Origin of the sequence: Campylobacter sp. RM12647 (assembly GCF_020138135.1) — a bacterium.
Lineage (GTDB): Bacteria > Campylobacterota > Campylobacteria > Campylobacterales > Campylobacteraceae > Campylobacter_E.
Map to the genome: position 1 here is coordinate 57,672 of NZ_JACGAS010000004.1, position 57,671 is coordinate 115,342.

Here is a 57,671-nt window from a genome sequence, read left to right on the forward strand (position 1 = left end):
TGATTTTACAAAAGCTAATTTAGTATTTGGTTAATGTTTTTGTAAAAAATATGGAATATGATTTGCTTAATTTAAACATATTTAAAATAAGGAAAAATAATGAGATTTATGATATTTTTGATATTTATATTAAATTCCTTAATGGCTTCACAAATAAAAGATATAGCAAATATTGTTGGAGTTAGGGATAATGAGTTAATCGGATATGGTTTGGTTGTTGGTCTAAATGGTAGTGGAGATGGTTCTAGTAGCGAATTTACTATTCAATCAATTGCAAATATGCTAGGCTCTATGAATATCAAAATAAGCCCTGATGATATTAAAAGTAAAAATACCGCAGCAGTTATGATTAGTGCAAAATTACCTGCCTTTGCAAAAAGTGGGGATAAAATTGATGTAAATGTAGCTTCATTAGGCGATGCTAAAAGTTTAAAAGGTGGAACACTTTTATTAAGTGCTTTAAAAGGTGTTGATGGGAATATTTACGCATTAGCTCAAGGAGCGCTTAGTATAGATAGTAGTGGCAAAGGTGCTAGTATGACAAATGCAAAAATAACAAATGGAGCTAGTATAGAAAGAGAAGTTAATTTTGATTTTAACAATCAAGAAAGAATTACTCTAAGTCTAAAGCAAAATGATTTTGCACTAGCGAGTAAAATAAAAAACGCAATAAATAAAGCTTATGATTTAGATATAGCAAAAGCTACAGATGGTAAAACAATAATAATAGAAAGACCAGAAGAAGAAAGTGCAGTTGATTTTATAGCAAAAGTATTATCGCTAGATGCTGGAGAAATAAACGCAAATAGTAAAATCATAATAAATGAAAAAACAGGAACGATAATAAGTGGAATTGATGTAGAAGTTAGTCCTGTTTTAATATCTCATGGAAATATAACAATTAAAATTGAACCTAAAAGACCTTATGAACTAAAAGACAATGAAGTTGATTTAAAAGATGGTAGTGTAATTGATACTAGCTCAAATATTTTAAGAATTACTAACGATAAAATAACTTTAGCAAATATCACTAGAGCCTTAAATAAACTAGGTGCAAGCCCTGCTGATGTAATAACGATTATTAAAAATTTAAAACAAGCTGGGGCAATTAATGCTGAATTGGAGATTTTATAATGGATATATCAAAAATTTATGAAAATACATATAAAAATACTCTACCAAATACAAATACCTTAATAAAATTAAGCGAAGATAGTAAAAATAATTTTTCTAATTTATTAGAAAAAGAAATTAATAAAATAGAAAATAAAAAATCTCATGAAATTTTAAATTCTAATTTAATAAACCAGCCAAATACTGCAAAAGTAGATGAAAAATTGTTAAAAGAACAAACAGATGCTTTTGAAGCATTTATGATAAAAAGTGTCCTTGATATTAGTCTTAAATTAGAAAATCCACTATTTGGAAAAGACGCTGGAGATGATATTTATGGCTCAATGTATAATGATGCTATGAGTAAGGCTTTAAGTGGTGGGCTTGGATTTTCTGAAATGCTATTTAATTTTTTAAAAGAAAGGCTATAAAGTTTTTTAAACTAATTCCGATATAGTATGCAAATATTATAAAAAGGTTGAAAAATGTTAAACTCACTTAGTTCATCTATGGTATATTCAAGCCAAGATATTATGAAGCCAAAAGCTACAAAAAGTGAAAATGTTGATAAAACTGAAGTTAAAGAAACCAAAAGTTCTTTGAGCCCAAAAGCAGCTGCTATAGCTGAGCAAATTGCAAATGGAACTTATAAAATTGATTTAAAATCTACCGCAAATGCAATTGCAAATGAGTTATGCTAATGATAGAAAAAAGACTAGCTACTGCTAATAATCTTTTATTAAAAATTATTAGCATAACAGAACAAGGAATAAGTGATATTAAAGAAGCTAGAAAAGACAGACTTGATATTCAAAATAAGGAAAAAGTAGAAGCACTTAATGCTTTTTTAAAAGAAAAGCAAGCTTTAGATAATGCCTTACTTGAATTAGCTACTAAAAATAATGGTAATTTATCAGATTTATTAAGTGAAAAATCAAGCGATTTATTACAACAATTAAAATTTAATTTAAATTACTTATTAGCAAAAAACAAAGAATATGCAAAATATGTGCTAAGTGTTAAAGAATTTTATGATTCTTTACTTGAAGAAATGTTAAAAGATAGCATAGAAACTAACGGATACAAACAAGAATTTAAAAGCACAACAACACTAAATCATAAAATATAAATATCTTTTAAAAGATATTTATACAGCTGATTTGCTTTGCCATTTTTTACTTTTCCAACGATATGTATTAGCAAGTCCTCTTAAAAGTTCATCAACTACAAAAGCACCCCATATTCCAACCATGGCAAAATGTAAATGTATCCCTAACATATAAGCTAAAGGAACACTAACTCCCCACATAAAAACAATTCCAGCATAAAAAGGAAAGGCAGCATCCCCACTAGCCCTTAAAGAATTAACCATTACTATATTTAAAGCTCTTGAGCTTTCTAAGAAAAAACTTATTATAAAAAGCGGTTTTATAATATTTATTAATTCATTGCTTAAACTAAGTGCTTGAAATATATAATCTTGAATTAAAAAAACAAAACTAGCATATACTAAACTACAAATTATTGCAATTTTTAATACTTTAAAACTTTGTTTATACGCTTTTTCAAATTCTTTTGCACCAACTAGCCTACCGATGATTATCTCATTAGCCACACTTAATGCAGAGCTAGTAGTAAATATAAACATTGAAATTTGAAAAAATATACTTTGAATACTTAAAGCATCTTTTCCTAATAATCCAACAAAAGCGAAAATAACCATATATTGTGCTGACCATAGTAGATTTTCTCCTGCACTAAAGCCACCTATTGTCAAAATATTTTTTAATATTTTTTTATTAATTTTAAAAAATAGCTCAAAATAAATCTTAAGTTTTGCAATCTTAAAATATATATAAACTAACATTGCAAGGCTTACTATCCTAGAAATTACACTTGAAATTCCCACTCCAAATAAGCCTAAATCATATTTATACAAAAATATAGCATTAAAAACGATATTAACTGCATTCATAATAAGCGATACAATCATTAATTCCTTAGCCTTAGCATAAGTTCTAATTACAGATGATAAAGCTATATTTAAGCAATCTAACAATATTACATAAGCTATAGTTTGTAAATATATTAATGAATAATCAAATATATCATTAGGAACATTTAACAACTTAAGCATATTGCCATCAAAAAAATTAATTATAAAAAATATCAAAATACCTAAAACCATATTAAAAGATATACTAATATGAGCTGACCTTATTGCTAAGTTTTTGTTATTAGCACCTAAAGCTTGAGATATTAATACACTTGAACCAATTGAAAGGAATGAAAATATAGTTGTAGCTATTATAAAAATCTGATTTGCACTACTCATAGCTCCTATTAAAAACACATTGTATCTACTAATCATAATAGTATTTATGACAATAGAACTAAAACGAAGTAGCATTTCTAAATAAATATTTAAAGATAATTTATAAAAATTAATTTCTTTCATAGCATTACTTAGGACTAAATGAAATTCTTAAAGAATTTCATTTAGGAATTATTTTCTTGATAAATAGTTTGTATCAAATTTATTGTTTATAAAATCAGGATTTTCCATCATAGAAATATGAAAATCTTTTGTAGTTTTAATACCACTTACTATTAATTCTTGTAAAGCACATTTCATCTTATGAATTGCCATCTCTCTTGTAGGAGCCCAAACAACAAGCTTACCTATCATACTATCATAAAACGGAGGAACGCTGTATCCTTGATAAACATGGCTTTCCATTCTCACATTTGCACCTGCAGGAGCTGTATATCTACTAATTGTCCCAGGACAAGGTGTAAATGTTTTAGGGTCTTCTGCAGTAATTCTGCACTCAATTGAATGACCTTTAAAATTTATCTCTTCTTGTTTAGGTAGAGCTTTTCCTTCAGCTACATTTATCATATGACGAATAATGTCTTCTCCACTACACATTTCACTTACGCAATGCTCAACCTGTAATCTTGTATTCATTTCAATAAAATAAAAATTTTGATAATCATCTAATAAAAACTCAAATGTCCCTGCACCTTCATATCCAATAGCTTTAGCTGCTCTTATAGCAGTTTCTAATAATTTTTCTCTAGTAGCTGGCTCTAAAATTCTAGCTGGACTTTCTTCTATTAGCTTTTGATGTCTTCTTTGCATAGAACAATCACGCTCACCTATATGAATAACATTTCCAAAACTATCTCCTATGATTTGCACTTCAATATGGCGTGGATTTTTAATGTATTTTTCAATATACATTCTACCATCACCAAATGCACTTGTAGCTTCGCTTTCAGCAGACCAATATGCTTTTTCTAAATCAGTAGCCTTTTCAACCACACGCATACCACGACCACCACCACCTGCAGCAGCTTTTAAAATAACAGGATAGCCCATTTCTTCAGCTAATTCTTTTGCAACTTCTACTCCACTAATAGCCCCATCACTACCTGGGATTACTGGAACACCTGCTCTTTTCATAACTTGTTTAGCTTTACTTTTATCACTCATAGTATTCATAGCTTCTACACTAGGACCTATGAATTTAATATTATGACGCTCACAAATTTCTACGAAATTTTGATTTTCACTCAAAAACCCATATCCAGGAAAAATCGCATCAGCACCACATAATTCAGCAGCACTAATAATTGATGGGATATTTAAATAACTCTCGCTTGATTTTGGACCACCAACGCAAATACTAGCATCACAATATTTTAAATATAAAGCGTCTTTATCAGCACTAGAATATATACAAATAGCTTCTTTACCCATTTCTTTAATCGTTCTAATAGCTCTTAGAGCTATTTCTCCACGATTAGCAATTAAAATCTTTTTAATCTCTCTCATTGCAACCTACTTATAGTTTTTCAACTGCAAATAATTCTGTTCCATACTCCACAGGTTGTCCATCTTCTACTAAAGCGCTTACGATTTTGCAATCAAATTCAGCTTCAATTTCATTCATAATTTTCATAGCTTCAATAATGCAAATTGTATCGCCTTTTCTCACTGTTTGACCAACTTTTACGAAACTAGCTGCCCCTGGACTTGGTGCTTGATAAAATGTTCCTACCATTGGGCTTGTAATTGCTGGATGAGTGTTTTTAGCAGGTTGTGCTTCATTTACTACATTTACATTAATTGGTGCTGGAGCACTTTGTGGCATTACTGCAGGAATTGGTGCGCATTCAACAACCGTTCCTTGCTTTTCTAAGCTAATTTCAAAATCGCCTTCTTTGATTTTGATTTTGCCTATATTTGCTTGAGCAAACATATCTATTAATTCTTTTATTTCTTCTCTTTTCATTTTCTCTCCTGATATAAAATTCTGACAATTTTAATGTTATAAATATAACAAAAATAAAATTATAACTTATAATAGCATATACTTTTAATTTCGTGTTTCAAATTCTCACATTTTTTAAAACTCGTTAACAATATTTATTATGCTTTTAAATTCTTTTTCAATATTTTCACTAAAAGAAAAATTATGAATATAAATATGCAAATAATTATCTTTATAAAAAAGACTTATTTTGTGATTAATAAGTTTTGCATTATTACTAATAATATCTAATTTCTTAGGATTTAAGAATTTAAAAACTTCTAAATTATTATTAGAATACAATTTAAAATATTTATTAAAATCTACATTATCAAGTAAAATTAAAGGCTCTTTAACTCCTAAAATATCCTTAATATCGCTATTACTAACTATTATAAAATCTTTCATTTTTATATTTTTTTTACGAATATAAATTCCTTTAAAAATATCTTTTTCTCTTTTTTTATCTTTTTGTGTGTAATAAGTATTTTTAATATTAACCTTTAAAATATCTAAATCATCTTTATTATAAGCAAATTCTATATTTACACTTTCACTATTAATTATGCCTTTTTTAATATCGCTTATATTTGATATTTCATTAAAATTATTGCTAATAAAAAATGGTTTGATTATATTTTTATACTGAATATAGCTAATAAAAAATGATAAAATTATAATAAATACTATCAAAATAAACATTATATAAATATTTTGAAATTGCCTAGCAATACCCCAAATTAAATATATTGCCAAACACACAATACAAATTATTCTAAAAACTTTTAAAAACTCTATCATTTTGCCTCATTAAATTCTTTTATAATTCTTAAAACACTTTTAAATTCATTCTCAATATTAGAAGAAAATAAAAAATTATGAATATAAATTTCTAAATATTCATCACCATAAATCACACTAAATCTATGATTTATATATTTTGCAGCTGTTACGATATTTCTTAATTTTTTAGGATTTAAAAATTTAAAATCCTTAACCATATCACTAGGATATAAAATAAATTTTTTATTAAATTCTACATTATCACTCAAATAACTAATCTTTTGATTAAATAAAATTCCATTATTAAAATATAAAAATAACAATCTCCTATTAGCAAAAATACCAAAATTATTATGAATTTTTTTCTTAACCCTTATATAAGTTCCAAAAAAATCAATACTTAAATACTTAATCTTAACATCAAACATACCTATACTATCAACTTTTAAAAAAGAACAAAACAAAATATCTAAACCATTTTTTCTATAAGCATTAAAAATATAAGCCCTATCAGAAGCTATTAATGTATCTTTATATTTTTCCTTATCTTCAATCAAAACGAAATTATGTTTATAAAAAAACGGCAATACATATAAAAAAAGATTAAGAGTATAAATTAATAAAGCAAGTAATATTAAAGATACCGCTAAATATAAAAAATGACTAAAATGAATTAAATTCATATCCTTACTAATATAATAATCATCTATTGCTAAACATAATTTATAAAATGCAAAAACAACTAAAACTATAAAAATAAGTTTTAATGTTTTAATCATTTAAATAAATCTTTTACATTAGGATTGCTTTTAATTTCATCTTTTACTTCATAAAAATCAGCTTTTATAAAATTAAAAGCATTAGCTATTAAATTATTTGGAAAACTCTCGCAATAATTGTTATAACTTGTAACTGCCGAATTATAAGCTCTTCTAGCAGCACTAATTTGCTCTTCACAATCTTTTAAAGCATTTAAAAGATTATTAACACTTGAGTTTGCCTTTAAATCAGGGTAATTTTCAAGTTTTATATTTAAATTCCCTAAAGCTTTGCTTAGTTCGTTATTTAAAGCAAATTTTTCTTTAGTATTATTTGAATACATAGCATTTTCTCTAAGTTTTACAATATTTTCTAAAGTATCTTTTTCGTATTCAAAATAAGCTTTTATAGAAGCTATTAAATTAGGTATTAAATCATATCTTTGCTGAAGTTCAACATCAATACTTGAATAAGTATTTTTTACATCATTTCTTCTTGCTATTAAAGAATTATAAGTAAAAATAACCATAATAATTACTAAAAACAAAATAGCCAAAATCACATAAATTATTTCCAAAACTAACTCCTTAAATATTTTTCAATTTCATTTTTAAATTCTTGTATCTTTTCATCTATGTTAAACTCATCAAAATACTCTAAATGAGCTATATTTACGCCCGTATAATTATAAATAAACTCATCAAGTCTAGTATCAATCTCGCCAATCATCACAACACAAACAATATCAAAACCATTATCTTGCAATGCTTTTATACTTAAAATCGTATGATTTATCATACCCAAATAATTCCTAGCAGCTAAAATTACTTTACGCTTATGTTTTTTCATAAAATCAATCATAGTTAAATTATCATCAATAGGACAAAAAAGACCCCCAGCTAATTCAATAATCATTTTATCATCATCAGGCAAGATTAAATCATTTATAGAATATTCAATATTATCAACTTTTTTTGCTATGTGTGGTGATGCAGGAGTATTTAAAAATATCCCTTCTTTATGAACTTTTACATTCTTTACAAAACGCCTTAAAATATCGCTATCTTTATTACAACCTGCTTGAACTATTTTAAAATAAGAATAATTAAAAGCTTTACACAAAGCAACACATAAATGAGTTTTACCAGCGTCAGTATGAATGCCACATATATACATTTTTATCCTTTTTAGTTAGAATAAATTGTATTTTAACAAGTAAAGGATATAAAATGAAAGAAATATTTTTATGTTCAATTTGCAATGTAAAAAGTGGAAATTGTAGCGAAGATTGTGCGTATTGCACCCAAAGTAAGCATTATAATACAAATATTAATGTATATGATTATAAGGATATTAATACTATTTTAAACGAAGCAAAAATAGCTAGTGAAGCTGGTGCTTTAGGATTTTGCCTTGTTACTTCTGGTCGTGGAATTGACAGTAAAAAGCTAGATTTTATTGCAAGAGCAGCAAGTGCTATTAAAGAAAGTGGCTTACATTTACACCTAATTGGCTGCAATGGAAGAGCTAGTTATAAGGATTTAGTATTTTTAAAAGAGCATGGAATAGATAGTTATAATCACAACCTAGAGAGCGCCAAAAGCAATTTTAAAAATATCTGCACAACTCATACTTATGAAGAAAGATATGAAACTAATCAAAACGCTATAAATGCTGGGCTTGGCATTTGCTGTGGTGGGATTTTTGGCTTAGGCGAAAGCGATGAGCAAAGAGCTGAATTACTTGACGCTCTTGCGACTTTAAAGCCGCACACAAGTCCAATTAATTTTTATATAAAAAATGAAGCTTTAAAAATCAAGGCTAAAGAAATCACCAAAGAAGAAGCTATTAATATAATAAAACTTGCAAAAGAAAAACTACCAAATACAAGACTAATGGCTGCAGGTGGTAGAGAATTTGCATTTAAAGATGATTTTAAAGCTATGTTTGAAGCAGGGATAAACGCTATCGTGCTAGGAGATTATCTGACTACAAAAGGCGAAGAAAAACATAAAGATGTAGAACTCATCTTAAAAAGTGGCTATGAAGTAGCTAAGAGTTGTTAAAAATTTTATGGAATTTGAATTTTAAATCCAAATTCCATAAATAATTTATATAAAAATTTTTATATTTTTTTTAAAAAATTCAAAATACTATTAAATTAATATTTATTTTATTTGTTACAACTTAAGATACCCCCCCCCATTGACACATATTAAATCATTGCTATATAGATATTTAAAGGCTTAAGAATAAAAAGTAAATTTTATGCTAATATACGGAGCTTAATTTAGAAATTATTATCAATAGGAGAATGAGAATGAAAATATCTCAAAAATTAGCAATTATAATTGCTGTGTCTTTAGTGATTTTATGCTCTAGTATGATTTATTTATCAAATAGTGCGATGAAATCAATTAGCGATGATACTGATGTATCTATTGAAAAATTAGTCTTAGACGATGCTTTAAAAACTGCTCAAAGCGTTGTATATAGTGTAAATCATATGACAGACCAGTTATATTTAGATTTAAAAAGTAAAGGCATTAGTAAAGAAGTATCATACAATAACACCATAAAATACTTAAGCAATATGGATTTACATAATAAATTAGTGAATTTTTTCGCAATGGATGAAGATGGAACCTACCTAGTTCATTATGTTCAAGCAAGAATTGGTAAAAATCATATAAATGACAAAGATATTTATGGAAAATACTTTATTCAAGATTTAATCAAATCATCAGCAAACCCAGATGGTGGATATGTTAAAACTAAGTTTTTTGATTCTATGATTAACAAAGAAAGAAATGTATTAATATACGCTCAAAAAGATATAGGTATGGGAATTATCTATGCTTGCACCGTGGATTTAGATGAAGGAATGAAAGAAATACAAAAAATCAACGACGATATGAACTCTCACATAAATGAATTTGGAATCAAATTTATAACATACGCAGTGATTATTGGGATAATAATACTTGCTATATTAATTTTCTTTGTATTATTTCAAATCTCTAAACCACTTAATTATCTTACAAGTAGAGCTACTGAATTAAGTAGTGGAGATGGAGATTTAACTCAAAAATTACCTGTAAATGGTAAAGATGAAATAGCAGCAACAAGTAAAGCCATTAATGATTTTATAGAAAAAGTTAGATTATTAATCGTAGATGCTAAAAATATAAGTAGCGAAAATGCTAGTGTAGCAAATGAGCTTTCTCAAAGTTCTTTAAATACAGGTCAAAGTGTTGAGCAAAGCTCTGTGATAGTAAGAGATGTAGCTAATAAAGGAGATAGTGCAAACTCTACTCTAGCAATCGGAGTTAAAGCTGCAGAAGATGGCAAAAACCAATTAGTAAATGCTCTAAAATATATAAATGATGTAAATAAATCTATTTCAGAATTAAATACAAAAATTATGCAAAGTGCGAATTTAGAAGCTGAAGTATCAGATAAGATAGTAAGACTTAGTCAAGATGCTGATAATGTTAAATCTATTTTAGAAATGATAAATGATGTAGCAGACCAGACTAATCTACTTGCATTAAATGCTGCAATTGAAGCAGCAAGAGCAGGAGAGCATGGGCGTGGGTTTGCCGTAGTAGCTGATGAAGTAAGAAAATTAGCAGAAAGAACCCAGCATTCATTAGTAGAAATAAACGCAACAATAAGTGTTATAACACAAGGTATAGAAGATGCAAGTGGTCAAATGAGCCTAAATGCAAAAAGCATTGGAGAACTGACAAAATTAGCTGATAATACTCAAAAAACTATGAACGATATGAATGAAGCTATGAATAATGTAATAGGAATTTCAAATCAAACCGTAGATGATTATATAAACACTAGCAAGGTTATGGATGATATATTATCAGGAGTTAATAATATCAATAAAATAACTCACGAAAACGCAAGAAGCGTAGAAGAAATAGCAGGAGCAGCAAATCATCTTAGTAACATTACAGAAAAATTAAACTCAAAACTAAATGAATTTAGAACTTGAGTAAATCATTTGCTAGCACTAACGAAAATGGCGTGGTAGTTTAAGGTATTGTGATATTTATCATTAAAGATTTTTAAATCATTTTTACCTAAAAATACCCCGCTAAAGGCATTTACTCCACTAAGTTTTAAATGCCTAAAAAGCTCAACTTAAAATAAATATTTATATATTTTAAATAATACCATTATAATAAAATTAACAAAATATCTAAATCAAAGGTTAGTAAAGCTATATTTAAAATCGTGTTAGAAGATTATCTAACCACAAAAGGCGAAGAAAATATAAAGAATGTAGAACTAATCTTAAAAAGTGGCTATGAAGTAGCTAAGAGTTGTAAAAATACCCCATTAATGGGGTATTAAAGCCAAATACAATTTATTGTAAGAACACTAACTGGCATTCCTATAATTTGAACATCAAACTTTAAACTACTTTCAACCATAGTAGAAGCATTATGAATTCTAAATGAAAATTGCCACCCATTATTTAAATAAAGCTCTAGTGTGTTTTTACTATCTTTTTTGAAATCTAAATAAATGATTTGATTTGGCAAGCATACCAAAGGAACTTCAACTTGACTTTTCTTGCCTAAATCTCCGTGCATATTATAAGCTTGTATTTGAGTTGTTTGTTTCTTATCAATACTTATTAATTTATAAAAGTCAAATTCTCCTAATAAATATTCCACCATAGATTTTGCAACTTTTCCTTGATTTAAAGCATATTGTTGTAATATCTCGTTTCTAAAAGCATTTAATAATGAAATATATACATCATCTTTATTATGCAATTCGCTCCATTTTAAGCCTTTGCTATTATCTAAAAAATCAAAAATTGGTTTAATCTCATTCCAGTAATTATCAGAACATTTAAACCCGTACCATTTTTGACCAAAATCTAATTTTTTTGATAATCTTGAATGTTTTACAGCAAAATGATTATGCTTAATACTCAGTCCAATTTCCCAACTAATATCATTTCTTTTTATTAAAACATCTCTTACATCAGCATCCTTACCTTTATCATCTGATTGAATTGAAAGCTCCACCTCATCATTACTATTTTCTAAAATCAATGGTTCTAGTTCAAAAATTTTGCCTATTCCAGCTAAGGCGCTAGTTTTATACATATCTTTTTCAATATCATTTAAACTATCCCAAGCTTTTTTAGCTGCTTTGTAACTGCTATTTTCAATCACTTTTACTTTTCTATGTTTGCCTATTTCATACTCTAAATTAATTAAATAAGCAAATTCATAAGCTCTTCCTTGATTATTACTTTTATTACTCATTAAACTCCTTTTAGCAAATTATTGATAGCTTTTGCCATTTCATAAGCTAAATTAATCGGAACAGCATTACCTATCATTTTATAACCATCTTCAAGTTTATCGTAATAAAATTTAAAATTATCATCAAAACCTTGAACTCTAGCACACTCTCTAACACTAAGTCTTCTATATAAACTCTCAAAACCTTCTTTGAAGATATGTTTATTTTTATCCACTTTTGGCATTTTTGGAGCTTGTGGGTGTAATTGAGCTTGTCTTCCAGAAGCTTGAACGGTAAATGCTGGCTCGTTCCAAGTTCGAACCCTATTTCTACTCATAAAAATACTAGAATAAGAACCTATAAAATATTCATGATTCGGTATTTTACATTTATCACTATTCGATTTATTGTTATCTAAAGCAGGTATGGCACTATCTTTTAAATCATATATTACATCTTTAAAAGTTATTTTGTTTTTATATGGTAATGGTGTAATAAATCTTAAATTCAAATCTTTCCTAAAACCTACGTAAAAAACCCTTAACCTATCTTGAGCTACTCCATAATCACTTGCATTTACAACATTTACAAATACATCGTAACCAGCATTTTCAAACTCATAAATTATATTTTTCACAGCTTCACTATGTCTTTTTGACATCATACCTTTTACATTTTCAGCTAAAAAAAAATTAGGCTTTAAGGCTTTTAAAATTCTAATATATTCATAAAAAAGCTGTCCTCTAGGATCATCAATACCCTTCAATGTTCCTGCTTCACTCCAAGATTGGCACGGAGGTCCACCGATAATACCATCACATTTTGGAAGTTCATCAATTTTTACATCTTTAATATCCTTTTTTATAAGCTTTACTTTATGATTTTTTTCATAGGTTTCCCATATACTTTTATCATATTCATTAGCTACAAGTATCTCAAATCCAGCTTTTAAAAACCCCAAATCAAGACCACCGGCACCTGAAAATAAAGATATTATTTTTCTACTCATATTCTTCTTTCTTGATATTTTTATTTAATTCTACATTATTTTTTTAATTATTAGCACTAACGAAAATAGCGTGGTAGTTTAAGGTATTGTGATATTTATCATTAAAGATTTTTAAATCATTTTTACCTAAAAATACCCCGCTAAAGGCATTTACTCCACTAAGTTTTAAATGCCTAAAAAGCTCAATACTTGAGCTAAAATTTAGCTCATAATCTTTCTCAAAAATCTTTATATTTTTATAATGTGGCTTTAAAATCTGCTCTATTTCATCAATATTTAAATACTCAAGCCCCACACCAAAATGCTCATTAATTTGCCAAAGATTATTCACTCCAAAAGTGCTAAAAATTAGCTTAGAATTTGATTTAGGAATTTCATTTATTAATTTTGCTAAATCAAGCCACTGAAAACACGCATTTGAAATAACTAAATCAAAATCCATTTTAGCTAAAAATGAGTTTTCAAAATCTCTTAAATCGTGCTTTACGAAAATAAATTCCTTACCATAATCACAGCTAAAATCATTAATATCCACGCAATAAAACTCACTAAATTCTATCTTTTTAGCTACCATTTTGCTAAACTCGCCCCTATTTGAGCCAAGCTCAAGCACCCTATCAAAACGCCCATTTATTTCGCTAAGCAAAACTTCTCTCATATCATTTTGCACGATAGCATTTTTAAAATAAGTATCTTTTGCTCTTAAAAAACTTTTCATATTTCATCCCAGCTTAAAAACTCATCAAAGCAAAAATGAGAAGCATTGATTTTATTAATATTTTTAAAGCTTTTTAAAAGTGCATTTTGTGGGAAAATTTTATCATCATTTGATGAGTATGCCAAATCATAATCTTGCCAAATACAAGGCTTTTTAGAAATTTCTATAATACTTAAAAGCTCATCTTTAGGATTTTGATTAAATGCCTTATTTATCCCGCCACAATTATTTAAAAAGCTTTCTTTATCAAATCTTTTAGCCGTAATTTTAAAAAGCTTTTCGCTAATTCCCAACTCATCATCAATACCTTTTATAGTGCCATTTATCGCTATTTTTTGCACGATATTAAGCGAACTTAAATCACACTTACAAGATACCATAACACCCATTGAAAAAGCGATTAGTTTAATGTTTTTATAAGTTTTACAAATCTCTAAAAATCCTAAATCAAATTCCAAATAATCATAAACCATTAAAACATCATTTTTAGAAGCTAAATTATAAGCACTCGGTAAAAAGCCAAAACCACCAAAAAACAGCACCAAATCACTAGAATTATTTTTATGTAAAAACTCAAATTTCATAAAAAGCCTTAGCAAAATTATCTAAATCGCTAAAATCCATACTAGCATTTATTGATAGTCTTATTCCTGTATCTTTAATAGCTACGGTTGGAGTTTTTATACTTGGAGCAAAAAAGCCTTTTTGCATAAGTTTTGCCGAGTAAAAATTAGCTTTTTCATTATCTCCTAAAACTATCATTTTTATATAACTAACGCCCTTTATTTTATCTTTTAGCAATTCATTTAAATATGAGCTAAGATTTTGTAAATGCTCTCTTAATTTATCAAAATTAGCCAATTTTGAAAACACAAAATGCGAATAAGCTACATTAATAGGCGGTAAAGCGGTTGAATAAATTAGCCCCCTAGCCTTGTTTATAAAAAAATCTTTTGCTTCTTTTGAGCAAATCATCGCAGCACCCATACTAGCAATGCTTTTACCAAATGTAAGAACTAAAAAATCAATGTCTTTTAAGTATCCAAGTCCAAGCCCATTAATGCCAAGCGAGCCAACACTATGTGCTTCATCAACATAAAGCATAATGTTTTTATATTTTTTCTTAAGTTCTAAAAGCTTATCAAGTGGTGCAAAATCTGCGTCCATACTATATAAACTCTCGCAAATTATTATGATTTTTTCATAATTTAAATTCGTTTGCAATAATTTTTCTAAATCATTTATATCATTGTGTTTAAAGCGTTTAAAATTAGAATGCTTTATGCCATCAATAATACTTGCATGAACTTTTTTATCGGCTAAAAAAAGCGTATTTTTTAAAGTAGCTAAAGCACTTAAACAACTATAATTTAGCAAAAACCCACTGCTAAATAAAAGCGCTTCATTTTTATATAAAGACGATAAGTATTCTTCAAACAAAAAGTATTCATCTCCACCGCCACCAAGACTTCTACTAGCACTTGAGCTAAGTGCAAAATGATTTTTTAAAAACTCTCGTTCAAGCTCACCGCTACTTGCAATTCCTAAATAATCATTACTAGCAAAATTAAGCAGTCTTTTATCATTAAAAATCACAAATTTACCATCATTTTTAAATCTTTTTAGTTCTCTAAAATTATTTTCTTTTTTTAATTCATTTAATAAGTTTTGCATTTTTATCCTTTATAATAATTTTAATTAAAATTTATAAAGGAGTTATAAATGCAAGAAGAATTAGTAAAACTTGATTTAGCACATATTTGGCACCCTTGCACGCAAATGAAAGAGCACGAATTTGTGCCATTAATCCCTACAAAAAGGGCAAAAGGTGTGTATTTATATGATTTTAATGATAAATCATATATTGATTGCGTTAGCTCTTGGTGGGTAAATCTTTTCGGACATAGCAATGATTATATAAATAGCAAAATTTACGAGCAATTAAACACCCTAGAGCATATCATAATGGCTGGATTTTCTCACGAAAGCATTATAAGATTATCAAAAAGACTTACTGATTTACTACCAACTAAGCTTAATAAATGCTTTTATGCTGATAATGGCTCAAGTGCTGTTGAAGTAGCACTTAAGATGAGTTTTCATAAAAATCTTTTGCAAGGAAAATTAAAAAACAAATTTTTATCACTTAGTAATTCATATCACGGAGAAACGATAGCTGCACTAAGCGTAAGCGATGTTGAACTTTATAAAAAGACTTATAAACCACTTTTGCTTGAATGCTTAAACACTCCTGCACCAAGTGGACTAGATTATGAAAATGAATTAAAAGAGCTTGAAAAATTACTTGAAAAAGAGCATAAAAACATAAATGCCTTTATACTTGAGCCTTTAATTCAGTGTGCAGGTTCAATGAATATGTATTCAGCTAAGTTTATCAAAAAGGCTTGTTGGTTAGCAAAATCTTATGATATTGATATAATTTTTGATGAAATTGCCGTTGGATTTGGAAGAAGCGGGACTATGTTTGCTTTAGAGCAGTGTGAAATTGTGCCTGATTTTTTATGCCTTAGTAAAGGGCTTAGCGGTGGGTATTTGCCAATTAGCGTTGTTGTAACAAGCGATGAAATTTATAATGAATTTTATGCTCCATATAGCGAATACAAGGCGTTTTTGCATTCACATAGCTATACAGGAAATGCACTTGCTTGTGCTGCTGCGAATGCAACTTTGGATATATTTACTAAAGATAATGTTATAAATCAAAATAAAATCAAAAGCGAGTATATAAACTCACTTTGGCAAGGTTTTGCTGAGTTTAAGAGTGTGCGAAATGTTAGGCATCAAGGAATGGTGTTTGCATTTGATATAGAGCATTTTAATCCTAGATTTGGGCTTGAAGTATATCTAAAAGCACTTGAATATGGGTTACTTTTAAGACCACTTGGCAATACGATTTATTTTATGCCACCTTATGTAATTAATAATGATGAGATAAATTATGTAATAAATAGCATAAAAGAGATTTTGAGATTTAAGAATTTGAAATGAGAATTTCAAATTCTTAAAATTGTTTTAATGTTTTACTTTAGAGTTTCACTCCATTCTATTTCGGTTAATTTTTTAAGACTTTTTGCCATAAAACCACTATAAGTTTTACCTAAAATAACGCCTATTGCATAGTCTTTTCCAACCGAACAAATGCTACCTTTATCATTGTATTTAAAAGGTTCGTTAAACTCAATTCCTTCAAGCCTTGCATTTAGTCTTTTTGCTAGGTATTTTCCTTGCTTACAAGCAATTTGTGCAGTAGGTGCGAAATTTGAAACAATCGCTAAATCTCCTAAAACATAGCAATTATCAAAATTAGGTGCCATTAAATATTCATTTACTAAAACTCTATTATTTTTGTGATTAAAGCCACTATTTGCAATTACTTCGCTACCCTTAACGCCAGCTGTAAAAATTATAGTTTTTGCTTTTATATAATTATTTTCATCGTTTAAAAATAATTTATCATCAACTTTTTTGATTATTTTATGAGAGCTTAGAACTTTTACGCCTAGATTTTCTAAATAATTTCTAGCTTTTTTAGCTAAATCTTTAGTATAAACAGGCAAAATCTCATCCATTGCTTCAACCAAATATAAATTAATGCTAATTCCTAGATTTTTGCAAGTTGTAGCGATTGAGCCACAAAGCTCTACTCCGCTAAGCCCCGCACCACAAATAATTACATTTTTATTCTCATAAAGCTCAAGATTTTTATAAAGTGTTTCAGCAGTTTTTAAAGCGTTTTTATAATTTATAATATTTAAGCATTCATCAAGTCCATCAATGCCAAAGGTATTTACACTCGCACCAAGCCCAACATAAAGCTCATCATAATCATAATTTGCATTCTCGCAAATAACTTTGCCATTTTCAATACTTTTTACATTATCACAAATTAAAGTTATATCTTTAGGCAGTATGCTTTTTAGATTTATTACTATGTCTTTTTCGCTTTCTCTTGCTGCTATTTTGTGTAATTCTGTCGTTTTATAATGATAAGAATTATTGTTTATTAGTATAAATTCTGCTTTTCTTAGATTTTTCTTTTTAATCTTTTTAATTAGACTTAAATTTGCATACCCAGCACCTAAAAATACAATTTTTTTCATAAACTCTCCTTTAAAAATATTTAATAAATATTAAAATATTTTTACTTTAATTCATATTAAATATTAATAAAGTTTAAAATAAAATTTATATATTTTAAATTCAATCAAATAATTCAATTACAAAATTATCTAATTTCACTTGATTTGAATAATAAAAATACTTCGCTAAAACCAAAATACCAAGCAACTCTTCTATATTAGGATTTAAAAATTGTTGTATATATTCATTTTGATTTTTAATAATATTTTTTACTAATTTATCATTAGTTAAAGCATTATCCATTACATCTAAAATATCGCTAAAATCATCTTGAATTAATAAAAAATGCTCGTTAGGAATTAATTTTCCTTCCATAAACCAAGTTTCATATTTTAATCTTGGAGTAATTGCGATAGAATTTGAACTCATTATCCATTTAAGATTTGTAGCAACATCCCAACCCTCAAGAGAGATTATAAATTTATATTTAAGCTGCTCTTCCTTGCTTAAATAACCTAACCTATTTTTCTTATTTACATTACCTAGATTTAGTCTTTTACAATCTTTAAATTTATTAATAAAATCTATTCTATTTTGCTGAACACAAGCACCCCTAAAAACAGCCAAATCCACTTTATCTTTAAAATCATTTTTATCATTTAAAAAACAAAAATGTCTTCTGCTATCAAGCTTTAAAATCACATTTTTACTATCAATTGGTCTTGATTTTGTTATAGTATTTAAAAACTCGCTAGAACAATCATAAAAGAATTTATTTATCTTTAAATTTTTATGAAAATATTTGCTAACCTTGTAAAAATCAAAAGAATATGAAGTATTTTTTAATAAATTTTCGCCTAATTTAGAATGCTCTACATTTTCTATCTTTTTTAGCTCAAAAAAATCATTAATTTTATTGTAATAATTCAATCTATTTTTTATATGTAAAATCTCATCATTTTTTAACTTTTTTAAAGCATTTAATTTTGAAATTAATTGCATATTAAAAAACACTCTTGGAATACTTAAAGCACCAAGTCCTTTTAAATTCATAATTACTTTGCTAATAAATATTCCTTATTTTAAATTCTTATTTAGCTTTTCTATGCTTTTGCAAAGTGCGTTAATCAAATAATCAATATCGCTTAATTCATGAGTATAATGCAAACTTATTCTTAAAAATCCAGGCTTAGCATTGAAATTTTGATTATCCACATAATTTAATAAATCATGCGCATAAGGACCAGCACAAGCACACCCAGCACGAGTTTCTATCCCATAATCATCACTTAAAACCCTAGCTAAATCATAAGGGCTAACGCCTGTAGAATTTAGTGAAAATATAGGCAATCTATCCTTAATATTTGCAGCGTATAGTGTGATTTTGTATTTAAATTGCACTTTTTTAATAGCGTTTAAAAAATATTCTTTTAAAATATTTTCCTTTTCTTTAATCACTCCAAGCCCTATTTCATCTCTAAGTCTAAAAGCTAATTCACTTTTAATAACTTGTAAAATCGCAGGGGTTCCACCCTCTTCAAGGCTTTCAGCATCGTCTAAAAACTCATAATTGCTCCTACTAACATAGCCAACCGTCCCACCAGCTGCAAATGTAGGAATTTTGCCAATAAGCTCATTTTTAATAGCTAAAAATCCACTCGTGCCAACTCCGCCTAACATTTTATGTCCTGAAAAAAACAAAGCATCAAACGGAATTTCAATATTTTCATAAGGTATAGCCGAACTTGCATCAATTGCTAAAATCGCTTTATATTTTTTCGCAATTTCGCTGATTTTTGCAAGGTTTGCTCTAACTCCTGTGATATTGCTAACGGCATTAAAACTCATTATTATTTTTCTATTAGCGTTCTTTTTGCAAATTCTTTCAAGCTCGTATAAATCACTATTAAAATCCCTATGATTTAGCCTAATGCACTCGCATAAACCTTCTTTAAAACTAAGCTCATTTGAATGGTGTTCAATAGCACTAACAATTACTAAAGGCAAAGTATTTTTAGCAATATCATTAAAATAACGCTGTTTAATAAGCGGTGGAACATATATTCCTAATAATTCTTGAAATTTTTTAATAGCCGCAGTTGAGCCACTCCCACAAGCAATCAAGCTATAATTAGAATTTAATCCTAAGCTTTTTTTGATATAGCTTTTTGCGTCTTTATAGTATTTACTTGTTATTTTTGAATTTTTTGCACTATCTGAATGAGTGTTGGCGTATGTTTTTAAAATATTTTGCATTTTTAATTCAATTGATTTTAGTGCTAAAGCACTTGCTGTGTAATCAAAATATTTTGTATTTTCATCTAAAATTATGTCGCTTTTTAGCTCACTAATTTGCATTTTTGCCCTTTGTAAAAATAATTAAAGTAAAATTAGCACAAAAAAATTAAGGGGTAGTTATAGAATTTTTAGACTTTATTAAAAGATATCCGCATTTTTATTTAGACGAAGCGTTAGACTTTTATTCTGTGTTTGGAGATAAGAGTTTTAAACCTAGTTTAAATGATATTAATTATTATATACACGAGCTAGTAAATACATATAATCCTTACGAATTTGAAATAAATGAAAGCGAATGCAAGGCACTAATTCACTATGCTAGAAAATCTCGCTTGGAGTTTTCTATCAACAAATACGGCTCAAGATTTAAAGCTAGAAAGAGCTTTCACTCCTTGATTAATCGTGGTTTTTTAAGACTTGAATTAAATAATGATTTATTGAGTTTTAAGAGATTTTATCCACAAAATAAAGTTATTTTTAATTCTAATTACACTAGATTTTATTTTTATTTTTTAAAAGCAATGGAGAAAATAATTTTAAAAGATAAAGAATTAGCCTTAAGATTAATTAATGATAAATTTTATGAATATCAGTCGTTTATTTACGAGCAAATTGCTTGTGAGTGGTGCGAGAAGAAATTTAATATAAAAGGCATTAAGAGTATTTGGGGCAAAGATTATGAATGTGATATTTTTTATGATAATTACGAAATATCTTTATTAGGCGAAGTGAAATTTAATGGCAAAAAAATGTGTATTAGCTCGTATTCAAAACTCATTCAAAAGGCTAGATATTTGGGTTTTGAGCCTGATTATTTTATACTTTTTAGTAAAAACGGCTTTAGTAAAAAACTTCTAGCTTTAAATGATAAAAGACTAATATTAGCTAATCACGAAAATTTTAAAGAATTTATATAAATTATTTACTCAAATATTTTTTTATTTCTTCACTAATTGGGGATAGTTTGCCATCTTTTATATGAACTAATTTTATAAAAGCTTCAAAAATAGCTTTATCATCTTTATAAATTATTTGCTTTAATTCTAAACAATATTTATCAAATCCTACAAGAATATTTTTAACTTCTAAAATATCTCCTAATTTAGCAGGTGCTTTATAAATAGCCTTAATTTCTCTTAATGCAAAAGGATTTTCTTTTAATAAATCTTTTCCTTCATTAGCGAAAAACCATTCGCTCCTAGCTCTTTCACAATATTTTAAATAATTTGTATGATAGACAATCCCCATACAATCAGTATCTTCATAATAAACTCTAATTTGCATCCTAATCCTTAAAAGAGTATGGCTATAAGCCGGGTTTTGTCTTGGATAATCATTTATCTACTTACTATTTCACAATAGCACTCTAGCGAAGGGTTTAAAATATAAGATAAAAACCACCCCTTCTTGCTGCAGGTTGGGTTTATAAGCTGAATTGCTTTTACTCGCATAATCACTGGTGGGCTCTTACCCCGCCGTTTCACCTTTACCTAAAATTAGGAAGTTTATTTTCTGTTACACTTTCCCTTAGATTGCTCTAGCCATCTGTTAGATGGAACCTCATCTTATTGCAGCCCGGACTTTCCTCTTAATTAAAAGCGATTATCCACCATACTCTTACGCCATTTTAACTAAGCTTGTTTAAGATAAAGAAAATTAAAGGAGTAAAAAATGTATAAATATAATTTATATTATCCAGCGGGAAATACTACGGCTTTGGTTGTTGGAATTAATAACTTAGATTTTAAAAGTATAAATAATGAGATTTTAGCTAAGCATAAAGATGTTGAACAAGTTGGCTTTGTGCAAGATTATGAATTAAAAATGGCAGGTGGAGAGATTTGTTTTAATGCTTTAAGATGTGCGGGAAAGTATTTTTTAGATACTAATAATTTAAAAACTACAAAAATTAAACTAAATGATAAAGATTATTTATGCGGTATTAGTAGTAGTGATTTTATAAAAGATAATAATATTAAAAAACTATATAAAGATGATAATTTTTATTATTTAAGATTTAAAAATGAATATAAATTAAACAAGCTTGATGATGATATATATTATGTAGATTTAGGAGATATTTTTCATATTATTTATACGAAAAAATTAGATTTATCTAAAATTAATTTAAAAGAATTTGCATATTCATATTTAAAAGATAATGATTTTTTAGACAAAAAAGCAAGTGGTTTTATGTATTTACAAGGTGATTGTCTTGAGCCTATTGTCTGGGTAAGAGATATTAAGACTTTATTTTATGAGAGCGCTTGTGGGAGTGGGAGTTTTGCTAGTTATTTATATTGCAATGAAATTTTAGGTAAAAATTATTTAGCACTAAAACAACCTTCAAATGAGTATTTGTTTTTAAGAGAAGTTGATGGCTTTATAGAAATTAGCTCAATTATTAAAGATATTTTGTAAATTAATATCATATTAACATATATTTTATATATCAATTTAATAACAAATATCAAATCTAAAGGATAAAAATGTTTAAAAATATATTTTTAAAAACTCTTTTAAATATATTTTTATTAAATTATAAGGCAAGTTTAAGCACAGCAGATTTTTTTAAATTTTGGGGCATTTTACTTTTAATTTTAAGCTCTTATATATTTTTTGGTTTTTTAATGTTTAAAATGGGAGTAATTAAAAGTATTTTTACTTTTCAAGCATATTTTATAGACATATTGATACTACCATTTTTTAGCATATTATTTTTAAGTCTTATTTATAAGGCAAATTCTTGTAAATCTTGGTTATTTTGTGCTGGTTTATTTTTGATACCTTTATTTGTTTTACTTGTATTTTTTGGGGTATTTTATATAATATTAATATTTATTTTATATGTTATTATTATGATTTTTAATACAAATTCTACAAATCTTAATATACAATTACATAAAAAATCTTTAATTTTTAGGCTTATAACTATTTGTTTTTTAATTTTTATAGCATTTATATTCCCGCCTAATATAAAATTTATAAAATATGAATACGGAATTGATTATATTAGTTTTTTAACTTTTTTAAATTTTGCATTTTTAATCCCTAGTTTTGCTACTATTTTGATATATTTTCTTAAAAATTATAAAAGTTTAAAATAAGTGAATAATTTAATATTTCAACTTTATAAAATATAGCTATATATTTGATAGTAATATATAATTAATACTAGATTTTAAATTGAATTAGAATTTAAAATACTTAGGAATTAAAATAACTTAAAATTTTTTCTTTGTTTAAAATAAATTCTTTATCAATCTCTGTCATTTTTAATTGTGAAAAATCAAATTCATCATAAGGAATTAAATTATCTTTAGTTGCTAAATGAATACGAGATTTTTTCATTAACGGAAAATGAAGACTTATTATATTTTCTGCTTTTTTCCATTTATTTAAAGAATACAAAAATTCATAACCTTGATTATAATCCATATAAAAATGAGTATATTTATCTTTGTTTAATACCCAATGATCATCTCCTACTTTATAAAAATTCTTTAAAAAATATAATTTACCATCGCTATAATGCATATTAAGAGCAGGCAAATAAATACTATCAATAATGTTTTTTGGCTGTAATAAGGCTTTACTTAATGCAATCTCATTATAAATATGATCACAATCAATTTTAATCAACCAATCATTTAATGGAATTTTATTAAGCACAAAATTATAATAAGTATCAAGTCTAAATTCTTTTGATATTTTTTGTTTATATTTTTCTTTCCCTGCAGGAATTACTTTATAAGGATACTCTAAAGGAGTAAAATTTGGATTATTTTTGCAAAATTGTTTAATTACTTCACTAGTTCCATCGTCTTTACCAAATTCATCTAAGTGATAGCCTAGAACTCCTCTTGTAATACCCCCCCCCTCTATTGTTTTTAGCGTTGCCTCTATTGTTTCTATTTCATTATAAACCCTTATAAAAGCATAAGGATTTATAGTTTTAATATCATTATTAAATAAAGATAAAATCTCATACTTTCTTTTAATACAACTTCTTAAAATTTTATTATATATTTTCATAATAACTTACCTAAAACATCAATCCATCTTCTTCTTGTTGTTTTAATATGTCATTTCTACTTGCTTTTGGTAAAGGTGATTTATCTGTATAAAACCAAGTTTTACCATCAATTACTCTTTTTTCAACGCCTTTTGGTATATCAAAAGTTCTTTTAATATTTGGATTTTCTGCTAAATATTTTTGCATAAAATATCTAAATACAGGAGCAGCCGTTCTAGCACCACCTTCATAATATTTCATAGGCTTATTATTATCATTACCATACCAAGTTATTACTTGAATACTAGGCGTAAAACCTACAAACCAAGCATCTATACTTTTATTTGATGTCCCTGTTTTTCCAGCTACTTCAAGTCCTGCAATTCTTGCTGCACCACCAGTTCCGGCTGCGACAACATTTTTCATCATATCAATCATTAAATAAGCTTGTTCAGGTTTTACAAATTCTTCTGCTTCTTTGGTTTTTAACTCAATTTCATTACCAAATTTATCAGTAACTTTTGTAATCAATCTAATAGGTTGTTTTGTTCCATAATTTGAAATAATGCTATAAAGTTCAGCGTAATTATAAGGACTAACACCAAAAGAACCTAATCCTATTGATAAATCTTGTGGAACATTTGTAAAACCAAATTTAGTAATTGTTTGATGAACAAAACTAAGGCTAGTATCAAGTAATAAGTTAATTGTAGCTAGGTTTCTACTTTTTGTAAGTGCTTCTTTAAGAGTGATTAAACCATTAAAATCTTTTCCATAATTTTTAGGCTTCCAAATCATTTTCTTACCCTGTGCATCACGAGTTTCAAATACTCTCGCAATATCAGCAATCTCGCTAGCAGGTGAATAGCCAAGATTTAAAGCTGTAAGATATACAAATGGCTTAAAGCTTGAACCCACTTGACGATTACTCATAGTAGCACGATTAAAATTACTTTTATAATAATCAACCCCACCAACTAAAGCTAAAATATCCCCACTACTAGGCTCTGTAACTATCATAGCTCCATTGATTTGGTTTAAATCTATATCTTTATCTCTTTTGATAAGTTCATCATATCCGAACTTAATAGCTTCTTCAGCTATTTTTTGAGTATTCAAATCAACACTAAGTTCAACTCTATAACCACCTGTTTTAATGTCTTCAACTCCCATAGCTTGTAATTGTCTAATAGCTTCATCTATTACATAAGGAGCTTTATTTTGAGTTAAACTCTCATCATAAACAATTGGTTTTAAAGCTACATTTTGTTTATACTCAGCTTCACTAATCCAGCCTAAATCATACATTCTTTTTAAAACCGCATTAGCTCTTGAAAGCGATAAATCAATTCTTTTTGTAGGATCATATGTGCTAGGAGCTTTTGGTAAGCCAACTAGCATAGCCATTTCTTTAAGGCTAAGTTCGTTTAATTCCTTATGAAAATACCCAGCAGCAGCTGTTTTAATCCCATAATATCCATGCCCTAAAAATATAAAGTTTAAATATCTTTCTAATATTTGTTCTTTTGTTAGATTTTTTTCAATTTCATAACTAATTATTGCTTCATTTATTTTTCTTTTAATACTTTTTTCACTTGTTAAATAATGATTTTTCACAAGTTGTTGAGTAAGAGTTGAAGCACCTTCTGCTAAGCGACCTTTTTGAATATCTTTGATAATTGCTCTAAAAATAGCATCAATATTAATTCCTTCGTGTTCAAAAAAACTCGTATCTTCAATAGCAATTAATGCTTCAATTAGTCTTGGTGGAATTTCTTCAAATCTAGCATAAGCTCTATTTTCGTTAAAAACATTTGCAAGTAAAGTGCCATTTCTATCATAAAATTGAGTTGTAAGGTCTAAATCAAATTCCTTATAATCAATATCTTTATTTTCAACAACATTTAAAAAATATCCTAAAACAACACAGCCTAAAATTCCACAAACAGCTATAAAATAAATAATGTATTTCAAAAAATCTCCTTAAATCATAGTGCTAATGAGTAAAGCAAATAGCACACCAATACAAGAAATCAAAATATTTAACGGGATAAAATAATAAACAATTAAAGCTATTTTTTCATTACAAACCAATAATTTATTTTCTTTTTCTTTCTCACATAAAATAAATTGATAATAAATATATAATAAATTTAAAGTGGCAAAAGCATAAAGCGACCATTGCGTAGATGCTAAAGTATTAAACAATGGGTCAGAACTATTATTAATCATTACATATATAGCACTAAAAGCCATAACAGCCATTAAAACAAAAAACGCATAAAGCTGCTTTTTTAATATCCTTAGTGCTTTTTGTAAATTCTCTTCATCTTCACATAAATAAAAACCAGCATTTGCTCTAATGCCTAAATGAAGACCAATAAAGCAAATACCGGCTAATAAATGTATATAAGGTAAAACTAAGCTATCAAGCCCTAGCATATTACCTTCTTGATTTCATCTTTTGCTAAAGCTAAAGCTTCGTTGATTTTACTAATATCTTTTGCACCAGCAGTAGCAAAATCATCTCTACCGCCGCCATTTCCGCCTAAAAATTGAGCTACAATCTTAGCTAAATTTCCTGCTTTAACGCTAGTATTTTTTGAGCCAACCGCAATGCTTACTTTATCGTCTTTGCAAGCGATTAAAACAATGACAGCTTTATCAAATTTATTTTTAAACTCATCTATACTAGCTTTAATATCAAGCCCGTTATATTCACTAACGCAAACATTAATGCCGTTAATAATCTCACTATTTAAATTATTAGCACCATTTTTTAAAGCGTCTTTTAGTTCTTTTATTTCATTTTTTAAATTCTCAAAACTCTTTAAAATATCATTTGTTTTTAGACTTTTTTTGATATTTTCAAATTCCGCAATCAAATTCCTTGAGTATTCTTTAGCAGCCTTACTTGCTATTGCTTCAATTCTTCTAACACCAGCACTTACTCCGCTTTCTTTTAATATTATAAAATCGCCAATTACTGAAGTATTGCTAACATGAGTTCCACCACAAAGCTCAATACTATCTCCTAAAGTTAATACCCTTACTTTATCGCCATATTTTGTATCAAAAAGCGCCATTGCACCACATTTTTTTGCACTTTCAATATCAGTTATTTGAATATTTGAATTTGTAGCTTTATAAATCATATCATTTACAATATCACTAATTTGCTTTAGCTCATCTTCGTTTAATGCACGGGTAAAATTAAAATCAAATCTAATTCTATTAAAATCTACAAATGAACCTGCTTGAGTTGCATTTTCTCCTAAAACCTTTCTTAACGCATAATGAAGCAAGTGAGTAGCACTATGATGTCTTGCGATTTCTGCTCTTCTTTCGGTATCAATTTTGATTAATAATTCATCATTTACATTAAAATCACCTACAATTTCAACTAAAGCTAAATTAATATCAAAAAATTTCTCAACTTCAAGCACATTTGCAACTAATTTATCATTTTTATAAATACTACCTAAATCGTAATTTTGCCCACCACTTGTTGCATAAAGTGGAGTTTTATCAAACATTAGCCAAGCTTTTTTGCTTTTAATTCCAATTTTAAATTCTTCATCTAAAACAGCTAATAATTTTGCTTTAATTTCAGTATTTTCATATCCAACGAACTCATTTACACCAAATTTATCTAATAATTCTTTAAAATCTCCGTGAGTTGCTTTATCCCCACTACCTTTCCAATTTGCTTTAGCTAATTCTCTTTGCTTAGCCATTAGTTCATTGAATTTGTCTTCATCAATTTTAAGATTTTTTTCTCTTAACATATCAAGAGTTAAATCAAGTGGAAAGCCATAAGTATCATATAATTTAAACGCAACTTCTCCACTAAAAACATTTTTAGTATTTTTAAGCTCTTCATTAAAAATACTCATTCCATTTTCAATAGTATTTAAAAATCTCTCTTCTTCGCTTAATAATTGCTCTTTTACAAAAGATTTTTTCTCATTTAAATATGTATAATGCTCTCCCATTAATTCACAAACAATATCTACTAATTTATACATAAATGCACTTTTAAATCCTAGTAAATATCCGTGTCTTAAAGCTCTTCTTACGATACGGCGTAATACATATCCTCTACCTTCTTTATCAAATGTTACGCCTTGAGCTAGTAAAAATGTAGCTGAACGAATATGATCAGCAATTACTCTAAAGCTTGCTCCACTTTTATATTCATATTTTAGGTTTGCTAAACTTGCGATTTTTTCAATTATTGGCATAAATAATGAGCTATCAAAATTGCTAAATTTTCCTTCTTTAATAGCACTTACACGCTCAAGTCCCATACCTGTATCAATACTAGGTTTTGGTAGTTTTGTCATAGTTCCATCAGGATGTTTTTCAAACTGCATAAAAACTAAATTCCAAATCTCAAGGAATCTATCTCCATCTCCACCCATATAATCTTCATCACTTTTAAAATTTTCTTCACCTTGGTCGTAAAAAATCTCACTACAAGGACCACATGGGCCAGTATCACCCATTTGCCAGAAATTATCTTTATCTCCAAATTTATAAATGCGTTCTTTTGCAATGTGTTTTTGCCACATATTATAAGCTTCATCATCGTTTTCATGAACGGTTACATAAAGCCTATCTTTCGGTAATTTTATAACCTCGGTTACAAATTCCCAAGCATACGCTATAGCTTGTTCTTTAAAATAATCACCAAAAGAGAAATTTCCTAACATTTCAAAAAATGTATGATGTCTTGCAGTATAACCAACATTATCTAAGTCATTGTGCTTTCCACCTGCACGAATACAAGTTTGACAGCTTGTTTTTCTAGGTGGATTTGGGCGTGGCACTTCACCTGTAAAAATACTCTTAAAAGGAACCATTCCTGCATTTGCAAAAAGCAAAGTCGCATCATCAGGCACAAGTGGGCTTGATGGGGTAATTTCATGACCTTTACTAGCAAAAAACTCTAAAAATTCTTTTCTTATATCCATTTTTATATCCTTGAAAATTTTTTAAATCATATCAAAAAGGTTTTAAACTAAAGATAATAAAGCTCTAATTTTTAGAGCTTTAATTTAGTTAGCATATCATCATAAGCTTTTTTTGTTCCTTGTCTTACTGGCTGTATTATTGAGCCTATTATTATAAATACTGAAGCTAGTAAAAATCCTGGTATTATTGAATAAAGTTCAAATATACCTTCTTTTGCAATATTAAAATAATCAATATGCTCCCACAAAATCACTCCTAAAGCACCAAAACTCATACCTAAAATCGCACCTAATCTACTCATATTTTTCCAAAATAAAGAAAAAATTATCACACTACCAAAAGAAGCACCAAAACCAGCCCAAGCATATCCAACAATATCAATAATACTAGTATTTTTATCAGCAGAAATTATAAAAGCAACAATAGCAACAACCAAAACACTAAGTCTTGAAACTCTCATTACTATCTTAGCAGGAGCACCTTTATTAAAAATTTTTCTATAAAAATCTTCTGCTAAAGTTGAGCTAGATACTAATAATTGCGAACTAGCCGTACTCATAATCGCTGCTAAAATCGCACTTAATAAAATTCCAGAAATCCAAGGATTAAATAATAATTGGCTAGTTACTATAAAAATTCTATCCTTATCTAATAAGTCTATATTAAACTTATATAAATAAGCTATACCAATAAATCCTATTAAAATAGCTCCAATTAAGCTAATTACCATCCAAGAAATACCTACAAAAGTAGCAATTGGAATGTCTTTTGTGCTTTTTATAGATATAAACCTTACTATTATGTGTGGCTGACCAAAATACCCAAGTCCCCAAGCTAAAGAACTAATTATCCCTACTAAAGTTAAATTTTTACTCATAGAAATATAATCTTTTTGACTTTCTTCTCCAAGCTTAATTATTATATTAATAGCTTCGCTAAATCCGCCTATTTCATTAATCATAACCAATGGAACAATAATTAAAGCTCCCATCATCAATAAGCCTTGTATCAAATCAGTCCAACAAACTGCCTTATATCCGCCAACGAAAGTATAAACAACTATTAATATAGTTCCTGTAATTACTGCTTGTTCGTATTTAACTGAAAATAATTCTTCAAAAAGCTTTCCACCAGCTACTAAACCACTAGATATATAAATAGTAAAAAATATTAAAATCACAATAGCACAAATTATTCTTAAGGTATGACTATCATCGCTAAATCTAGTCTCAAAATAATCAGGAATAGTTATACAATCTTTTCTAACATCAGTATAAATTCTAAGCCTTTTAGCAACAAACATCCAATTAATTAAAGCACCAATACTAAGCCCTATTGCTATATAAGTTTTACCTAAGCCATATAATAAAACAGCCCCTGGTAATCCCATAAGAAGCCAACCACTCATATCAGACGCTCCAGCACTAAGTGCTGATACTATAGGACCCATACCTTTATCGCCTATAAAATAATCTTCTGAAGTTTTATTTTTCTTCCAAAAATAAAACCCAATTCCTAGCATTAATACGCTATAGAATACAAAATCTAAAATTATTGGCAAACTAATTTGCACCTTTTCTAATTCATTCATTTTTATCCTTTTATATAGACTAACTTTTAAAACTCTAGCACCTAAATTCCAATAATAATAAAATACTATAAAATAAGATTATTTAATAATTCAAATATTTTATTAATAAATAGATTTATTACTAGCTATAGTTTTTGAGTATTTGCTACTTGTTTATAAATAAAAGCTTTTAAATATCCTATTTTATCACATTCAATATCATTTTAAATAATTTTTATAAATTTATATTTTAAAAAAGCTTATTATAAAGATTACAATAAAGCCTTAAATAATTATGTATTAAATGAAAGCAAATACAATTAGCCTTTTATTTTTTAAGGATAATCAATGTTAGCATTCTGTGATTTAAAATCTCAATATTTAAAATACAAAAACGAAATAGATGAAAGAATTCAAAATATATTAAATAATACAAGTTTTATCGGTGGTAATGAAGTTGCTTTACTTGAAAGTAATCTAGCAAATTATACAAAAGCAAAATACGCATATTCTTGCTCAAACGGAACTACGGCTTTATATGTAGCATTAAAAGCTTTAGGGATTAAAGAAGGTGATGAGATAATTACAACTCCTTTTACTTTCATTGCAAGTTCTGAAATGATAGCTTTAATTAAAGCTAAACCTGTTTTTGTTGATATAAGCGAAGTAGATTATAACCTTGATATAAGCAAAATTGAAAGCCTAATTACACCTAAGACTAAGGCTATTTTGGCAGTTTCAATTTTTGGTCAAATGCCTGATTTAAATTCCATAAAAAATATATGTAAAAAACATAATTTATACTTGATTGAAGATGCGGCTCAAAGCTTTGGTGCAAAAGATGATTTAGGCAATATCTCTTGTAATATTGCTGATATTAGCACGACAAGTTTTTTCCCTTCAAAACCACTTGGATGCTATGGAGATGGTGGGGCTATCTTTACAAATAACGATGAATTAGCAAAAAAAGTAAAATTACTTATAAATCACGGAAGCGAAATAAGGTATAAACACGAAATAATAGGCTTAAATGCAAGACTTGATAGCATACAAGCTGCAGTTTTAAATGTAAAATTAAAATATTTTGATGAAGAAATTGCTAAAAGAAACGAAATTGCTAACATTTATACAAAAAACCTTAAAAACTGCATTACACCTAAGGTAAAATCAGGATATAAGAGTGTTTGGGCTCAATATAGCGTAAGGGTTAAAAATAGAGATTTAGTAGTAAAAAAACTAAGTGAAAACAATATCCCAACCGCAATTCATTATCCAATAGCACTATATTCGCAACCTTGCTTTAAATATTTAGATTATAAAGCAAGTGATTTTAAAGTATGCGAAAATGTAACAAACGAGATTTTATCTTTGCCATTTTCTGCATTTTTAGATACACTAGACCAAGAAAAAATCATTGAAATTTTTAATAAAGGAGAATAAATGAGAAGATTAGATCAAGTAGGTTCATTCTTAAGACCAGCCAAATTAAAAGCTGCAAGAAGTGATTATGCAAACGCAAAAATCAGTAAAGACGAATTAAGAGCTATTGAAGATGAGTGCATAAAAGAACTACTCATTGAGTGTGATAAAAACAATGTTTATTATCTAAGTGATGGAGAATTTAGACGCTCTTGGTGGCATTTAGATTTTTATTGGGGATTTAGTGGAATTAGCAAAATTATTAAAGAAAAAGGCTATGTTTTTAAAGGTATAGAAACAAGAGCTGAAGGTATTAAAATAACTAATAAAATAGAATGTAAAGACCATCCTTTCTTAAAAGATTTTGCAAGTTTAGTAAAAATTGCAAAAGAATTAGGCATTGATACAAATCGCTTAAAATTAACAATTCCTAGCCCATCAATGCTTTTATATATGTTATTTATCCGTGGCGGATTTAATGTAGAATTTGAATACTACGGAAAAGATTATGCAAAATTAAAAGAAGATATTTTAAAAGCCTATGCTGATTTTTATTTAGAATTTGAAAAATTAGGCGGAGTTTATTTACAACTTGATGATGTTAGCTTTGGCTCGTTTTGTGATGAAGATTTTAGAGCAAATCTAATCAAAAATAACTATAACGCCGATGATTGCACTAAAGAATATGTAGAGTATTTAAACAAAAGCCTAGCAACTATGCCAAAAACAATCACAAGTGCAATACATATATGCAGGGGTAATTATAGAAGCCATTTTAGTGCTAGTGGTGGATATAGCAAGGTTGCTAGCGAATTATTTGCAAATCTTAATATAAATAAATTCTTTTTAGAATTTGATGATGATAGGTCAGGAGATTTTGAACCATTAAAATATATTAAAAATCAAATAGTAGTAATTGGACTTTTAACTACTAAAACTAAGGAAAATCCAAGTATTCAAACTCTAATTAAAAGAGCAAAAGAAGCAGCTAATTTCTTAGATACAAAACAAATTGAGTTTAGCACCCAATGTGGTTTTAGCTCTACAGAAGAAGGAAATGAAATTGATATGAATACTCAATGGGAAAAAATCGCACTTTTAAATGAATTAAATAATACTTTAGATAAAGAAGGCTTTTAATGAATATAGCATTAATAGGTCTTGGTGTAATGGGTAAAAACCACTACACCGAACTTTGTAAAAAGGATATAAATTTATATTGCTTTGATTTAATTAAGCCTGATTGGATTGATGATGATAAGTATTTTTCTAATTTAGATGAATTGTTAAAAAATTATATTGATGGAGCGATAATAGTTGTGCCGACTAAATATCATTATGAAGTATTTTCTAAGATTAAAGATAAAATCAATTTTATTCTAATAGAAAAACCATTATCATTTAGCCTTGATGAAGCTTTAGCTATTAAAAATAGTGGAGTGAATGTAGCAGTTGGCTTTTGTGAGAGATTTAACCCTGTAAGTCTTGAGTTTTTAAAACATATCAAAAACGAAGAAATAAAGTATGCAAGTTTTATAAGAGCGTCTAAAAAACCAGCTAGAATTAGTGATGTTGGGGTTGATTTAGACCTTTGTGTGCATGATTTGGATTTAGCAAATTTCTTTGGGATAAAGGCTAGTTTTAAAATAAATCGCACAAATAATCCTTGCACACAAATTAAACTAAATTCTAATAATCTTGATATTTTAGCTTCTTGGGAATTTAATAGCAGGATTAGAAAAGCCTTTATAAATACAAATGTATCAAGCTATGAATTAGACTTTTTAAACTCAAAATTAATTAAAGATGAAACTACAATAACACTTCAAGCTCATTCAAGCTTAGCAAAAGAGCAAGATGAATTTATTAATTATATCAAGACAAATGATTTAGGGCTTTTAGCAAGTGTTGATGATGCTATTTATACTCAAGAAATTCTAAAGAATTTGAATTAAGATATTAAAAATACCGACTTAAAACAAATTAATTAATCAATCCTTTAAAATAATTGCTAGAATAAAGCTTTTATTTAAAGGAGAGTAGATGAACAAGATTTTAGTTTTAGATGGAGTTAGCGATTTAGCTACTAAAATTTTAGAAAAAGATTGCAAAGTAAGTGAATATCCTAAAATTAGCGAAGAAGAATTGCTAAAAATAATTGGTGATTATGATGCAGTTATTTTAAGAAGTGCTACAAAAATTACAGAAAAAGTATTAGAACACGCTCATAGATTAAAAGTAATTGGTAGAGCTGGAGTTGGTGTTGATAATATAGATATAAAAGCAGCTACAAAAAAAGGAGTAATAGTAGTAAATGCGCCAAATGGTAATACAAACGCAGCTACAGAACATACTTTTGCACTAATGTTAAGCCTTGCTAGAATGATACCTAACGCACATGCTAGCGTAGTAAATGGTATTTGGGATAGAAAAAGCTTTTTAGGACTTGAATTAAAAGATAAAACTTTAGGGGTTTTAGGTTTAGGTAGAATTGGTGCTGGCGTTGCTAGTAGAGCACAAGCATTTGGTATGAAAGTAATTGCGTATGATCCATATCTTAGCAACGAAAGAGCTATTCATTTACAAGTTAAAAAATGTGAATTAGATGAAGTTTATGCTGAAGCTGATTTTATTACATTACACCTTCCATTAACAGATGAAACAAAAGAAATGATAAATAAAAATAGCATAGCTAAAATGAAAAAAGGTGTAAGAATTATAAATGCAGCAAGGGGTGAATGTATTAATCTTGATGATTTAACAAATGCTTTAAAAAATGGAGATATTGCAGGGGCTGCTCTTGATGTTTTTGCTAATGAGCCATTAGGAAACCACGAGATTACAACTTTAAAAAATGTGGTTTTAACACCGCATTTAGGTGCATCTACAATAGAAGCTCAAGAAGGAGTTGCAGTTGATGTGGCAATTGCTATTAAAGAAGCGTTAAATGGTCAAATGGTTGCTAGTGCTTTAAATGCTGTGCCAGTTAGCCCTGAAATGCTAAATAAAATTAAGCCTTATTTTAATCTAGTAAAAGCATTAGGATTTATTGCGTGTGAAGTTAGCAATTCAGCAATTAAACAAGTTTTCATTGAATATTCAAATGCCTTTAAAGAGCTTGATACTAGAGCTTTAAGCCAAGTAATGTTATGTGGATTATTAAATTCTATATTGCAAGAAAAAGTAAATATGGTTAATGCACCAATTCTAGCTCAAAATAGAGGAATAAGCTTAATTGAGCAAAAAAGTGATGAAGTAAATAATCAAATAAAAGTAAAAATAGTAAGCGAATTAGGTGAGCACGAAATAAGAGGAGCTTTAATGAGCGATAAGAGTGCTTATGTTAGTGGTATTGATGAATATGATATTAAATTTGAACCAAGTGGAGTATTATTGTTAGTGCCACACGATAATGTGCCTGGTATGATAGGACAAATTGGAACTATTTTAGGCGAAGCAGGAATAAATATTTTAAGTATGCAAGTTAGCAAAACAAATACAAGTGGTGAAAATATAATGGCAATTAGCATTAATAAAAAACCATTAAAAACAGATTATAAAAAACTTTGTGAATTAGCTGGAGTTCATGGAGTTAAGATAATTGATTGCAGTGAGATTTGCGATGATTAATCTAATATTACTTAGACACGGGCAAACTAATTGGAATAAAGAAGGTAGATATCAAGGTCAAATTGATACTGATTTAAGTGATTTAGGCAAGGAACAAGCTAAGAAATTAGCCCTTGCTTTAAAAAATATACACATTGATTTTTTTATAGCAAGTCCTTTAAAAAGAGCTTATGAAACAGCTTGTGAAAGTGCTAAATTTCACAATAAAGAAGTTTTAAAAGATGAAAGATTATTAGAGATAAATCACGGAACTTGGGAAGGTAGATTATCAAGTGAAATAGAACAAGATTTATTAAAAAAATGGAAGCAAATCCCACATTTAGTAAAAATGCCTAATGGAGAAAGCTTAGAAGATATTTTAAATAGAGTAAAACTTGCAATAAACGATTATATTACAAAATATGATGGAAAAACAATTGCAGTTTTCGCTCACGATGCAGTAAATAAGGTAATCATTTCTCATTTATTAAATGCACCACTTAGCTCATTTTGGAACATTACTCAAGATAATACCTGCATTAATGTCCTTGAAATATCTAATGATTTAGCAAAAATAATAACCTTAAATAACACCAATCATTTAGGATATTTATATTCTAAAGAAATTCAATTAGGTTTATAATGCTTATTTAAATTCTTATTTTGATTTTTACAAAATAAGAATTTAAAATCATTGCTTTACTTAGTAATTAATCTTTAAAAATTATATAAATTTATATAATATGAAAACCATAAAATACAGCTTCAATTTGCTTTAAAATATTCTTACAAGATATATTAATCTAAAGCAGAATTTGTTGTAATGTCAATATTATTTAGCATATTATTTTTGCTATTTTACTTATATTTAGGTATTACCCACGCTAGAATAATCATTTTAACCTTGTTTTAAAATCTTATAATAAATATTATCTATTTAAATTTTAAAAGTAAAAAATTTTATAAAGCTATTTTTTATTTTATTACCAAATAACATATAAAATATTTATATGAAAAATAAAGAATTTAAATTAGGATAAAAGATGAATTTTAGACATATGCAACTATTTTTAAAAGTAGCAAAATTGCAAAGCTTTACAAAGGCTGCAAATGAGCTTAAAATACCGCAACCATCATTATCTCAAAGTATTTTTGCATTAGAAAATGAGCTAAAAACCACGCTTTTTAATAGAAGCACAAATCCAATATCTTTAACCGAAGCAGGAGAAATATATTTAAAAAAAGCAAATCTAATAAAAGATATGATAGCAGAGCTTGATACTGAAATTTCAGCACTAAACAATGCCAAAACTGGCAAAATTCGTATAGCATTCTTACAAAATGGCTATAATATGATTCCAAATCTCTTGCCACAATTTTGCAAGCGTTTTAGTGATGCTGATATTAAAATTTCTCAAATCTTTTCAACGCTTAAAATCAAACAAATGATTTATGATGATGAAATTGACCTTGGAATGCTAGTGTTACCACTTGATATAAAATATTTAAAATATGAAATAATAAAAAGCAGCAATGTTTTTCTAGCACTGCCATCTTTACACGAATTATCTTTAAAATATAAAAATAAAGAATTGCCAGAAATATCAATCAAAGAACTAAAAAATGAGAAATTTATTCTGCCAAAATCTTCTCAAAGAAGTAGATTAGATATTGATTTAATGTTTAAAAACAATGAATTTATTCCTAAAATTTTATGCGAAACTGAGACTTTTGATATTGCAAATTCAATAGTAGCAAGCGGTGTTGGTGCTACTTTTACTATTAGAGAATTAATAAAAGATGATAAAAAAGATAAAATAAAATTATTTAATATAAAAGATAATAATTTAATTAAAACATTAGTTATAGCTTATAAAAAAGATAAAAAACTCTCACATTTAGAGCTTGAGTTTATAAAAATGGCAAAAGAATTAGGGGCTTAGCCCCTAAAATTATGCTAATTTTGTAGCATCAATTATATTTAAATCAAGTCCTAATTGTTCGTTGCTAAGACCAAGTGCTAATCCTACTAATTGAGAAAGATGAATTATTGGCTTTCTAATTTCAGAACCCATTGCATCTTGATAGCGTTCTTGGTAAATATCAAGCTGCATTTGGCAAAGCGGACAAGGTGTAACAACGCAATCAGCACCATTTTTATCAGCACTACCAACAATTTGAGATGACATTTTTTGCACCGATTTTACTGCTGGATAACTAGCGTGAAAACCACAGCAATCTAAGCGTTTTTCAAATGGAACTATTGTCGCACCAAGCGCACTAACTACAGCTTCAAAGCTTTTTGGATTAGTTGAACTTTCTTTTGCGTTATATGATTTTTCAGGGCGAATACTATGACAACCATAAAATAAAGCTACTTTTAGATTTGAAAGTGGCTTAACAACTTTTGATTTTAAGGTATCTAAATTCTCATACAAAATCCATAAAAGGCTTGTTATTTCATTATTTCCTTGATATTTCATATTACCTTTTGCTAAATATTCATTTATGCGGTCTTTTGCACCTTTATCTAAAGCAGTTTTTGCACGAGTTAAAGTTAGCATACAAGTGCTACAGGTTGTTAGCATTGGCATATTCATATTCTCAGCTAATGCTATATTTCTAGCATTTGCTACAAGTGCTGCTATTGGGTCTACATCTTGTGCTTGAGATGCACCACAGCAACTCCAACCCTTAATCTCGTGTAAAGTTATACCTAGTATTGGAGCTATTGCTTCTAATGACATTTTTGATTCTTTAGCTGCTTGACTTAAAACACAGCCAGGGAAAAAAGCGAAATCTTTTTGTTGCATAACTTACTCCTTATTAGCAGCTCTAGCTGCTTCAATCATTTTTACTAAATCTTCATGACCTTCAATTTCTTCATCACCAAAAATATGTAATGGATTCATCTTACCTGCTTTCATTAGATTGTACGCAATATCTATTTTTGTAGTATTTGCTAAAACACCTTCAGAGCGAAGTGCTAAATAAATCTCATTTAATCTACCTGTATCTTCTAAGTCTTTTAAGAATGCTTCTGCGTGAGCTGGTCCTGTGCCATCTTTTAAACCTTTTTTCATAGCCATTACTCTTAGCATTGCTATATCATCAGCAGCACTAATTCCTTTAGGACAGCGGTCAGCACACTCTTGACAATGAACGCACATCCAAAGACCATTTGCAATAGATGGTTTTAAGTGTTTTAAAGCATCTTTTGAGCGTGAATCATAAGCAGCACGAAATGCGTGAGTAAATACAAATGGTTCCATATAATCACTTGAATCAGCTTCAAGTTTATTACATTCACTAGCACAACAACCACATAAAATACAATCCCATTGTTTTTTAATAGCATCAACTTCAGCTTGAGTTTGCACGCAACCTTTTTTATCAGAAAATGCTTCTTTTGGTGTTATAGTTGGTTTTATTTTTCTTAAATTCTCAATACTTGGCTCCCAATCTACAACTAAATCCGAAAGAACTTTAAAATTTGCCAAAGGAGAGATTTTTAAGCTTTCAGGATTGTCATATTCTTTTAATAAATCATCCATTTTAGTATCACAAGCAAGGTATGAATGCCCATTCACACGCACACCACAAGCACCACAAATTGCCATACGACAAGCCGAAGTAAAATTTAGTGAAATATCTTGAGTACGTTTTATATGTTGTAATAAGGCTAAAAGTGTTTTTCCCTTTACTTCATCTATACTTAAATCATATGCTTGAACAAATTTATCAACTCCATTAAAGCGGTCAATTAAAATTTTCATTAGTATTTCCTTTCTTCAGGTTTAAATTCTGTAATAACTACATCTTTATAACTAAGGCTTAATTTGTCATCTTTTAAAGTAACAAGGCTATGTTTTAAGAAATTCTCATCATCTCTTGTTGGATAATCTTCTCTAGTATGAGCCCCACGGCTTTCTTTTCTGTTTAATGCACCAAGACAAGCACACCTTGCTAAAAGAATGAGATTTCCAAATTCTAAATACTCAATTAAAGCGGTGTTATAGAACATATTTGGATTTGAAATTTTAAGATTATTATATTTAGCCCAAATCTCATCTAGGATTTTTATATGTTTTTCAAGCTTTTCTCCTGTTCTATAAATTCCCATATTATCCCAGTTATATTGTCCAAATTCTTCTCTTAAATCATAAAGCTCGTTAGGTTTTGAATTGCCACTTGTTATATCTTTTAGCTTAATTCTCCATTTTTGAGCTAACTCTTCAGCGTGTTTGCCAGAGCCATAATTTTGTCTTTTATTTGCATACTCACCTGCACCCTCACCTGCAAGTTTGCCTGTAACTGCCGCATCAGCTAAGCTATTTCCACCTAGACGATTTGCTCCGTGAATTGAAGCACAACTTGTCTCACCTGCAGCAAAAAGTCCTGCTAAATGAGTACTCATATCATCAAATTTTGCAATTTCTATACCACCCATTGAATAGTGTGCTGTTGGACGAATTTTAATTGGTTCTTTTACTAAATCTATACCTTCAAATAAAAGTCCAATATGACGAATTTGTGGTAATTCATTCATAATTTGTTCTTCACCTAAATGTGTAACATCTAAAAGAACATAAGAGCCCATTCCTTCTCCAAATCCATTACCCAAACGAATTTCACTTTCAATTGAACGAGAAACAATATCTCTTGGAGCAAGCTCAAGACGATTTGAGTATTTACTCATAAAGCGTTCGCCTTTATTATTAATTAATTTTCCACCAAGACCTCTTGCCGCTTCAGTAATTAATGCACCACCATTTCTAACTCCTGTTGGGTGAAATTGAAGCATTTCAGGGTCTTTAAACGCAAGTCCAGCTCTAAGTGCTGCAGCAATTCCATCTCCACTAGCATTAAATGGGGTTGAAGTGCGGTTATAGAACACACGAGTATAACCACCTGTTGCTAGAACCACTGATTTTGCTAATACAGGCACTACATCTCCTGTTTGCATATTTAAAAGAACTACACCTTCGCACTCATTATTATCAATCGCAATATCAAGTAAGTAATGGTCAAGCAAGAAATTAACACCATTTGTAATAGCTTCATCAAGACAGGTATGCATCATAATAGAACCTGTTTTATCGGCTGCATAATTACAGCGTTCATATTTTGCACCACCAGCAAAACGCCTTGCAACCGTTTTATCTTGTTGTCTATTAAAAGGCATTCCTGCATAATCAAGTTCGTGAATTGCTTCAGTTGCTTTTTCAGCAAATTTAATAATTACATCTTGATCGCCTAAAAAATCACTACCTTTAACAGTATCATACGCGTGTAATTTGTTTGAATCACCATTTTCAAAATCAATCACACCATTAATCCCACCTTCAGCCATACAGGTTGCATTTCGTGATGGCATACCTTTATTAACTACTACAACATTTAAATTTGGATGATTTTTTCTAACCGCAACAGCAGCTCTAAGACCAGCACCACCAGAGCCGATAACTAAAACATCTACACTTGGTAGTGAGGTATTTTTACCACTTTTTTTAAGCTCACTTGCCATAATTGATACAGGGCTTGTGCTAGCTGCTACTGTACCAACACCAATAGTAGCTGATTTTATGAAATCTCGCCTATTGAATTTTTCTTCATTCATATAAAACTCCTTTAAATAAGAATTTTGGTATTAATCTTTATTTTTTTCTTAAAATAAAAAATTAATAGCAAAATATTATTCTAAATTACATTATAAGTCAAATATTATTTTTTTTATAATCTCATAAGATAAAAATTATAATATATAAAAAATCACGATTTTATGGTATTTTGAATTAGAGAATTTGTAATAAAATTAATATAAAAAACAGAATATCATCAATATTTATTAGTAGTAAACTTATAAAAAGTTTCTTTTTTAGTATTTTAATAATTAATAATATTTCACATTGCTTATAAATCTATAGTATAAATTTACTAATATTTTAAATATTTAATTTGCCTTTATTTACGCTAATTTTGAATATATACTATTAAGCTTAAATAGGCAAATTAACACCATTTAAGTAATTACTTTAATTTATAATAATTAGATGATATTTTTATATATTCTTAAAAAATAATTTTAATTTTTGAGTATAAAACTATGAAAGTGTTTTAATGCTTTTATAAGCGTCAATAATGTTTCTTATTTCTTCATAAAAAGATTAATATGATTAATAATTCACTAGTTATTAAAAAATTATATTAATGTTTTAAATTCTATTTGAGTCATAAAATAATCAAGCCCTAAAAAGGGCTTGAGATTATTCAGAAACGCTATAATCAGCTGCTGCTAAACGCTTTAATTGTCTATAGCGTCTTTGTGCATCTGCTTTGTTGCGAGCATATAGTTCTGCTGCTTCTTTTGGATTTCCTTTTTTTAGTGAGTTATAACGAACTTCTGCCATTAAGAACTCTTCATATAAATTCCAATCAGGTTCTTTTGAAGCAATTTTTAATGGATTTTTACCCTCTGCTTCTAATCTTGGATCAAATGTGTAAATTGGCCAATAACCACACTTAGTTGCGATTTCTGCGTGATCACCACTAGCACCCATTCCACCTTTAATTCCGTGAGCTATACAAGGGCTATAGCAAATGATTAAGCTTGGTCCATCGTAAGCTTCTGCTGCGATTAGTGCTTTAATAAAATGAGCATAATTTGCATTTGAATTTACTTGAGCTACGAAAATATTTCCATAAGTCATAGCAATTTGTCCTAAGTCTTTTTTCTGACTTGGCTTACCACTTGCAGCAAATTGTGCTACTGCACCTGTTCTAGTTGATTTTGAAGCTTGTCCGCCTGTATTTGAATAAACTTCAGTATCCATTACTAATACATTCACATCTTCTCCACTAGCTAAAACATGGTCAAGCCCACCATAACCAATATCATAAGCCCAGCCATCACCACCAAAAATCCATTGAGATTTTTTAGCTACATAGCTTTTTAGACCTAAAATTTCTTTAGCACCTTCAAGCTCTGCGTGTTGTTCTAATAATGGAATTAGTCTATCTCTAACATCTGCTGTTATATCAGCATTTTTCTTATTAGCCAACCATTCGCCATAAAGAGCTGCAATTGCATTTGGAGCTTTATCTTTTGTATTAATCATAATATCTTCAATTCTATGGCGAATTGTCTCGGTAGCAACTCTCATACCCATACCAAACTCAGCATTATCTTCAAATAATGAGTTACCCCAAGCAGGTCCAAAACCTTTATCATTTTTGCGATATGGAGTAGAAGGTGCTGAACCACCATAAATTGAGCTACAACCTGTTGCATTCGCAATCATCATTCTCTCACCAAACATTCTAGTAACTAATGTAATATATGGAGTTTCACCACAACCTGGACATGCTCCGTGGAATTCAAATAATGGTTGTGCAAATTGAGCACCTTTTGTAGTATCTTTTGCTATAAAATTATCTTTATAAGTAACTTTATGGAATAAGTAATCAGCATTATCTTGTTCGCCTTTTTCTAGCTCTTCTTCAAGTGGAACCATAACAAGTGATTTTTCTTTACTTGGACATTCAGTTACACATAACTCACAACCTGTACAATCTAATGTTGAAACTTGAATTTTAAATTTAAGACTTTCGCCTTTTACACCTTTAGCATCAATTGAATGTTCTTTCACGCCTGCTGGAGCATTTGCCATTTCTTCATCATTAATTAAGAATGGGCGTATTACTGCATGTGGGCAAACTGATGCGCATTGGTTACATTGAATACAATTTGCTTCAATCCATTTAGGAACCATAACACCAACACCACGCTTTTCATATTGTGTAGTTCCATGCTCAAAACTACCATCTTCATATCCAATAAATGCTGACACTGGTAAATCATCACCTTTTGCAGCGTTCATAGGTTTAACTATATTTTCAACAAAAGCAGTTCCTATGTATTTATCACCAGCTTTTTTCTCATCTATTACTAAATTAGCCCAAGCTGGATCAACAGTAACTTTTACTAAACCTTGTGCTCCAATATCAATAGCTTTATAGTTCATCTCAACTACTGCTTCGCCCTTTTTAACATAGCTTTTATATGCAAATTCTTTCATATATTTTTGAGCATCTTCATAATCAATAATTTTTGCTAATTTAAAGAATGCACTTTGCATAATTGTATTTGTTCTATTACCTAGTCCTATATCACGAGCAAGTTTTGTAGCATTTATGATATAAAAATTCACATTTTTTTCAGCTAGAACTTTTTTAACTTTATTAGGAATTTTTTCAATTGTAGTTTGTTCGTCCCAAATTGAGTTTAGTAAGAAAGTTCCATTTTCTCTAATACCTGCTAAAACATCATAAATATCTAAATATGCAGCAACACTACAAGCAATAAAATGTGGGGTACTTACTAAATAAGTTGAAGTTATTGGCTTTTTAGAAAATCTTAAATGGCTTCTTGTATATCCACCTGATTTTTTACTATCATAAGCAAAATATGCTTGTGCATATAAATCAGTTTTATCCCCAATAATTTTAATTGAGTTTTTATTTGCACCTACCGTTCCATCAGCACCAAGTCCGTAGAATAAACATTCAGTTGTGCTTTCATCCCCTAATGAAATCTTTTTGCCTAGTGGTAATGAAAGATGAGTTACATCATCATTAATTCCAATTGTAAAATTATTTTTTGGTTTTTCTTGATTTAAATTCTCATATACTGCAAGTAATTGTGCAGGGTCAACATCTTTTGAACTAAGACCATATCTACCACCTACAATTAAAGGTGCATTTTCTTTATCATAATATGCAGCTTTTATATCAAGATATAAAGGCTCGCCTATACTACCTGGTTCTTTTGTTCTATCTAAAACTGCAATCTTTTTAACTGATTTTGGCATTTCTTCAAAGAAATATTTTAAGCTAAATGGTCTATATAAATGAACCATCATAACACCAACTTTTTCGCCTTTTTTGTTTAGATAATCAACCACTTCAGTTAAAGCTTCATTTACACTACCCATAGCAACAATTACACGAGTAGCATCAGCAGCACCATAATATACAAATGGTTTATAAGTTCTACCTGTAACTTTTGAAATCTCTTTCATATAATCAGCTACTACATCAGGTAAAGCATCATAAAATTTATTAGCTAACTCACGAGTTTGAAAATATATATCATCGTTTTGCGCTGTTCCACGAGTTTTTGGATGTTCAGGATTTAAACAGGTATCACGGAATGCTTGAACTGCATCCATATCAATTAATCTTTTAAATACTTCATAGTCCATTACTTCAATTTTTTGAATTTCATGAGATGTTCTAAATCCATCAAAGAAATGCATAAATGGAACTCTTCCTTTAATAGCACTAAGATGAGCAACACCAGCTAAATCCATAGCTTGCTGAACGCTATTTGAACATAGCATTGCAAAACCTGTTTGACGAGCTGCGTAAATATCTTGATGATCACCAAAAATTGATAAAGCTTGAGCAGCAATTGCACGAGCAGCAACATGTATAACACCAGGAAGCATTTGACCTGCGATTTTATACATATTTGGGATTTTAAGTAATAAACCTTGAGAAGCTGTATAAGTTGTAGTTAATGCACCAGCTTGTAACGAACCATGAACGCTACCAGCAGCACCTGCTTCACTTTGCATTTCAACAATTTTTACAGGCATTCCAAAAATATTTTTCTTTCCTTGAGAAGCCCAAATATCTGTATAATCAGCCATAGGTGAACTTGGAGTAATAGGATAAATTCCTGCGACTTCTGTGAACGCATAGGCAGCATATGCAGCGGCTTCGTTACCATCCATTGTTTTCATAACTTTTGCCATAATTTTTTCCTTTTTTATAGAATTTGTGTTTCAATTTTACTCAAAGCTTATAAATAAATGTTAATTTGATTCAAGTTTGTAAGTGCTAGAAAATAGGACATTTTTAGTATTGTAAATATTGTCAATCAAAAAAGTTACTGATTTAATTTTAGGGTTAATTATTTCATCATAATGAGTAAATAAACTTTCAAAAAATATAATATTTTCATTATTTTTTAAAAATGGTTTTATGATTTCTTTAAATTCTATAAAAATAATTTTAATTAAATCAAAATTTTCAATCTTAAACTCAATTTTTTTATTTCTTATTTTAAAACTAATTTTACTTGTATTTGAAAGATTGATTTGTAAATTAGTCGCTATTTTAGAATAATCAATTGCGTTATTTACAACGCTATATTTTACTCTAAAATCTATACTAATATCATTTAACATATCAAGAATAGATTTATAAGCAGTTTTATTTAAATACCAAGATAAAAATGCTAAATCATCTTTTACATTGTCATTAAACTTCAGATTATCAACATTAAATTCAAATTCTGAACTCATATTAAACAAGCTAGTATCATCAAAATAATATTTATTTTTATCAAAATAATATTCTAAATTATTCTTTTCTATAAAAGAGTATTTTAAATCTTTAAAATCCTTTTCAAGTAATTGTAAAAAATTATAAAATGCAACTCTGTTTTTAATATAAATATTAGAGAATTTAAAATATTTAAAAACTCCATTTTCTATAAAACATTCAGTATAACTTGAACATTCCACCTTAGCTGCTATATATAATTTTTCAAGTAATTTTACTAGATAATCTATTTCTTGTTTTTGCTTGATTATATTTCTTTGTTCTTGTTGATAATTATCATACAAAAACACACTAGTTGTTAATACAACAACAAGTATGCTTAAAATTATTTTTTTCATAAATTAGCTTCGTTTAAAGCCTCTGATTGATAGTGAGCTATTAGTGGTTCAATGATTTCATCTAATAAACCATCTTGCATAATTATGTCTAATCTGTGTAAAGTAAGATTTATTCTGTGATCACTTATTCTATTTTGTGGATAATTATAAGTTCTAATTCTTTCACTTCTATCTCCACTTCCAACTTGAGATTTTCTACTCTCTCGCTCTTTTGCTAATCTTTCTTGCTCTTGCATTTCATAAAGTCTTGCTTTTAAAACTTTTAAAGCACTTTCTTTATTTTTATGCTGACTTTTACCATCTTGATTAACAACAACTAAACCTGTTGGAATATGTGTAATTCTAACTGCAGAATCAGTAGTATTTACACTCTGACCACCATGACCACTACTTCTCATTACATCAATTTTTAAATCATTTGGATTTATTTCAATATCACTATCTTCTACTTCAGGCATAACCGCAACGGTTATAGCACTTGTATGAACTCTGCCTTGAGATTCTGTAGCAGGAACTCTTTGAACTCTGTGTGTGCCACCTTCGTATTTTAATCTTGAATAAGCTTTATCACCTTTAATTAATAAAATAATCTCCTTAAATCCACCTGCACTGCCTTCACTTTGACTAACTACTTCTATTTTATAATTTTTATCTTCAGCATATCTTGCATAAGCTTTAAATAAATCTCCGACAAATAAAGCAGCTTCATCTCCACCAGTTCCAGCTCTAATTTCTAAGAAAATATTCTTATCATCATTTGGGTCTTTTGGTAATAAAAGTATTTTTATTTCTTCTTCTAATTTAGGTTTTAATTCTTCTAATTCTTTTAATTCTTCTTTAGCTAAATCACCTAAATCAGGATCTTGCAATAAAGTTTTATTTTCTTCAATTGAATCTAGCGTATTTAAATATTTTTTAGCAACCTCAACTATATCTTCTAAACTTTTTTGTTCTTTTGATAAGGCTGTAACTTTTGCTAAATCTGTAGTATTTTCAATATTACTTAAAAACGCTTGAATTTCTTCATAGCGTTTTAAGAAAGGTTCAAGTTTGCTTGCTAGCATTAAAAATTATGCACCAATTTTATTTACTAAAAGTGCTAAACGACTTACTTTTCTTGAAGCTGTTTGTTTTTTAATAAAACCACGGCTTACCATTTCGTGAATTTTTTTATTAGCTACTTTTAAAGCTGCTGCTGCCGCTTCATTATCATTAGCTGCTGCTGCTTCACGAACTGCACGAGTAATGTTTTTAAGTCTTGTTCTATAGAATCTATTTCTAATAGTTTTTTTAATTGTTTGTCTAGCTCTTTTTTCTGATGATTTATGATTTGCCATAAAAAATTCCTTCGTAAAAATTTTTAAAAGACTGATTTTAGTAAAGTTTTGTTAAAATAATCTTAATTCAAAATTAAAATCATACTGAAAGGCAAAAAAATGATATTTGGAACAGATGGAATTAGAGGTTTTGCAGGTAATGATTTAAGTGCTTTTAAAGCTCTTAAAGCTGCTATGGCTATTGGAATTTTTTTTAAAAATAAAGCATTAACAAAAAAAGTAATAGTTGGAAAAGATACTAGAAGAAGTGGTTATATGATAGAAAATGCAATCGTTAGTGGTCTTAATGCAGTAGGTTTTAATGTATTGCAAATTGGCCCTATGCCTACACCTGCTGTTGCTTTTTTAAGTCAAGATTTAAGATGTGATTTTGCTATTATGATAAGTGCCTCTCATAATCCTTATTATGATAATGGTATTAAAGTATTTGATGCTAATGGATTTAAATTAAGCGAAAGCGAAGAATTTGAAATAGATAAAATATTTAATGATGATAATTTAATTAATTCGCATCTTGCAATAAAGGATAAAATCGGCTCTGCAAAAAGAATTGATGATGTAATAGGTAGATATATAGTTCATATTAAAAATTCTTTTCCAAAAGATACAACCTTAAAAAACCTTAGAATTGTGTTAGATTGTGCAAATGGAGCGGCTTATAAGGTTGCACCTGCTGTCTTTTCTGAATTAGGAGCTGATGTTATAACATTAGCTTGTGAGCCAAATGGAATAAATATTAATGATAATTGTGGAGCACTTCATCCAAATATGTTAGCTAAAGAAGTAAAAAGATTAAGAGCTGATGTTGGGTTTGCTTTTGATGGAGATGCTGATAGATTGGTTGTGGTTGATGAAAACGGAGAAATCATTAATGGAGATATTTTATTAGGGGTTTTAGCAAAAGCTTTAAAAGATAATAATAATTTAAGCGGTGTTGCAATTAGTAAAATGAGTAATATGGGATTTTTAAATTATCTTAAAAAACACGATATTTCTTATGTTACAACTGATGTTGGAGATAAATATATTCTACACGCAATGCAAGATAAAAATTATAATTTTGGTGGAGAGCAAAGCGGACATATAATTTTTAGCGATTACGCAAAAACTGGTGATGGCATAGTAGCAGCACTTCAAGTAGCAAAATTATTATTAAATAAAAAAGCTAGCGAGATTTTTAGCGAAATTAAATTATTTCCACAAAGCTTAACAAACCTAAAAATCACAGAAAAAAAGCCTTTAGATAAATTAGAAGGCATAGATAACTTATATGAAAAATTAAATAAAAATAATGTGAATTATTTATTTAGATATTCAGGAACTGAAAATTTAATGAGAATATTACTTGAATGTGAAAATGAAAAAACCTTAAAAAATATGGAAAATGAATGTATAAAATACTTTCAAAGTGTGCTAGTATGAGAAAAAAAATTATCATCTCAAGTCTTATAATAGCCATTGTAATAATCTTAGATAGACTTAGTAAAAATATATTTTTAGCAGGTTATGAATGGCATTTTACCCCTATTAGTTTTTATTTAGTTTTTAATGATGGGGTTGCTTTTTCAATGCTAAGTTTTTTACAAGAATATCTAAAATATATTCAAATAATGTTGCTTATAATTGCTGGAATACTTTTAATTAAAGAACAAAAATTCCTAAACGATAATTATTATGCCCTATCATTCATATTAGCTGGGGGCATAAGCAATGTTTATGATAGGTTTTTATATCCTGGAGTTATTGATTTTATAGCTTGGCATTATTGGTTTAACTTCGCTGTTTTTAATATTGCTGATGTGTGTATTAACCTTGGCGTTATTATAATAATTTTAAAAGAAATTTTTAAGAAAAGGAAGAAAAATGGAATTTCTAGCTAACAATTATGATTGGATAAAATGGCTTCATTACTTAGCGTTTATTTCTTGGATGGCGACTTTGTTTTATTTGCCACGCCTTTATGTATATCATCAAGAACATTCACATAAAAAAGAATTTGTTGAAGTTGTAAAAATTCAAGAAGATAAATTGTTTTATTTTATAGGACAACCTTCTATGATAATTACACTACTTACTGGAATTTTAATGATTAGTGCTAATTCAACCTTGATGAAACTTGGTTATTTTCATCTTAAATTATTGTGTGTTGTTCTACTACTGATTTATCATTTTGATTGCTTAAGATACCTTAAACAACTAAAAAACGATACTTGTAAAAAAAGTGGTAAATTTTTTAGAGCTTATAACGAAGTGCCTACTATAATAATGATAGGTATAATTACTGCAATGATTATAAGACCATTTTAAATAGGAATATAACATATTCCTATTTAAACAATAATGTATATTATTAGTTTAAATTCTTTTAAAAACTAAATAATAATACTAAGCTAAAAAACTTGTAATTTTAAGAGATAATTAAGAAATATCTAATATATTAAAATATCTTACATAAATAGGAAAAATCTTGGATACTTTACATCAACCAACTTTAAGGGTTATTAAAATTTTAGAGACTTTAAAAAATTGTGATGAAGGTCTTAACATAACACAAATTTCAAAAGAATGTAAAATCAGTGTGGGAACTCTTCATCCTATTTTAAAAACACTTTGTGAATTAGATTATTTAAGTTTTGATAATAAAAATTATAAATTATCTTTTTGTCTAAATCCAGAACTAGAACAAAGGAAATCTACAAAAATTATAATTTATTATATGGATGAGCTAGCTAAAAAAATAAGATTAGCCGTGCAATTAGGGATTTTAAATGGTAAAAAAGTAATTTACTTACATAAAAGTGAAGGTAATGAAAAAATTATTCTAAAGACAAAAGCTGGAGATGTAGCCAATGCTAACGCAACTGCTCTTGGTAAAGCATTGTTATTTGATAAGAATTTAAATGAATTAAAAAGTATTTTCAAAAAACAAATTCTAGAGCAAAATACTGCAAGAACAATCAATAATATAAATGATTTATACGACAATATTCAGTATTGTAAAAATCTAGGTTATTCTTATGAATATGGAGAATATGATGATGATTTTTCTTGTTTTGCTGTGCCTATTTATAAAAACCAACAAATATTTGCTGCAATTAGTGTTACTATCTTGAAATTTCATATAAATGATGAAAAAAAGGATTTAATAACAACAGAATTATTAAAATATAAAAAAATTATAGAAGAGCAATTACAATAATTATTTTAATAGTATTTAATATTTATATTAAATATATTTTAATTATTGCTTTATCATTTTTATAATTTATATCAAATTAACAACTTTCAGTTAGAATAAATGAAAATTAATTTTAATTTTTATTACTTAATTTAAGGAGAAAATATGGAAAGTTTTGCAATTCTTAAAATTGCACTAGCGTTAATAGTAGTAATTGTTACTATTACACTTTTAATTAAACGCCACGAATCAAGAATGGTTCTTTTTACAAGTGGTGTTGTTTTATGTATTATTGCAGGTGCTCCAATGGACGCACTAGAAGCTTTTACTAAAGCGATAAAAAAGGCAAACATTATTGAACCAATAGTTGCTGCTATGGGTTTTGCTTATGTTTTAAAGCTTACAACTTGCGATAAGCATTTAGTTCATGCTTTGTCAAAAGTATTAAAATATGCAGGTATTTTTCTAGTTCCTGGAGCTGTATTAATCACTGCATTTATTAATATTTCAGTAACTTCTGCTGCTGGTTGCTCTGCTGCTGTTGGTGCGGTTATTATCCCGCTACTTATGAGAATGGGGGTTCATCCTGCACTTGCTGCTTCAACCGTTTTATTAGGAACTTATGGAAGCGCAAACTTAAACCCTGGTTATCATCAGACAAATATAGTCGCTGAAGTTAGTAAAGTAAATGTAATGGAAGTAATTCATTATGAAGCGTTTTATTTTGGAGTAAGTGCTGTAATTTGTGCTTTTGGATTGATGATTGTTGGCTTACTTTTAAAAGAATATAAAGGTTATGTTCTTGAAGATGAAAGCAATGATGATAAAGATTTCAAAATCAATCCTATAAAAGCTATTGTTCCAATTGTTCCTGTTGCTATACTTTTAGTTCTTAGCAATTCGCATTTTAAAGAATGGTATGAAGCTACTTTTGCACTTAAAGTTCCAAAAGTTGGCATTGGTCATGCAATGATTATTGGCTCATTATTAGCATTTATTACTTGCTTTAAAGATGTAAAAGCTGGTGAAGTTATGAAGAAATTTTGTGCTGGTATGGGTGAAGGATTTTCACATGTATATGGAATCATTATTTGTGCGGGGATATTCGTTGCAGGGCTTGAAGCTATGGGATTTGTTCAACAATTAATTGATTTTATGAAATCAAACCCAAATATTGCAACTTTCATAGGTTCTGTTGGAACTTTTGCCCTAGCCTTAATAACAGGTAGCGGAGATGCTGCCGGAATAGCATTTAATCAAGCTGTAACGATAAAAGCAGCAGATATCGGACTAGACCCTATGCACCTTGGCTCTGTTGTAACTGCTGTAGCTGGACTTGGAAGAAGTATGAGCCCTATTGCAGGAGCTGCTATTATATGTGCTACTTATGCGAAGGTTAATCCAATTGAACTAGCTAAAAGAAATGCAATACCAACAATTATTGCAGCAATAGTATATGTATTAATCGCTATTTAAATTCTACATTGCAAAAGGAAAATTAATATTATTTCCTTTTGCAAAAGTTCTTTTGAAAATCACTACAATTATATTTGGAATACAAATTGCTTATTTATAAAAAACTTAATAAAGGTTATAAATGCAAGTTGTACAGAATTTAGAATCAATTAGTATAAATACTCAAGATTTTTCATTTTTTAAAGAAATGAAAGAAATAATTAATAAAAATTTTTCACAAAATATCGGAAAGAAAAGCAAATTAATATCATTTTATGTTGAAAATGAAATTCCACAAAGAAGATATTTTTTAAAATTACTATCAATATTGAATAAAAAATATAATAATGAACAACTTCAAAATATAAATACCGCATATTATAAAAAATTTAAACTAAATCTAGTAAGCGTAAACAGCCTAAAAGCAATGATAAATTGTAAGCTTGATTTTATGAGAAAAGATATAATTTTAAATTTCTCAAATCTTGAAAAAAATTTAATAATTTATCTTTCTAATTATTTTAAAGAGCACGATATAAAAATATTAAAAACTAAATTTATCATCACTTATAAAGATGAAAATACATTAAGTTTATTAGATAAACTATGTGCTTGTAACGAGCATTTAAATTACTGCGTAAGCTTTAGTCTAAGCGAATTGGCTTATTTGCAATTTAAAAAAGAAATTAAAAATGAGCTGAAAAAAGACAATAGGTTTTTAAATGTTTGTATGCTTTTAGAAGAACATTTTAAAACATTAGGAGTGGAAGTAGGAGCTAGTTTTGATGTTGTAAGGAATAAATATCTTAAGTTAAGTAAAGTTTATCATCCTGATTTTCACTCGGAAAAAAGTGAAGAAGTAAAAAGAGTGTTAAAAGAAAAATTTGAAGAAATAAATATCGCATATGAAAGCCTAAAACCATTGTATAAAAATGTAAGTTAATATAATTATTAGAAATTTATAATAATTATCAGTTTCTTTAAAGGTTAATTGAGTATCATACTCAAAATTATTTTTAAGGAGAGTTTTATGTCAGTTTTGGTTATTGGTGCAGATGAGATTACCCCTATTAAAGCAGTTTTACATGACTTAGGTGCAAAAACAATCACTCATTGGGATGCTAGAAATGAAAATAGAGTAAATCGTCAAAGCATTCCACAAGATACTGGCTGTGTTGTTATGCTTACAAGTTTTTTAAATCATAACACTATGAAAAAAATAAAAAGTCAAGCTAAAAAAAGAAATATACCTTTAGTATGTGCTAAGCGTTCTGTTAGTTGTGTGTATTGTGAATACTGCAAGGTTTTGGGTTTAAATAAATAAGTTTTAAAATAGAATTTGAAATCAATTATTTAATTTCAAATTCTAAATATTTTAATTATTCAATAATTAAGCCAAAGCCACTTAAAGCTGCAAATTGTTCTTGATTGCCTAAAAATTTAAACTTATTAATGCCTAAATCTTTTAAAATCTGTGCTCCTATGCCATAGTTTTTATCATCACTTTTTAAGCCTTCCATAAATACTAACATACCACCTTCTTTACTTAAATCATCTATTGATTTTAAAGTTTCTTCTAATTTAGTAGCATTTAAAATATTAATATCTTTAGAGCTCTTATAAAACTTAATCAGACTTTTTTCATTTTTACCTGCAAAAGCAAAAATAGTGTGAATATCTCCTAAAAAATCTTTATATACAATCTTTTTAACATCTTTACATAGTAATTTAGTTTTTTCTTCACTAATTTTTGATACTAAGCTTTCATTTTGTAATCTATATTTGATTAAGTCTTCAATAGTTACTAATTTTATATTGTGCTTTTTGCCAAATTCTATTAAATCATCACGCCTAGCCATTGTTCCATCAGGATTCATAATTTCACAAATTACACAAGCAGGAGTAAGTCCAGCTAATTTACACATATCAACCGTACCTTCCGTATGCCCTGTTCTAACTAATACACCGCCATCTTTTGCTATTAACGGATTAATATGACCAGGTCTTACAAAATCACTTGCAACTGCATTTTTATTTGCAAATAATTTTATAGTAGCATCTCTTTCGCTAGAACTAACACCTGTACTTGCCGTTTTAATATCTACCGTAATAGTAAATGCCGTTTCATGATTAGATGTATTTTTAGGAACCATTAGCGGTAATTCAAAATGCTCTGCAATTTTTTTATCTAGTGCTACACAAACAACACCCCTAGCATGTGTTAATGTGAAATTCACCTTTTCTGGCGTGCTAAATTCTGCTGGAAAAATCAAATCACCTTCATTCTCCCTATCTTCAGCATCTAGCATTATCAACATATTTCCTTTTTTTAATTCTTTTATACCTTCTTCTATACTAACAAAAGACATATTTTTCCTTTTAATAATTATTTTAATTAAGTGTATGTAAAAATAATATATAAATGTTTAGAAATACAAAAAAATAAGTAAAAATTATTTTTTTAAAAATTTTACTTGACAAATATATTTTTTTGATATATAATCACGCTTTTAATTTGCATTGGGGTATCGCCAAGCGGTAAGGCAACAGGTTTTGGTCCTGTCATTCAGGGGTTCGAATCCCTTTACCCCATCCACTTTTATTTATCGCGAAATAGAGCAGTGGTTAGCTCGTCGGGCTCATAACCCGAAGGACGGGGGTTCAAATCCCTCTTTCGCAACCATTTCAAGTAGGAAATGGGAATAAATGAAAAAAAATCTTAAAAAAGAAAGGATAATAAATGTTAAAAGGGAATTTAATAATATGTATTATCGTTCTTTTCACTCGTCAAATTATGGATTATACCTATACGAAAATAATCTAATTAAAGAAAAAATAAAAAACAACTCATCAAATATTTTAATCAAAAACGAATTCAAAGATAATTATAATTATTCTTTTTTCAACACTAAAAATAGAGATTTTAATATAAATTGCAAAGAATATCAAAAAATATTAGAAAAATATCATAAGCAAAAAATATTTTTAAAATATTCTTATTTAATTAATAAAAAAACTTTTGCAGTTAATAAAGAAAAAAATTTAATGAGTGTTTCATATAGTGCAAATCACTCTTTAAAATATTATTCAGAAATGCAAAATCTAATTGATTATTATAATTATACTAATGGCGTTTTAAGAAATTACATTCCTTTATTTTTAACAATTACTCTTGATGGTTGCTATCGTGATTTTTTAAATGGTGATTTTAGTCGCTTTAATGCCGAAAGAAATCATCACGAAATACCTAAAGACTTAAGGTATAAATATTCATTAAAGCATTCTTATAGTATTAATGATTTAGTAAAAGTTTTAAATTACCAACATAAAAAAATGCGAGATAGGTATTTAAATAAATATAAAGATATAAAACACGATTATATAAAAGTATTTGAACCACATAAAAATGGAGTTCCACATTTGCATTGCTTATGGTTTATTCCTAATGATAAAGAATTAATTCAGTATTTAAAAAAAATATTTATTGAATGTTGTCCTGCCCCACAAAATAAAAGTAAAAAAGGCTTAGGCACAGAGCAAAATAAAAATGAAGAATTACAAGGCTTTCAAATAAGTATAAAAAACTCAAGTGCTTACATTATTAAATATATTCAAAAAACCTTTAGAGATGTAAAAAATAATTGTAAATTAAGCAAAATTAACGCTTGGTATATCGTAAATAAAGTTAGGCGTTTTACTCGTTCTAATATTATTACAAATAATAACCAATCTTTTCCATTAAAAATATGGAGAACTCTAGGGGGATACTTTCAAGATTATCTAAAAGAATATGAATATTTTTCAGATACTGGAAAAAGCTTTTATAGACCTATAAAACTTAATGAGTTTATTCAATACTTTGAATATGGTTCTAGTTATATTTCATATAATTTTAACACTAAAAAAGCACCTTTTTTTATTGATGTAGTTATTAATAATTTTAGGTTTTTTTATACTAAAAAAACCTTATTTATAACTAAGCTTTATCATAATAAAGAGAAGATTATACATAAACAAAAAAATAATTCTTATTGTGTTTTACCATATAGCAAAAATCATATAAGGGGTATAATATGATTTTTCAAGATTTATTTAATCAGTATCTAGTTTTAATAAAAGAACAAATCGCAGACCATTCTTATAAGTGTTATATATCTATATATAATAAATATATTAAAAATAATAAATTAGGCTTAACACTATGTAAGGATATAAATTACCCCCTAATACAAAACTTTATTAATGAGCTAATGCAGACAAAAGCACCTAAAACTGCTAAAAATGTTTTAAGCGTTCTTAATCAAGTTATAAAACTAGGAGAACAATTAGAATTAATAAATAAAAATCCTTGCAGATTAGTTAAAATCAAGCCATTTGATAATAAGCGTTATTTTAATCATTCTTTAGATATTCAAAAGAAAATTATAAGAAGTATTAAAGATTTTAACGACCCTTTAGCAGACTTTTTATTTTTTCTTATGCAAGGTAGGAGAGTTAATGAAATTAGGCTTATTAAATGGCGTGATATAGATTTTAAAAATAATGAATACACTATAATTTCAGAGCATTCAAAAGTTAGAAAAACAATGAAATTTTATTTAATTGAAGAATTAGCAGAAAGATTAAAAAATAGATTACATAACACCGATTTTTATAAGCTTGATGATTATGTTTTTACAAACCCACAAACAAAAACACATTATAGTGATTTTAGGCGTTTATGGGAAAGGTTTTTAAAAACTTATAATTTACCCAAGTTTAGAATACACGATTTAAGGCACTTAATTGGAACTTATAGTATTAATTATTTAGGTCAAAGTATTGAAAGTGTTATGCATACTTTAGGGCATACAAATATAAACACAACTAAACGATATATAACTCAACAAACTAAGCAATCTAAAGAAGTTATGACAAATATATTTTTAAGTATTTAGTATTTTATGTGGTTAGTGCTACCCACCCACTTGTAATAGTTATTTC

The 57,671-nt window shown here is 28.1% G+C and carries 53 protein-coding genes, 2 tRNA genes, 1 other RNA gene and 2 pseudogenes; 28 read left to right on the plus strand and 30 right to left on the minus strand.

Going from position 1 to position 57,671, the window contains the following annotated elements; translation table 11 throughout:
- Window positions 1-99 precede the first annotated feature (99 nt).
- From AVBRAN12647_RS02675 to AVBRAN12647_RS02690, 4 genes are all read left to right on the plus strand, one after another.
- On the plus strand, window positions 100-1,134 hold the full coding sequence (locus AVBRAN12647_RS02675) for a flagellar basal body P-ring protein FlgI (protein WP_214118805.1): 1,035 nt from the start codon (window positions 100-102) through the stop codon (window positions 1,132-1,134).
- Window positions 1,135-1,283: 149 nt separating this feature from the next.
- The gene (locus AVBRAN12647_RS02680; protein ID WP_239803721.1) at window positions 1,284-1,544 is read left to right on the plus strand and encodes a rod-binding protein; all 261 of its coding nucleotides are present in this window, start codon (window positions 1,284-1,286) and stop codon (window positions 1,542-1,544) included.
- Between the two features lie 54 nt (window positions 1,545-1,598).
- Window positions 1,599-1,814, plus strand: coding sequence for a flagellar biosynthesis anti-sigma factor FlgM (locus tag AVBRAN12647_RS02685; RefSeq protein ID WP_214118801.1), 216 nt, complete (start codon window positions 1,599-1,601; stop codon window positions 1,812-1,814).
- Window positions 1,814-2,242: a hypothetical protein gene (locus tag AVBRAN12647_RS02690; RefSeq protein ID WP_336614654.1), complete on the plus strand. Its 429-nt coding sequence runs from the start codon at window positions 1,814-1,816 to the stop codon at window positions 2,240-2,242. The genes AVBRAN12647_RS02685 and AVBRAN12647_RS02690 overlap by 1 nt, the downstream gene beginning before the upstream one ends.
- An 18-nt stretch (window positions 2,243-2,260) precedes the next feature.
- Here the strand turns inward: AVBRAN12647_RS02690 and AVBRAN12647_RS02695 are convergent, their stop codons facing one another.
- The 7 genes from AVBRAN12647_RS02695 to bioD all read right to left on the minus strand — a co-directional run bounded on the left by AVBRAN12647_RS02695 (window position 2,261) and on the right by bioD (window position 8,150).
- On the minus strand, window positions 2,261-3,571 hold the full coding sequence (locus tag AVBRAN12647_RS02695; protein ID WP_336614655.1) for an MATE family efflux transporter: 1,311 nt from the start codon (window positions 3,569-3,571) through the stop codon (window positions 2,261-2,263).
- Between the two features lie 48 nt (window positions 3,572-3,619).
- Complete coding sequence (locus tag AVBRAN12647_RS02700) at window positions 3,620-4,954, minus strand: acetyl-CoA carboxylase biotin carboxylase subunit (protein WP_336614656.1); 1,335 nt, start codon at window positions 4,952-4,954, stop codon at window positions 3,620-3,622.
- Window positions 4,955-4,964: 10 nt separating this feature from the next.
- Window positions 4,965-5,414: an acetyl-CoA carboxylase biotin carboxyl carrier protein gene (gene accB, locus AVBRAN12647_RS02705; protein WP_214118793.1), complete on the minus strand. Its 450-nt coding sequence runs from the start codon at window positions 5,412-5,414 to the stop codon at window positions 4,965-4,967.
- A gap of 114 nt (window positions 5,415-5,528) precedes the next feature.
- A complete protein-coding gene (locus AVBRAN12647_RS02710; protein WP_336609389.1) occupies window positions 5,529-6,233 on the minus strand; it encodes a DUF3137 domain-containing protein in 705 nt (234 codons plus the stop codon).
- Window positions 6,230-6,994, minus strand: a complete 765-nt coding sequence (locus tag AVBRAN12647_RS02715; RefSeq protein WP_336614657.1) for a DUF3137 domain-containing protein — start codon at window positions 6,992-6,994, stop codon at window positions 6,230-6,232. Before AVBRAN12647_RS02715 ends, AVBRAN12647_RS02710 begins: the two co-directional genes overlap by 4 nt.
- A complete protein-coding gene (locus AVBRAN12647_RS02720; RefSeq protein ID WP_239803579.1) occupies window positions 6,991-7,551 on the minus strand; it encodes a LemA family protein in 561 nt (186 codons plus the stop codon). The genes AVBRAN12647_RS02715 and AVBRAN12647_RS02720 overlap by 4 nt, the downstream gene beginning before the upstream one ends.
- Window positions 7,552-7,553: 2 nt before the next feature.
- Complete coding sequence (gene bioD / locus AVBRAN12647_RS02725) at window positions 7,554-8,150, minus strand: ATP-dependent dethiobiotin synthetase BioD (protein WP_336614658.1); 597 nt, start codon at window positions 8,148-8,150, stop codon at window positions 7,554-7,556.
- A gap of 53 nt (window positions 8,151-8,203) precedes the next feature.
- Between bioD and AVBRAN12647_RS02730 the strand changes: the two genes are divergently transcribed.
- From AVBRAN12647_RS02730 to AVBRAN12647_RS09695, 3 genes and pseudogenes are all read left to right on the plus strand, one after another.
- On the plus strand, window positions 8,204-9,040 hold the full coding sequence (locus AVBRAN12647_RS02730; protein WP_239803577.1) for a biotin synthase: 837 nt from the start codon (window positions 8,204-8,206) through the stop codon (window positions 9,038-9,040).
- A gap of 341 nt (window positions 9,041-9,381) precedes the next feature.
- A pseudogene (locus tag AVBRAN12647_RS09690) lies at window positions 9,382-10,125 on the plus strand (HAMP domain-containing protein); the annotation flags it as partial.
- 240 nt (window positions 10,126-10,365) lie between these two features.
- Window positions 10,366-10,983: pseudogene (locus tag AVBRAN12647_RS09695) on the plus strand (methyl-accepting chemotaxis protein); the annotation flags it as partial.
- A gap of 358 nt (window positions 10,984-11,341) precedes the next feature.
- Here the strand turns inward: AVBRAN12647_RS09695 and AVBRAN12647_RS02740 are convergent.
- From AVBRAN12647_RS02740 to AVBRAN12647_RS02760, 5 genes are read right to left on the minus strand one after another with little or no spacing between them, the layout of a single operon-like run.
- Window positions 11,342-12,274, minus strand: coding sequence for a HaeIII family restriction endonuclease (locus tag AVBRAN12647_RS02740; RefSeq protein ID WP_239803575.1), 933 nt, complete (start codon window positions 12,272-12,274; stop codon window positions 11,342-11,344).
- On the minus strand, window positions 12,274-13,263 hold the full coding sequence (locus AVBRAN12647_RS02745; protein WP_336614659.1) for a DNA cytosine methyltransferase: 990 nt from the start codon (window positions 13,261-13,263) through the stop codon (window positions 12,274-12,276). The genes AVBRAN12647_RS02740 and AVBRAN12647_RS02745 overlap by 1 nt, the downstream gene beginning before the upstream one ends.
- A gap of 43 nt (window positions 13,264-13,306) precedes the next feature.
- Complete coding sequence (locus AVBRAN12647_RS02750; RefSeq protein WP_336614660.1) at window positions 13,307-13,981, minus strand: SAM-dependent methyltransferase; 675 nt, start codon at window positions 13,979-13,981, stop codon at window positions 13,307-13,309.
- Entirely contained in the window at window positions 13,978-14,565 is a 588-nt protein-coding gene (locus tag AVBRAN12647_RS02755) for a pimeloyl-ACP methyl esterase BioG family protein (RefSeq protein ID WP_214117085.1), read from the minus strand. The genes AVBRAN12647_RS02750 and AVBRAN12647_RS02755 overlap by 4 nt, the downstream gene beginning before the upstream one ends.
- A complete protein-coding gene (locus AVBRAN12647_RS02760) occupies window positions 14,555-15,655 on the minus strand; it encodes an aminotransferase class I/II-fold pyridoxal phosphate-dependent enzyme (protein WP_336614661.1) in 1,101 nt (366 codons plus the stop codon). The genes AVBRAN12647_RS02755 and AVBRAN12647_RS02760 overlap by 11 nt, the downstream gene beginning before the upstream one ends.
- A 48-nt stretch (window positions 15,656-15,703) precedes the next feature.
- Between AVBRAN12647_RS02760 and AVBRAN12647_RS02765 the strand changes: the two genes are divergently transcribed.
- Entirely contained in the window at window positions 15,704-16,990 is a 1,287-nt protein-coding gene (locus AVBRAN12647_RS02765; protein ID WP_336614662.1) for an adenosylmethionine--8-amino-7-oxononanoate transaminase, read from the plus strand.
- 32 nt (window positions 16,991-17,022) lie between these two features.
- Here AVBRAN12647_RS02765 and AVBRAN12647_RS02770 read toward each other — a convergent pair whose 3' ends face one another.
- From AVBRAN12647_RS02770 to AVBRAN12647_RS02780, 3 genes are all read right to left on the minus strand, one after another.
- Complete coding sequence (locus tag AVBRAN12647_RS02770) at window positions 17,023-18,102, minus strand: NAD(P)/FAD-dependent oxidoreductase (RefSeq protein WP_214150434.1); 1,080 nt, start codon at window positions 18,100-18,102, stop codon at window positions 17,023-17,025.
- Window positions 18,103-18,202: 100 nt separating this feature from the next.
- Complete coding sequence (locus AVBRAN12647_RS02775) at window positions 18,203-19,135, minus strand: glycosyl transferase family 90 (RefSeq protein WP_336614663.1); 933 nt, start codon at window positions 19,133-19,135, stop codon at window positions 18,203-18,205.
- 24 nt (window positions 19,136-19,159) lie between these two features.
- Window positions 19,160-20,440: an aminotransferase class V-fold PLP-dependent enzyme gene (locus AVBRAN12647_RS02780; protein WP_214150436.1), complete on the minus strand. Its 1,281-nt coding sequence runs from the start codon at window positions 20,438-20,440 to the stop codon at window positions 19,160-19,162.
- A gap of 128 nt (window positions 20,441-20,568) precedes the next feature.
- Here AVBRAN12647_RS02780 and AVBRAN12647_RS02785 point away from each other — a divergent pair, with 128 nt between their 5' ends.
- Complete coding sequence (locus AVBRAN12647_RS02785) at window positions 20,569-21,297, plus strand: ATP-binding protein (protein WP_336614664.1); 729 nt, start codon at window positions 20,569-20,571, stop codon at window positions 21,295-21,297.
- A gap of 1 nt (window position 21,298) precedes the next feature.
- Here the strand turns inward: AVBRAN12647_RS02785 and AVBRAN12647_RS02790 are convergent, their stop codons facing one another.
- Together AVBRAN12647_RS02790 and rnpB are read right to left on the minus strand one after the other, a co-directional pair.
- On the minus strand, window positions 21,299-21,664 hold the full coding sequence (locus AVBRAN12647_RS02790; RefSeq protein WP_336613846.1) for a YbgC/FadM family acyl-CoA thioesterase: 366 nt from the start codon (window positions 21,662-21,664) through the stop codon (window positions 21,299-21,301).
- Between the two features lie 9 nt (window positions 21,665-21,673).
- Window positions 21,674-21,998, minus strand: an RNA gene (gene rnpB, locus AVBRAN12647_RS02795) — RNase P RNA component class A.
- Window positions 21,999-22,051: 53 nt separating this feature from the next.
- Between rnpB and AVBRAN12647_RS02800 the strand changes: the two genes are divergently transcribed.
- Window positions 22,052-22,801 carry a hypothetical protein gene (locus AVBRAN12647_RS02800; RefSeq protein WP_336614665.1) on the plus strand — a complete coding sequence of 250 codons (750 nt, stop codon included), beginning with the start codon at window positions 22,052-22,054 and terminating at the stop codon, window positions 22,799-22,801.
- Between the two features lie 68 nt (window positions 22,802-22,869).
- A complete protein-coding gene (locus tag AVBRAN12647_RS02805) occupies window positions 22,870-23,487 on the plus strand; it encodes a hypothetical protein (RefSeq protein ID WP_336614666.1) in 618 nt (205 codons plus the stop codon).
- A 100-nt stretch (window positions 23,488-23,587) separates the two neighbouring features.
- Here the strand turns inward: AVBRAN12647_RS02805 and AVBRAN12647_RS02810 are convergent, their stop codons facing one another.
- From AVBRAN12647_RS02810 to putP, 5 genes are all read right to left on the minus strand, one after another.
- A complete protein-coding gene (locus tag AVBRAN12647_RS02810; RefSeq protein WP_336614667.1) occupies window positions 23,588-24,415 on the minus strand; it encodes a hypothetical protein in 828 nt (275 codons plus the stop codon).
- Between the two features lie 10 nt (window positions 24,416-24,425).
- Complete coding sequence (locus tag AVBRAN12647_RS02815) at window positions 24,426-26,369, minus strand: transglycosylase domain-containing protein (protein ID WP_442862269.1); 1,944 nt, start codon at window positions 26,367-26,369, stop codon at window positions 24,426-24,428.
- A gap of 9 nt (window positions 26,370-26,378) precedes the next feature.
- Window positions 26,379-26,837 carry a hypothetical protein gene (locus AVBRAN12647_RS02820; protein WP_214117112.1) on the minus strand — a complete coding sequence of 153 codons (459 nt, stop codon included), beginning with the start codon at window positions 26,835-26,837 and terminating at the stop codon, window positions 26,379-26,381.
- Entirely contained in the window at window positions 26,831-29,371 is a 2,541-nt protein-coding gene (gene alaS / locus AVBRAN12647_RS02825; protein WP_336609403.1) for an alanine--tRNA ligase, read from the minus strand. The genes AVBRAN12647_RS02820 and alaS overlap by 7 nt, the downstream gene beginning before the upstream one ends.
- Window positions 29,372-29,442: 71 nt before the next feature.
- Window positions 29,443-30,963 (minus strand): sodium/proline symporter PutP, encoded by a 1,521-nt coding sequence (gene putP / locus AVBRAN12647_RS02830; RefSeq protein ID WP_214119815.1) that lies wholly within the window; start codon window positions 30,961-30,963, stop codon window positions 29,443-29,445.
- A gap of 327 nt (window positions 30,964-31,290) precedes the next feature.
- Here putP and AVBRAN12647_RS02835 point away from each other — a divergent pair, with 327 nt between their 5' ends.
- The 6 genes from AVBRAN12647_RS02835 to AVBRAN12647_RS02860 all read left to right on the plus strand — a co-directional run bounded on the left by AVBRAN12647_RS02835 (window position 31,291) and on the right by AVBRAN12647_RS02860 (window position 37,913).
- Window positions 31,291-32,382, plus strand: coding sequence for a DegT/DnrJ/EryC1/StrS family aminotransferase (locus AVBRAN12647_RS02835; RefSeq protein ID WP_336609404.1), 1,092 nt, complete (start codon window positions 31,291-31,293; stop codon window positions 32,380-32,382).
- Entirely contained in the window at window positions 32,383-33,501 is a 1,119-nt protein-coding gene (locus tag AVBRAN12647_RS02840) for a 5-methyltetrahydropteroyltriglutamate--homocysteine S-methyltransferase (protein WP_336608818.1), read from the plus strand. It abuts the gene before it with no gap.
- Window positions 33,501-34,316, plus strand: coding sequence for a Gfo/Idh/MocA family protein (locus AVBRAN12647_RS02845; RefSeq protein ID WP_214117128.1), 816 nt, complete (start codon window positions 33,501-33,503; stop codon window positions 34,314-34,316). The genes AVBRAN12647_RS02840 and AVBRAN12647_RS02845 overlap by 1 nt, the downstream gene beginning before the upstream one ends.
- A gap of 88 nt (window positions 34,317-34,404) precedes the next feature.
- Window positions 34,405-35,991: a phosphoglycerate dehydrogenase gene (gene serA, locus AVBRAN12647_RS02850; RefSeq protein WP_336609405.1), complete on the plus strand. Its 1,587-nt coding sequence runs from the start codon at window positions 34,405-34,407 to the stop codon at window positions 35,989-35,991.
- Window positions 35,972-36,613, plus strand: coding sequence for a histidine phosphatase family protein (locus AVBRAN12647_RS02855; RefSeq protein WP_336609406.1), 642 nt, complete (start codon window positions 35,972-35,974; stop codon window positions 36,611-36,613). Before serA ends, AVBRAN12647_RS02855 begins: the two co-directional genes overlap by 20 nt.
- A gap of 400 nt (window positions 36,614-37,013) precedes the next feature.
- Window positions 37,014-37,913 carry a LysR family transcriptional regulator gene (locus AVBRAN12647_RS02860; RefSeq protein ID WP_336609407.1) on the plus strand — a complete coding sequence of 300 codons (900 nt, stop codon included), beginning with the start codon at window positions 37,014-37,016 and terminating at the stop codon, window positions 37,911-37,913.
- Between the two features lie 9 nt (window positions 37,914-37,922).
- Here the strand turns inward: AVBRAN12647_RS02860 and sdhE are convergent, their stop codons facing one another.
- From sdhE to rpsT, 7 genes are all read right to left on the minus strand, one after another.
- Entirely contained in the window at window positions 37,923-38,783 is an 861-nt protein-coding gene (gene sdhE / locus AVBRAN12647_RS02865) for an 8-methylmenaquinol:fumarate reductase membrane anchor subunit (protein ID WP_214142701.1), read from the minus strand.
- A gap of 3 nt (window positions 38,784-38,786) precedes the next feature.
- Entirely contained in the window at window positions 38,787-39,746 is a 960-nt protein-coding gene (gene sdhB, locus AVBRAN12647_RS02870) for an 8-methylmenaquinol:fumarate reductase iron-sulfur subunit (protein ID WP_214117140.1), read from the minus strand.
- Window positions 39,746-41,590 carry an 8-methylmenaquinol:fumarate reductase flavoprotein subunit gene (gene sdhA, locus AVBRAN12647_RS02875; protein ID WP_336614668.1) on the minus strand — a complete coding sequence of 615 codons (1,845 nt, stop codon included), beginning with the start codon at window positions 41,588-41,590 and terminating at the stop codon, window positions 39,746-39,748. The genes sdhB and sdhA overlap by 1 nt, the downstream gene beginning before the upstream one ends.
- A 646-nt stretch (window positions 41,591-42,236) precedes the next feature.
- A complete protein-coding gene (gene nifJ / locus AVBRAN12647_RS02880) occupies window positions 42,237-45,788 on the minus strand; it encodes a pyruvate:ferredoxin (flavodoxin) oxidoreductase (protein WP_336614669.1) in 3,552 nt (1,183 codons plus the stop codon).
- A gap of 60 nt (window positions 45,789-45,848) precedes the next feature.
- Complete coding sequence (locus AVBRAN12647_RS02885) at window positions 45,849-46,718, minus strand: hypothetical protein (RefSeq protein WP_214117149.1); 870 nt, start codon at window positions 46,716-46,718, stop codon at window positions 45,849-45,851.
- Window positions 46,715-47,782: a peptide chain release factor 1 gene (gene prfA, locus AVBRAN12647_RS02890; RefSeq protein WP_214117152.1), complete on the minus strand. Its 1,068-nt coding sequence runs from the start codon at window positions 47,780-47,782 to the stop codon at window positions 46,715-46,717. Before prfA ends, AVBRAN12647_RS02885 begins: the two co-directional genes overlap by 4 nt.
- A gap of 6 nt (window positions 47,783-47,788) precedes the next feature.
- Window positions 47,789-48,055 (minus strand): 30S ribosomal protein S20, encoded by a 267-nt coding sequence (gene rpsT, locus AVBRAN12647_RS02895; RefSeq protein ID WP_214117154.1) that lies wholly within the window; start codon window positions 48,053-48,055, stop codon window positions 47,789-47,791.
- A gap of 99 nt (window positions 48,056-48,154) precedes the next feature.
- Here rpsT and glmM point away from each other — a divergent pair, with 99 nt between their 5' ends.
- From glmM to AVBRAN12647_RS02930, 7 genes are all read left to right on the plus strand, one after another.
- Window positions 48,155-49,477: a phosphoglucosamine mutase gene (gene glmM / locus AVBRAN12647_RS02900; protein ID WP_336614670.1), complete on the plus strand. Its 1,323-nt coding sequence runs from the start codon at window positions 48,155-48,157 to the stop codon at window positions 49,475-49,477.
- Window positions 49,444-49,935: a signal peptidase II gene (gene lspA / locus AVBRAN12647_RS02905; protein WP_336608821.1), complete on the plus strand. Its 492-nt coding sequence runs from the start codon at window positions 49,444-49,446 to the stop codon at window positions 49,933-49,935. Before glmM ends, lspA begins: the two co-directional genes overlap by 34 nt.
- Window positions 49,919-50,362: a protoporphyrinogen oxidase HemJ gene (gene hemJ, locus AVBRAN12647_RS02910; protein ID WP_214117160.1), complete on the plus strand. Its 444-nt coding sequence runs from the start codon at window positions 49,919-49,921 to the stop codon at window positions 50,360-50,362. Before lspA ends, hemJ begins: the two co-directional genes overlap by 17 nt.
- A gap of 160 nt (window positions 50,363-50,522) precedes the next feature.
- Window positions 50,523-51,254, plus strand: a complete 732-nt coding sequence (locus AVBRAN12647_RS02915; protein ID WP_214117161.1) for an IclR family transcriptional regulator — start codon at window positions 50,523-50,525, stop codon at window positions 51,252-51,254.
- Window positions 51,255-51,398: 144 nt separating this feature from the next.
- On the plus strand, window positions 51,399-52,709 hold the full coding sequence (dcuC, locus tag AVBRAN12647_RS02920; protein ID WP_214117164.1) for a C4-dicarboxylate transporter DcuC: 1,311 nt from the start codon (window positions 51,399-51,401) through the stop codon (window positions 52,707-52,709).
- A gap of 121 nt (window positions 52,710-52,830) precedes the next feature.
- Entirely contained in the window at window positions 52,831-53,631 is an 801-nt protein-coding gene (locus AVBRAN12647_RS02925; RefSeq protein ID WP_214117176.1) for an adenylosuccinate lyase, read from the plus strand.
- Window positions 53,632-53,718: 87 nt separating this feature from the next.
- Window positions 53,719-54,012, plus strand: coding sequence for a DUF2325 domain-containing protein (locus tag AVBRAN12647_RS02930; RefSeq protein ID WP_214117178.1), 294 nt, complete (start codon window positions 53,719-53,721; stop codon window positions 54,010-54,012).
- A 55-nt stretch (window positions 54,013-54,067) separates the two neighbouring features.
- On the opposite strand, the gene AVBRAN12647_RS02935 is transcribed toward AVBRAN12647_RS02930, so the two are convergent.
- A complete protein-coding gene (locus tag AVBRAN12647_RS02935) occupies window positions 54,068-55,057 on the minus strand; it encodes a bifunctional 3,4-dihydroxy-2-butanone 4-phosphate synthase/GTP cyclohydrolase II (protein WP_214117180.1) in 990 nt (329 codons plus the stop codon).
- Between the two features lie 152 nt (window positions 55,058-55,209).
- On the opposite strand from AVBRAN12647_RS02935, the gene AVBRAN12647_RS02940 reads away from it, so the two are divergent.
- The 4 genes from AVBRAN12647_RS02940 (at window position 55,210) to AVBRAN12647_RS02955 (ending at window position 57,625) form a co-directional block, all read left to right on the plus strand.
- Window positions 55,210-55,284, plus strand: a tRNA-Gln gene (locus AVBRAN12647_RS02940).
- Between the two features lie 11 nt (window positions 55,285-55,295).
- A tRNA-Met gene (locus tag AVBRAN12647_RS02945) sits at window positions 55,296-55,371 on the plus strand.
- Between the two features lie 23 nt (window positions 55,372-55,394).
- Entirely contained in the window at window positions 55,395-56,765 is a 1,371-nt protein-coding gene (locus AVBRAN12647_RS02950; RefSeq protein ID WP_336612379.1) for a rolling circle replication-associated protein, read from the plus strand.
- A complete protein-coding gene (locus AVBRAN12647_RS02955; RefSeq protein WP_336612378.1) occupies window positions 56,762-57,625 on the plus strand; it encodes a tyrosine-type recombinase/integrase in 864 nt (287 codons plus the stop codon). Before AVBRAN12647_RS02950 ends, AVBRAN12647_RS02955 begins: the two co-directional genes overlap by 4 nt.
- Window positions 57,626-57,671 lie beyond the last annotated feature (46 nt).

Coding starts and splice junctions, on each gene's coding strand:
- AVBRAN12647_RS02930 (WP_214117178.1), top strand. CDS start 53,719: ATGTCAGTTTTGGTTATTGGTGCAGATGAGATTACCCCTATTAAAGCA.
- AVBRAN12647_RS02840 (WP_336608818.1), top strand. CDS start 32,383: ATGAGAAGATTAGATCAAGTAGGTTCATTCTTAAGACCAGCCAAATTA.
- sdhA (WP_336614668.1), bottom strand. CDS start 41,590: ATGAATGAAGAAAAATTCAATAGGCGAGATTTCATAAAATCAGCTACT.
- AVBRAN12647_RS02765 (WP_336614662.1), top strand. CDS start 15,704: ATGCAAGAAGAATTAGTAAAACTTGATTTAGCACATATTTGGCACCCT.
- alaS (WP_336609403.1), bottom strand. CDS start 29,371: ATGGATATAAGAAAAGAATTTTTAGAGTTTTTTGCTAGTAAAGGTCAT.
- AVBRAN12647_RS02780 (WP_214150436.1), bottom strand. CDS start 20,440: ATGCAAATTAGTGAGCTAAAAAGCGACATAATTTTAGATGAAAATACA.
- AVBRAN12647_RS02950 (WP_336612379.1), top strand. CDS start 55,395: ATGAAAAAAAATCTTAAAAAAGAAAGGATAATAAATGTTAAAAGGGAA.
- bioD (WP_336614658.1), bottom strand. CDS start 8,150: ATGTATATATGTGGCATTCATACTGACGCTGGTAAAACTCATTTATGT.
- putP (WP_214119815.1), bottom strand. CDS start 30,963: ATGAATGAATTAGAAAAGGTGCAAATTAGTTTGCCAATAATTTTAGAT.
- AVBRAN12647_RS02885 (WP_214117149.1), bottom strand. CDS start 46,718: ATGAAAAAAATAATTTTAAGCATACTTGTTGTTGTATTAACAACTAGT.
- AVBRAN12647_RS02750 (WP_336614660.1), bottom strand. CDS start 13,981: ATGAAAAGTTTTTTAAGAGCAAAAGATACTTATTTTAAAAATGCTATC.
- AVBRAN12647_RS02730 (WP_239803577.1), top strand. CDS start 8,204: ATGAAAGAAATATTTTTATGTTCAATTTGCAATGTAAAAAGTGGAAAT.
- AVBRAN12647_RS02955 (WP_336612378.1), top strand. CDS start 56,762: ATGATTTTTCAAGATTTATTTAATCAGTATCTAGTTTTAATAAAAGAA.
- AVBRAN12647_RS02835 (WP_336609404.1), top strand. CDS start 31,291: ATGTTAGCATTCTGTGATTTAAAATCTCAATATTTAAAATACAAAAAC.
- AVBRAN12647_RS02805 (WP_336614666.1), top strand. CDS start 22,870: ATGTTTAAAAATATATTTTTAAAAACTCTTTTAAATATATTTTTATTA.
- AVBRAN12647_RS02755 (WP_214117085.1), bottom strand. CDS start 14,565: ATGAAATTTGAGTTTTTACATAAAAATAATTCTAGTGATTTGGTGCTG.
- sdhB (WP_214117140.1), bottom strand. CDS start 39,746: ATGAAAATTTTAATTGACCGCTTTAATGGAGTTGATAAATTTGTTCAA.
- AVBRAN12647_RS02775 (WP_336614663.1), bottom strand. CDS start 19,135: ATGAATTTAAAAGGACTTGGTGCTTTAAGTATTCCAAGAGTGTTTTTT.
- AVBRAN12647_RS02800 (WP_336614665.1), top strand. CDS start 22,052: ATGTATAAATATAATTTATATTATCCAGCGGGAAATACTACGGCTTTG.
- AVBRAN12647_RS02745 (WP_336614659.1), bottom strand. CDS start 13,263: ATGAGTAGAAAAATAATATCTTTATTTTCAGGTGCCGGTGGTCTTGAT.
- AVBRAN12647_RS02845 (WP_214117128.1), top strand. CDS start 33,501: ATGAATATAGCATTAATAGGTCTTGGTGTAATGGGTAAAAACCACTAC.
- AVBRAN12647_RS02685 (WP_214118801.1), top strand. CDS start 1,599: ATGTTAAACTCACTTAGTTCATCTATGGTATATTCAAGCCAAGATATT.
- prfA (WP_214117152.1), bottom strand. CDS start 47,782: ATGCTAGCAAGCAAACTTGAACCTTTCTTAAAACGCTATGAAGAAATT.
- rpsT (WP_214117154.1), bottom strand. CDS start 48,055: ATGGCAAATCATAAATCATCAGAAAAAAGAGCTAGACAAACAATTAAA.
- AVBRAN12647_RS02740 (WP_239803575.1), bottom strand. CDS start 12,274: ATGAGTAATAAAAGTAATAATCAAGGAAGAGCTTATGAATTTGCTTAT.
- accB (WP_214118793.1), bottom strand. CDS start 5,414: ATGAAAAGAGAAGAAATAAAAGAATTAATAGATATGTTTGCTCAAGCA.
- sdhE (WP_214142701.1), bottom strand. CDS start 38,783: ATGCAACAAAAAGATTTCGCTTTTTTCCCTGGCTGTGTTTTAAGTCAA.
- AVBRAN12647_RS02695 (WP_336614655.1), bottom strand. CDS start 3,571: ATGAAAGAAATTAATTTTTATAAATTATCTTTAAATATTTATTTAGAA.
- AVBRAN12647_RS02710 (WP_336609389.1), bottom strand. CDS start 6,233: ATGATAGAGTTTTTAAAAGTTTTTAGAATAATTTGTATTGTGTGTTTG.
- lspA (WP_336608821.1), top strand. CDS start 49,444: ATGTATAAAATACTTTCAAAGTGTGCTAGTATGAGAAAAAAAATTATC.
- AVBRAN12647_RS02675 (WP_214118805.1), top strand. CDS start 100: ATGAGATTTATGATATTTTTGATATTTATATTAAATTCCTTAATGGCT.
- AVBRAN12647_RS02700 (WP_336614656.1), bottom strand. CDS start 4,954: ATGAGAGAGATTAAAAAGATTTTAATTGCTAATCGTGGAGAAATAGCT.
- nifJ (WP_336614669.1), bottom strand. CDS start 45,788: ATGGCAAAAGTTATGAAAACAATGGATGGTAACGAAGCCGCTGCATAT.
- serA (WP_336609405.1), top strand. CDS start 34,405: ATGAACAAGATTTTAGTTTTAGATGGAGTTAGCGATTTAGCTACTAAA.
- AVBRAN12647_RS02810 (WP_336614667.1), bottom strand. CDS start 24,415: ATGAAAATATATAATAAAATTTTAAGAAGTTGTATTAAAAGAAAGTAT.
- AVBRAN12647_RS02770 (WP_214150434.1), bottom strand. CDS start 18,102: ATGAAAAAAATTGTATTTTTAGGTGCTGGGTATGCAAATTTAAGTCTA.
- AVBRAN12647_RS02690 (WP_336614654.1), top strand. CDS start 1,814: ATGATAGAAAAAAGACTAGCTACTGCTAATAATCTTTTATTAAAAATT.
- AVBRAN12647_RS02760 (WP_336614661.1), bottom strand. CDS start 15,655: ATGCAAAACTTATTAAATGAATTAAAAAAAGAAAATAATTTTAGAGAA.
- dcuC (WP_214117164.1), top strand. CDS start 51,399: ATGGAAAGTTTTGCAATTCTTAAAATTGCACTAGCGTTAATAGTAGTA.
- AVBRAN12647_RS02935 (WP_214117180.1), bottom strand. CDS start 55,057: ATGTCTTTTGTTAGTATAGAAGAAGGTATAAAAGAATTAAAAAAAGGA.
- glmM (WP_336614670.1), top strand. CDS start 48,155: ATGATATTTGGAACAGATGGAATTAGAGGTTTTGCAGGTAATGATTTA.
- AVBRAN12647_RS02820 (WP_214117112.1), bottom strand. CDS start 26,837: ATGCTAGGGCTTGATAGCTTAGTTTTACCTTATATACATTTATTAGCC.
- AVBRAN12647_RS02790 (WP_336613846.1), bottom strand. CDS start 21,664: ATGCAAATTAGAGTTTATTATGAAGATACTGATTGTATGGGGATTGTC.
- AVBRAN12647_RS02715 (WP_336614657.1), bottom strand. CDS start 6,994: ATGATTAAAACATTAAAACTTATTTTTATAGTTTTAGTTGTTTTTGCA.
- AVBRAN12647_RS02925 (WP_214117176.1), top strand. CDS start 52,831: ATGCAAGTTGTACAGAATTTAGAATCAATTAGTATAAATACTCAAGAT.
- hemJ (WP_214117160.1), top strand. CDS start 49,919: ATGGAATTTCTAGCTAACAATTATGATTGGATAAAATGGCTTCATTAC.
- AVBRAN12647_RS02860 (WP_336609407.1), top strand. CDS start 37,014: ATGAATTTTAGACATATGCAACTATTTTTAAAAGTAGCAAAATTGCAA.